At 58.3% G+C, this 57,671-nt stretch carries 52 protein-coding genes; 28 read left to right on the top strand and 24 right to left on the bottom strand.

Going from position 1 to position 57,671, the window contains the following annotated elements; translation table 11 throughout:
* Nucleotides 1-533 precede the first annotated feature (533 nt).
* From AWB69_RS11470 to AWB69_RS11440, 7 genes are all read left to right on the top strand, one after another.
* Nucleotides 534-1,217 carry a (2Fe-2S)-binding protein gene (locus AWB69_RS11470; RefSeq protein WP_331712667.1) on the top strand — a complete coding sequence of 228 codons (684 nt, stop codon included), beginning with the start codon at nucleotides 534-536 and terminating at the stop codon, nucleotides 1,215-1,217.
* A complete protein-coding gene (locus AWB69_RS11465) occupies nucleotides 1,204-2,184 on the top strand; it encodes an FAD binding domain-containing protein (protein WP_062085021.1) in 981 nt (326 codons plus the stop codon). Before AWB69_RS11470 ends, AWB69_RS11465 begins: the two co-directional genes overlap by 14 nt.
* Nucleotides 2,181-4,382, top strand: a complete 2,202-nt coding sequence (locus tag AWB69_RS11460; protein WP_231937068.1) for a xanthine dehydrogenase family protein molybdopterin-binding subunit — start codon at nucleotides 2,181-2,183, stop codon at nucleotides 4,380-4,382. The genes AWB69_RS11465 and AWB69_RS11460 overlap by 4 nt, the downstream gene beginning before the upstream one ends.
* A 234-nt stretch (nucleotides 4,383-4,616) precedes the next feature.
* Entirely contained in the window at nucleotides 4,617-5,585 is a 969-nt protein-coding gene (locus tag AWB69_RS11455) for a cyclase family protein (RefSeq protein ID WP_062085019.1), read from the top strand.
* Nucleotides 5,586-5,640: 55 nt separating this feature from the next.
* Nucleotides 5,641-6,408: an SDR family NAD(P)-dependent oxidoreductase gene (locus tag AWB69_RS11450; RefSeq protein ID WP_062085018.1), complete on the top strand. Its 768-nt coding sequence runs from the start codon at nucleotides 5,641-5,643 to the stop codon at nucleotides 6,406-6,408.
* Between the two features lie 164 nt (nucleotides 6,409-6,572).
* Nucleotides 6,573-8,009, top strand: a complete 1,437-nt coding sequence (locus tag AWB69_RS11445; protein WP_062085017.1) for an MFS transporter — start codon at nucleotides 6,573-6,575, stop codon at nucleotides 8,007-8,009.
* 68 nt (nucleotides 8,010-8,077) lie between these two features.
* On the top strand, nucleotides 8,078-9,871 hold the full coding sequence (locus tag AWB69_RS11440) for a CocE/NonD family hydrolase (RefSeq protein ID WP_231937067.1): 1,794 nt from the start codon (nucleotides 8,078-8,080) through the stop codon (nucleotides 9,869-9,871).
* Nucleotides 9,872-10,115: 244 nt separating this feature from the next.
* Here AWB69_RS11440 and AWB69_RS11435 read toward each other — a convergent pair whose 3' ends face one another.
* From AWB69_RS11435 to AWB69_RS11415, 5 genes are all read right to left on the bottom strand, one after another.
* The gene (locus AWB69_RS11435; RefSeq protein ID WP_062085016.1) at nucleotides 10,116-11,354 is read right to left on the bottom strand and encodes a dienelactone hydrolase family protein; all 1,239 of its coding nucleotides are present in this window, start codon (nucleotides 11,352-11,354) and stop codon (nucleotides 10,116-10,118) included.
* Between the two features lie 29 nt (nucleotides 11,355-11,383).
* Complete coding sequence (locus tag AWB69_RS11430) at nucleotides 11,384-12,100, bottom strand: SDR family oxidoreductase (protein ID WP_062085015.1); 717 nt, start codon at nucleotides 12,098-12,100, stop codon at nucleotides 11,384-11,386.
* Between the two features lie 319 nt (nucleotides 12,101-12,419).
* Complete coding sequence (locus AWB69_RS11425) at nucleotides 12,420-13,175, bottom strand: aminotransferase class V-fold PLP-dependent enzyme (RefSeq protein WP_062085014.1); 756 nt, start codon at nucleotides 13,173-13,175, stop codon at nucleotides 12,420-12,422.
* 110 nt (nucleotides 13,176-13,285) lie between these two features.
* Nucleotides 13,286-14,593, bottom strand: coding sequence for a histidinol dehydrogenase (gene hisD / locus AWB69_RS11420; protein WP_062085013.1), 1,308 nt, complete (start codon nucleotides 14,591-14,593; stop codon nucleotides 13,286-13,288).
* Between the two features lie 153 nt (nucleotides 14,594-14,746).
* Nucleotides 14,747-15,853 (bottom strand): LacI family DNA-binding transcriptional regulator, encoded by a 1,107-nt coding sequence (locus AWB69_RS11415; protein ID WP_063977792.1) that lies wholly within the window; start codon nucleotides 15,851-15,853, stop codon nucleotides 14,747-14,749.
* A gap of 160 nt (nucleotides 15,854-16,013) precedes the next feature.
* Here AWB69_RS11415 and AWB69_RS11410 point away from each other — a divergent pair, with 160 nt between their 5' ends.
* Both AWB69_RS11410 and AWB69_RS11400 read left to right on the top strand, forming a co-directional pair.
* Nucleotides 16,014-16,436: a hypothetical protein gene (locus AWB69_RS11410; RefSeq protein ID WP_062085012.1), complete on the top strand. Its 423-nt coding sequence runs from the start codon at nucleotides 16,014-16,016 to the stop codon at nucleotides 16,434-16,436.
* A gap of 539 nt (nucleotides 16,437-16,975) precedes the next feature.
* Nucleotides 16,976-17,677 carry a TetR/AcrR family transcriptional regulator gene (locus AWB69_RS11400; protein ID WP_062085010.1) on the top strand — a complete coding sequence of 234 codons (702 nt, stop codon included), beginning with the start codon at nucleotides 16,976-16,978 and terminating at the stop codon, nucleotides 17,675-17,677.
* A 356-nt stretch (nucleotides 17,678-18,033) separates the two neighbouring features.
* On the opposite strand, the gene AWB69_RS11395 is transcribed toward AWB69_RS11400, so the two are convergent.
* Nucleotides 18,034-19,785, bottom strand: a complete 1,752-nt coding sequence (locus AWB69_RS11395) for an FAD-binding protein (RefSeq protein WP_062085009.1) — start codon at nucleotides 19,783-19,785, stop codon at nucleotides 18,034-18,036.
* Nucleotides 19,786-20,164: 379 nt separating this feature from the next.
* Between AWB69_RS11395 and AWB69_RS11390 the strand changes: the two genes are divergently transcribed.
* Nucleotides 20,165-21,157, top strand: a complete 993-nt coding sequence (locus AWB69_RS11390; RefSeq protein ID WP_062085008.1) for an ABC transporter substrate-binding protein — start codon at nucleotides 20,165-20,167, stop codon at nucleotides 21,155-21,157.
* Between the two features lie 50 nt (nucleotides 21,158-21,207).
* Here AWB69_RS11390 and AWB69_RS11385 read toward each other — a convergent pair whose 3' ends face one another.
* From AWB69_RS11385 to AWB69_RS11375, 3 genes are read right to left on the bottom strand one after another with little or no spacing between them, the layout of a single operon-like run.
* Nucleotides 21,208-21,981: an SDR family NAD(P)-dependent oxidoreductase gene (locus AWB69_RS11385; RefSeq protein ID WP_062085007.1), complete on the bottom strand. Its 774-nt coding sequence runs from the start codon at nucleotides 21,979-21,981 to the stop codon at nucleotides 21,208-21,210.
* 39 nt (nucleotides 21,982-22,020) lie between these two features.
* On the bottom strand, nucleotides 22,021-22,866 hold the full coding sequence (locus AWB69_RS11380) for a 4Fe-4S dicluster domain-containing protein (RefSeq protein WP_231937066.1): 846 nt from the start codon (nucleotides 22,864-22,866) through the stop codon (nucleotides 22,021-22,023).
* The gene (locus AWB69_RS11375) at nucleotides 22,863-25,820 is read right to left on the bottom strand and encodes a molybdopterin-dependent oxidoreductase (RefSeq protein ID WP_062085005.1); all 2,958 of its coding nucleotides are present in this window, start codon (nucleotides 25,818-25,820) and stop codon (nucleotides 22,863-22,865) included. Before AWB69_RS11375 ends, AWB69_RS11380 begins: the two co-directional genes overlap by 4 nt.
* A 294-nt stretch (nucleotides 25,821-26,114) precedes the next feature.
* Between AWB69_RS11375 and AWB69_RS11370 the strand changes: the two genes are divergently transcribed.
* Nucleotides 26,115-26,654 (top strand): MarR family winged helix-turn-helix transcriptional regulator, encoded by a 540-nt coding sequence (locus AWB69_RS11370; RefSeq protein WP_062085004.1) that lies wholly within the window; start codon nucleotides 26,115-26,117, stop codon nucleotides 26,652-26,654.
* Between the two features lie 22 nt (nucleotides 26,655-26,676).
* Here the strand turns inward: AWB69_RS11370 and AWB69_RS11365 are convergent, their stop codons facing one another.
* The gene (locus AWB69_RS11365; RefSeq protein WP_062085003.1) at nucleotides 26,677-27,612 is read right to left on the bottom strand and encodes a LysR family transcriptional regulator; all 936 of its coding nucleotides are present in this window, start codon (nucleotides 27,610-27,612) and stop codon (nucleotides 26,677-26,679) included.
* 301 nt (nucleotides 27,613-27,913) lie between these two features.
* Here AWB69_RS11365 and gtdA point away from each other — a divergent pair, with 301 nt between their 5' ends.
* The 4 genes from gtdA (at nucleotide 27,914) to AWB69_RS11345 (ending at nucleotide 31,759) form a co-directional block, all read left to right on the top strand.
* Complete coding sequence (gtdA, locus tag AWB69_RS11360) at nucleotides 27,914-28,960, top strand: gentisate 1,2-dioxygenase (protein WP_062085002.1); 1,047 nt, start codon at nucleotides 27,914-27,916, stop codon at nucleotides 28,958-28,960.
* A 74-nt stretch (nucleotides 28,961-29,034) separates the two neighbouring features.
* A complete protein-coding gene (locus AWB69_RS11355) occupies nucleotides 29,035-29,733 on the top strand; it encodes a fumarylacetoacetate hydrolase family protein (protein ID WP_062085001.1) in 699 nt (232 codons plus the stop codon).
* Between the two features lie 47 nt (nucleotides 29,734-29,780).
* A complete protein-coding gene (gene maiA, locus AWB69_RS11350) occupies nucleotides 29,781-30,422 on the top strand; it encodes a maleylacetoacetate isomerase (protein WP_062085000.1) in 642 nt (213 codons plus the stop codon).
* A 128-nt stretch (nucleotides 30,423-30,550) separates the two neighbouring features.
* Nucleotides 30,551-31,759, top strand: coding sequence for a 3-hydroxybenzoate 6-monooxygenase (locus AWB69_RS11345; RefSeq protein WP_062084999.1), 1,209 nt, complete (start codon nucleotides 30,551-30,553; stop codon nucleotides 31,757-31,759).
* 181 nt (nucleotides 31,760-31,940) lie between these two features.
* Here the strand turns inward: AWB69_RS11345 and AWB69_RS11340 are convergent, their stop codons facing one another.
* The 5 genes from AWB69_RS11340 to AWB69_RS11320 all read right to left on the bottom strand — a co-directional run bounded on the left by AWB69_RS11340 (nucleotide 31,941) and on the right by AWB69_RS11320 (nucleotide 39,007).
* Complete coding sequence (locus tag AWB69_RS11340) at nucleotides 31,941-33,011, bottom strand: porin (protein ID WP_062084998.1); 1,071 nt, start codon at nucleotides 33,009-33,011, stop codon at nucleotides 31,941-31,943.
* A 161-nt stretch (nucleotides 33,012-33,172) separates the two neighbouring features.
* Nucleotides 33,173-34,189 (bottom strand): ABC transporter permease, encoded by a 1,017-nt coding sequence (locus tag AWB69_RS11335; RefSeq protein WP_231937065.1) that lies wholly within the window; start codon nucleotides 34,187-34,189, stop codon nucleotides 33,173-33,175.
* An 8-nt stretch (nucleotides 34,190-34,197) separates the two neighbouring features.
* Nucleotides 34,198-36,675, bottom strand: a complete 2,478-nt coding sequence (locus tag AWB69_RS11330) for an ATP-binding cassette domain-containing protein (RefSeq protein ID WP_062084996.1) — start codon at nucleotides 36,673-36,675, stop codon at nucleotides 34,198-34,200.
* A gap of 22 nt (nucleotides 36,676-36,697) precedes the next feature.
* Nucleotides 36,698-37,846: a substrate-binding domain-containing protein gene (locus AWB69_RS11325; RefSeq protein WP_062084995.1), complete on the bottom strand. Its 1,149-nt coding sequence runs from the start codon at nucleotides 37,844-37,846 to the stop codon at nucleotides 36,698-36,700.
* Between the two features lie 618 nt (nucleotides 37,847-38,464).
* Nucleotides 38,465-39,007: a MarR family winged helix-turn-helix transcriptional regulator gene (locus AWB69_RS11320; RefSeq protein ID WP_062084994.1), complete on the bottom strand. Its 543-nt coding sequence runs from the start codon at nucleotides 39,005-39,007 to the stop codon at nucleotides 38,465-38,467.
* A 481-nt stretch (nucleotides 39,008-39,488) separates the two neighbouring features.
* Between AWB69_RS11320 and AWB69_RS11315 the strand changes: the two genes are divergently transcribed.
* The 8 genes from AWB69_RS11315 to wrbA all read left to right on the top strand — a co-directional run bounded on the left by AWB69_RS11315 (nucleotide 39,489) and on the right by wrbA (nucleotide 46,913).
* Nucleotides 39,489-40,433: a 3-keto-5-aminohexanoate cleavage protein gene (locus AWB69_RS11315; protein WP_062084993.1), complete on the top strand. Its 945-nt coding sequence runs from the start codon at nucleotides 39,489-39,491 to the stop codon at nucleotides 40,431-40,433.
* Nucleotides 40,434-40,689: 256 nt separating this feature from the next.
* Nucleotides 40,690-41,673, top strand: a complete 984-nt coding sequence (locus AWB69_RS11310) for a homogentisate 1,2-dioxygenase (RefSeq protein ID WP_231937064.1) — start codon at nucleotides 40,690-40,692, stop codon at nucleotides 41,671-41,673.
* Nucleotides 41,674-41,831: 158 nt separating this feature from the next.
* Entirely contained in the window at nucleotides 41,832-42,236 is a 405-nt protein-coding gene (locus AWB69_RS11305; protein WP_231937063.1) for a nuclear transport factor 2 family protein, read from the top strand.
* Between the two features lie 27 nt (nucleotides 42,237-42,263).
* Nucleotides 42,264-43,373, top strand: coding sequence for a Gfo/Idh/MocA family protein (locus AWB69_RS11300; protein WP_062084991.1), 1,110 nt, complete (start codon nucleotides 42,264-42,266; stop codon nucleotides 43,371-43,373).
* A 138-nt stretch (nucleotides 43,374-43,511) separates the two neighbouring features.
* Nucleotides 43,512-44,870 (top strand): MFS transporter, encoded by a 1,359-nt coding sequence (locus AWB69_RS11295; RefSeq protein ID WP_062084990.1) that lies wholly within the window; start codon nucleotides 43,512-43,514, stop codon nucleotides 44,868-44,870.
* Between the two features lie 61 nt (nucleotides 44,871-44,931).
* Nucleotides 44,932-45,312: a nuclear transport factor 2 family protein gene (locus AWB69_RS11290; protein ID WP_062084989.1), complete on the top strand. Its 381-nt coding sequence runs from the start codon at nucleotides 44,932-44,934 to the stop codon at nucleotides 45,310-45,312.
* A gap of 20 nt (nucleotides 45,313-45,332) precedes the next feature.
* Nucleotides 45,333-46,100: a glucose 1-dehydrogenase gene (locus AWB69_RS11285; protein ID WP_062084988.1), complete on the top strand. Its 768-nt coding sequence runs from the start codon at nucleotides 45,333-45,335 to the stop codon at nucleotides 46,098-46,100.
* Between the two features lie 213 nt (nucleotides 46,101-46,313).
* Complete coding sequence (wrbA, locus tag AWB69_RS11280) at nucleotides 46,314-46,913, top strand: NAD(P)H:quinone oxidoreductase (protein ID WP_062084987.1); 600 nt, start codon at nucleotides 46,314-46,316, stop codon at nucleotides 46,911-46,913.
* A 126-nt stretch (nucleotides 46,914-47,039) separates the two neighbouring features.
* On the opposite strand, the gene AWB69_RS11275 is transcribed toward wrbA, so the two are convergent.
* On the bottom strand, nucleotides 47,040-47,966 hold the full coding sequence (locus tag AWB69_RS11275) for a LysR substrate-binding domain-containing protein (protein WP_062084986.1): 927 nt from the start codon (nucleotides 47,964-47,966) through the stop codon (nucleotides 47,040-47,042).
* 180 nt (nucleotides 47,967-48,146) lie between these two features.
* Between AWB69_RS11275 and AWB69_RS11270 the strand changes: the two genes are divergently transcribed.
* From AWB69_RS11270 to AWB69_RS11255, 4 genes are all read left to right on the top strand, one after another.
* Entirely contained in the window at nucleotides 48,147-48,845 is a 699-nt protein-coding gene (locus AWB69_RS11270; RefSeq protein WP_062084985.1) for a pirin family protein, read from the top strand.
* A gap of 47 nt (nucleotides 48,846-48,892) precedes the next feature.
* A complete protein-coding gene (locus AWB69_RS11265; protein ID WP_062084984.1) occupies nucleotides 48,893-49,315 on the top strand; it encodes a DoxX family protein in 423 nt (140 codons plus the stop codon).
* 168 nt (nucleotides 49,316-49,483) lie between these two features.
* Nucleotides 49,484-50,335: a pirin family protein gene (locus AWB69_RS11260; RefSeq protein WP_062084983.1), complete on the top strand. Its 852-nt coding sequence runs from the start codon at nucleotides 49,484-49,486 to the stop codon at nucleotides 50,333-50,335.
* A gap of 75 nt (nucleotides 50,336-50,410) precedes the next feature.
* A complete protein-coding gene (locus AWB69_RS11255) occupies nucleotides 50,411-51,247 on the top strand; it encodes an aldo/keto reductase (RefSeq protein WP_062084982.1) in 837 nt (278 codons plus the stop codon).
* Nucleotides 51,248-51,354: 107 nt separating this feature from the next.
* Here the strand turns inward: AWB69_RS11255 and AWB69_RS11250 are convergent, their stop codons facing one another.
* The 4 genes from AWB69_RS11250 to AWB69_RS50755 form a co-directional block, all read right to left on the bottom strand.
* Nucleotides 51,355-52,386, bottom strand: coding sequence for a 4-hydroxyphenylpyruvate dioxygenase family protein (locus AWB69_RS11250; RefSeq protein ID WP_062084981.1), 1,032 nt, complete (start codon nucleotides 52,384-52,386; stop codon nucleotides 51,355-51,357).
* 56 nt (nucleotides 52,387-52,442) lie between these two features.
* Entirely contained in the window at nucleotides 52,443-52,856 is a 414-nt protein-coding gene (locus tag AWB69_RS11245) for a RidA family protein (RefSeq protein ID WP_062084980.1), read from the bottom strand.
* 100 nt (nucleotides 52,857-52,956) lie between these two features.
* Nucleotides 52,957-53,631: a Crp/Fnr family transcriptional regulator gene (locus tag AWB69_RS11240; protein WP_062084979.1), complete on the bottom strand. Its 675-nt coding sequence runs from the start codon at nucleotides 53,629-53,631 to the stop codon at nucleotides 52,957-52,959.
* Nucleotides 53,632-53,734: 103 nt separating this feature from the next.
* Entirely contained in the window at nucleotides 53,735-54,004 is a 270-nt protein-coding gene (locus AWB69_RS50755) for a GNAT family N-acetyltransferase (protein ID WP_407923030.1), read from the bottom strand.
* 313 nt (nucleotides 54,005-54,317) lie between these two features.
* On the opposite strand from AWB69_RS50755, the gene AWB69_RS11230 reads away from it, so the two are divergent.
* Entirely contained in the window at nucleotides 54,318-54,968 is a 651-nt protein-coding gene (locus AWB69_RS11230; RefSeq protein ID WP_063977791.1) for a helix-turn-helix domain-containing protein, read from the top strand.
* A 39-nt stretch (nucleotides 54,969-55,007) separates the two neighbouring features.
* Here AWB69_RS11230 and AWB69_RS11225 read toward each other — a convergent pair whose 3' ends face one another.
* From AWB69_RS11225 to AWB69_RS11210, 4 genes are all read right to left on the bottom strand, one after another.
* A complete protein-coding gene (locus AWB69_RS11225; protein WP_062084977.1) occupies nucleotides 55,008-55,607 on the bottom strand; it encodes a hypothetical protein in 600 nt (199 codons plus the stop codon).
* Nucleotides 55,608-55,673: 66 nt separating this feature from the next.
* Nucleotides 55,674-56,429, bottom strand: a complete 756-nt coding sequence (locus AWB69_RS11220) for an amino acid ABC transporter ATP-binding protein (RefSeq protein ID WP_062084976.1) — start codon at nucleotides 56,427-56,429, stop codon at nucleotides 55,674-55,676.
* Between the two features lie 52 nt (nucleotides 56,430-56,481).
* Nucleotides 56,482-57,063, bottom strand: a complete 582-nt coding sequence (locus AWB69_RS11215) for a type 2 periplasmic-binding domain-containing protein (RefSeq protein WP_062084975.1) — start codon at nucleotides 57,061-57,063, stop codon at nucleotides 56,482-56,484.
* 75 nt (nucleotides 57,064-57,138) lie between these two features.
* Nucleotides 57,139-57,671: ABC transporter permease subunit (locus tag AWB69_RS11210; protein ID WP_156528813.1), on the bottom strand; the 533-nt coding region annotated here is incomplete at its 5' end.

Genomic DNA, 57,671 nt, shown 5'->3' with positions numbered 1-57,671 from the left:
AATTGGGCCGTCTAACGGTGCGAATCAGGGAGAAGCAGATGTTTGCGGTTACCGGAGTTACCGGTGAAGTAAGAGGGGTTGTTGCACGCGTCCTGCTCGCGGCAGGCTTGGATGCGCGTGGAGTCGTCCGTGATCCGGTCGAAGGAGAGGACTCGGCAAACGGACCGTATCAATGCCCAAGCTTGTGGTTTACCCCCGTTCAAGGGGATCTCAATGTCGCATCGCTTGCAATTCTGATAATTATCGATTAATAATTAAGCGGCGACTCGATGGAGAAAACGGATCGCTCCAGTAGTGCGCAGAGTAGCGGCTGCACGAGGCTCTTACAGGGACGATGCGATTCGCAGGTGATATTGATGACAAATCGTCATTTGAAAAATGACATAGGCGCTATCGCGCCTTCAGGGTCGCGCGGGCAGACTAAACCCGGTCCCCACATTGGAAGTGTCTCGACTGGCTCTTGAGTGGTTGTCTTACATGGAATCGAAGCACGCCTTGTGTTTGTAATGTCATGCAGATATTAGGGAGTACATATGGAAGACGAGCGAGAAGCAAAAGCAGGCCTGGTCGAGGGCGATGAACACCAAGGGGTGGCGGGCGTTACGATGACTCGCCGCGGCCTATTCCGGTCAACTCTCGCCGCCGCGACGTCGGTGGCGCTAAATGGCGTTCACGCCGCACCCGCCCCTGCATCGGCGGAGAGCGGGTCTCACGCTCCGCGTGCAAACAATCTGGTTCGCATATCGGTCACGATCAATGGAGTTGCGCATCGTGTTGAAGTGCGCTCCGACGTGACGTTGCTCGATCTGCTGCGGGAGCAGTTGCACCTCACCGGTGCCAAGAAAGGTTGCAACCGCGGGGAGTGCGGCGCGTGTACGGTCATGCTGGACGGAAGACGAGTCAACTCCTGTTTCGTTCTCGCCGCGACCCTGGAGGGCCGGCGCGTGACGACGGTCGAGGGACTCGCGACTGGCGATTCGTTGCATCCGGTGCAGCGTGCCTTCATAAAATGCGATGCTTTCCAATGTGGGTTCTGCACGTCGGGGCAGATTATGTCTGCGGTCGGTTGTATTGAAGAGGGGCACACGGGTTCCAATGTGGAAATCCGGGAGTGGATGAGCGGAAACCTCTGTCGATGTTCGGCCTATCCGCAAATCGCCGAGGCAGTCGAGACAGCTTCGGCCGAAATGCACGGAGGCGTCCATGGAACCGTTTGAATACGAGCGGGTATCGTCGACAGGTGAAGCACTCGCACTTGGCAGTTCCAGTGGCTCAGCGTTCCTCGCAGGCGGTACCGAGCTACTAAACTGGATGCGCATTGGAATCGAGAGGCCAACGAAGATCATTGATATCGGTCGGATTGAGGGTCTGTCGGGGATCCACCCGACACCGTCAGGCGGGCTGACCATCGGTGCGTTGAGCAAGCTGAACGATATTGCCCAGCATCCACAGGTCATGCGTGACTATCCTGTCCTCTCGCAATCGATATTGAAGGCTGCATCGGCGCAAATCCGGAACCTGGCGACGATAGGTGGAAATCCGCTACAACGTGTGCGATGTCCATATTTCCGCGCGGATGAACCGACACCCTGCAATAAACGCGTTGCGGGTTCGGGCTGTGCTGCACTGCACGGTTTCAACGAGAAGCACGCCATTTTCGGCTGGACAGAGGACTGTGTGGCTGTACAGCCGTCTGACCCGGCGGTCTCGCTTGCAGCCCTCGATGCGGTATTCATAACCGACCGTCCAGAGGGTGGGCGGCGAATTGCGGCCCGTGACTTCCACGTGCTGCCGGGAGAAAGCCCGGCGGCGCACCACCGGCTCGGGAGCGGGGAGTTGATAACGGCGGTTGAACTACCGAGGGCTTGGCCAAAGTCTGCATACCTGAAGATTCGCGAACGCGAAAGCTACGAGTACGCGACCGTATCGACAGCCGTGGCGCTCGAACTTGACGGGGACGTCATCACCAACGCACGGATCGCGTTGGGTTCGGTGGCGATGCGACCATGGAGGTTGGATGAAACTGAACGCAGGCTGGTCGGTCAGCGTCTAGGCTCCGCGGGTATAAATGCAGCCGTCGACGCAGGTCTTGTCGACGCGCGCCCACTCTCGCGCAATGGCTATAAGGTTGTTATCGCACGCAACGCAGTATTGCGCACCATAGATACGGCAGCGAGGACATGATGAGCAATCTGGGTCAATCCATTCCCCGGCATGACGGCTTCATCAAGGTGACAGGTGCCGCACGCTACGCAGGCGACCGGAACCTGCCGTCCCAACTCTATGCGGTGTTCGTCAATGCGACGATTCCAGCAGGACGTGTCGTCTCGATAGAGACGACCGCCGCCCTGGCACGAGTCGGAGTAGTCAGAGTGTTGAGGGCGTCCGACATGCCGCGGGTACATGGAAAGCTGAACGAAATAAGTGTGCCGCCGCTTGCGACGCGATTCATCCCCATGCAATCGGACGACATCGTCTACGAGGGACAGCCAGTTGCCATGGTGTTGGCTGAGAGTCTGCAGGCAGCTGAAGCGGGCGCTGCTGTCGTACGCGTGCGCTATGAAAGGCGCCCGTTTGTCGTACCTGACACCGCGCCTGCCGTAGACGTTGCTCCGGAGAAAGGTAACTATTCGAAAGCGAATGCACTCGAATTCCACAAGGGTGATGCCGCTGGGGCGATTGCGGGTGCGGCTTTCCGCGCAGGCGGAGAGTATACGCAACCCTCTCGTCATGGCAATCCGATGGAGCCTTGCGCCATTCTCGCGACTTGGAAGGGCGGGAGGCTGACCGTGTACGACGCGGTGCAGCATCTTCCGGCGGTGCAGAGCACATTGGCGGCGGCATTCGGAATCGATAATTCCAAAGTCCGCGTTGTCGCCCCGCATACGGGCGGAGGGTTTGGCACCAAAGCCTTTGTATGGCCTCATGAAATCCTGGTAAGCATGGCTGCCCGTGTCGCGGGTCGGCCGGTCAAGATGGTACTGACCCGCCAGCAGCAATACGGGATGGTCGGCTATCAGCCTCAAATGACCCATGAAGTACACCTTGGCTCGGATTCGCAGGGCAGGCTTCTCGGTGTTAGCCATCGGTCCGTGAATGTGACAGGCACGACCGACGACTACGTAGAATTTGGTGCGGTACCAGCGAAGTCCTTCTATGCCTGCGAGAACATTTCCGCGACCCACCGGATCCGCCGCGGACACGTTGTATTGCCGACCTTTATGCGATCACCTTGGGATGGCCCAGGGTCCTGGGCATTGGGTTCGGCCATGGATGAACTGGCAAGATCGCTAACCGTAGATCCTCTCGATCTGAGATTGGCTAACTACACGGAGCTTGACCCGGAGAGCGGCAAACCGTGGTCGTCGAAAAAGCTTCGGGAGGCATACGATGAAGGTGCAAGACGCTTCGGGTGGCGTGAACGTCCGAAAGGCGGCGCGCTCGACGGTCATTGGCGGATCGGATGCGGGATGGCGGACTGCAGCCAGGGGCAGGCACGGTTTCACTCAACCGCGAAGGTGAGGCTACGCGCCGACGGGACGGCTCAACTTGAATCAAGCTTCTGCGACATTGGAACGGGGCCCGCCACGGTGTTTCCTCAGATCGTTGCCGCCGTGCTCGGGTTGGACCCGGTGCAGGTGACGGCGCTATCGGGCGACACGAACCTGCCGTATGCCGGGCCCACCTACGGCTCAAGCACCACGATAAGCACGGGGACAGCAGTGCAAAAGGCCGCACAGGATGTGCGGTCCAAACTGGCGAGACTTGCTGGTTGGCCCGCGGACCAGGTTTCGCTACAGGGCGGACGTATCGCTTACGGCGGTATGTCGCGCACCATCCAGGACGTACTGGGCGAAGCTGGCGTAGCTGAGCTCGCATCGGACGGCGCATTTGATTTACCTGGCAACGCGCCGGTAGATATGGGCTCTCCTGGATTTCCCACGCGGTCTTTCGGGGTCATCTTCGTGGAAGTCGGCGTTGATCCCGAACTGGGACTGTTGCGACTTCGCCGGGCAACAGGCGTCTATAGCGCGGGCCGAATCATCAACTCCATGACGTCCCGGTCACAAATGATTGGTGGCATTGTCTGGGGATGGGGTATGGCCGCCATGGAGGCCAGCCACTACGAGCCGACACTCGGGCGCTGGCTCGCAAAAGATCTCGCGGGCGTTCCCATTCCGGTGAACGCAGACATCCCACCTGACATAGAGGTGGCATTTGTCGACGAATTTGACGCTAACTCCGGTCCGCTCGGTGCCAAGGGGATCGGTGAACTCGGTGCGACAGGTGTTGCAGCGGCCGTAGCGAATGCTGTATTCGACGCAATCGGAGTACGTGTACGCGATCTGCCAATCACACCTGACAAGCTCGTCCAGACGTAAAGCGGTGTAAGGAGGTGCCTGACCTTTCGAGTGTACCGTGTGCCCGGTATCGTTCGGCCGGTCAGGCATCCATGATGCGTCCGCGGCGAGGCCGCCGGATGATGCATTCAGCCCCGCACGGTGGATCAGGAAATACCCCAAATTCTGCAAAAAGATTGGCTGGCGACCTATGAGTCCCCTTGACATTCGACTGGGCGGCTTATAATTTATCAAATAATAAACAAGGAGGCAGGAATGGTACATCGTTACGACGTAAAAAAATTCACCCTGGACCACGTGCGTGGCACCGCCGAGCGTTGCAAGAATTGGGGTAAGTGGGGCCCCGACGATGAAATCGGAACGCTTAACTACATCTCGGAAGAGGACATCCAGGGCGCCGCGAAGCTTGTCCGCAAAGGAAAGGTGTTTTCCCTCGGTTTGAACTTCGATCGAGACGGTCCGCAGAAGGGGCACTGGGGTAATCGCTTTAACCCGATCCACACGATGCTCGCCACCGGGACCGACGCGGTTGCCGGAAACCAGGACGCTGGCGGCCTTAGATATGCGGATGACGCCGTGTCGCTGCCATTGCAGTGCGGCACACAGTGGGACGCCCTCAGCCACATTTTTTTTGACGACAAGATGTGGAACGGCTACGACGCGCGACTTGTGGATAGCGATGGCGCTCAGAAGAACGGCATTGAGAAGACGAAGGCGAAGATGGTAGGTCGCGGTGTATTGCTCGACGTTGCGCGCTATCTTGGTGTTGATTCACTGCAGGACGGCGATGCAATTTCGATCGAGGATCTCGAGGCGACACAGCGAGCTCAGGGAGTGACCGTACGTCGCGGCGACTTTGTGATCGTGCGGACCGGTCACATGGAGCGCTGTCTTCACGAGGGGGGCTGGGGCGGATACGCTGGCGGCTCGGCTCCCGGTTTGGCCTTCGAGACGGCGAACTGGGTGCACGACAAACAGATCGCGGCAATCTGCACTGACACATGGGGATGTGAGGTGCGCCCGAACGAGACCGACGACTGCACGCAGCCGTGGCACTGGGTCGTGATTCCGATGATCGGAATCAGCATGGGCGAGATCTTCTACGTGAAGGAACTCGCCGAGGACTGTGCGAAGGATGGCGTGTACGAGTTCATGTTCACCGCGCCACCTTTGCCGATTACGAAAGCAGTTGGCTCGCCCCTCAATCCACTCGCCATCAAGTAGGTCCTCGGCGGATACATCGGGAAAGCATGATGCCGACGAAAATTCCAAGGGAACAATGATGCGGTCGCAGAAATCGACTCCAGATCTTGATGGCCTGGCAGCTCTCGTCACGGGAGCCGGGAGGGGGCTCGGCGCGGAGATCGCACGCGCGCTCGCTCAACGCGGCGCCAAGGTCTACGCGCTAAGTCGCAGTGCGAACGAACTTGAGGAGGTAGTCGCGAAAATCCACGACACCGGCGGTCAGGCCTCAGCACTTGTATGCGATGTCACAGATGTAGATGCGTTTTCTGCGGCGGTCGACCGCATGGATCGGCTGGACGTCCTGGTGAACAACGCGGGAACAAATTTCCCGACCGAATTCGTTGACGTTACTTTGCAGCAGCTCGACACCATGCTGATGCTCAACGTGCGATCAATGTTTACGGCAGCGCAGGCATGTGCGCGCAAGATGATTTCGAGCAGTACAGACAGAGGCTCGATTATCAACATATCGTCTCAGATGGGGCATGTGGGTGCCATCCGCCGGTCGGTGTACTGCATGACGAAGCATGCGATCGAGGGGCTTACCAAGGCCATGGCGTTGGAGCTCGCCGCTTACCGTATCTGCGTCAATACGGTAGCTCCAACATTCGTCGAGACTCCTATGACGAAATCTTTTTTCGAAGACGCCGAGTTTCATAGCTGGGTCATGGAGCGATTGCCGATGGGCCGGTTGTTGCCGGCAGAGGATGTTGCGCAGGCTGTTTGTTACCTGGCATCACCGGCCGCTGCCATGGTGACAGGAACGAGTCTGAGGATAGACGGAGGCTGGACCGCGCAGTGATGGAGGCAGCGCCGGTGGCGTGGACAGTCAGCCGGGCGATTTACCGGGCAAAGATCATGGACAGGACTTTGCACCAAAGAACCGGAGCGGTGGCGCGCTGCATGCCGTAACCGCTAGCAGTGACGTTATCGCTACACAGACTAAATTACAGATGGAGACAGCTCATGCAACCTTTCACGCAGCAGGGGGACTTGCTGAACCTATATGCGAGTTCGCGACCCACAAAGCGCTACTTTGGCGCGTTCTCCGTGTTTTGCCTTGGCTTTACACTCGACTTCTTCGACTTTTATCTCGTCGGCTTCCTGCTTGCCGTTCTCGGTCCGGGATGGCACCTGACGTACGGAGAATCGTCGCTAATTCTGCTTAGCGCCGGGGCTGGTGCGATCGTGGGTTCGCTATTCAGTGGCTCGCTGGCGGATGTGTTTGGCCGCAAGCGGGTGTTGTTGATCAGTACAACGATCTGTGGGATCGGTGCAGGCGCTGTTGCATTTCTACCGGAAGGGGCGTGGCTGGGGTTCGCCGCGTTGCGCTTTCTCGTCGGCTGCGGGCTCGCCGGCGCAGCGACGACACAGACGGTTTTGCTCGTCGAGCACACACCCGCGAGTTATCGCACGCGGCTGACGGGTTTTCCATTCATCGCTGCTTCGGTCGGCTCGCTGATTGCCTCGATTTCCGCCGCGACCCTTCTGCATGCGTTCGGTTGGCGAGGCGTCGCGGCCCTGGGTTTTGCGCCGCTACTCGTGACGTTGTCCGCCGCGCTGCTTGTCCCCGAATCTGGACAGTGGCTAATCAGCAAAGGGCGGCTTAACGAGGCACGCAAGGTGTTCGCGCGGTTACTTGGCATGGATGCTGTTGACCTACCTACGATGACCGCAGTGACGAGTGTTACAGCAGCGCCTGCGCCCAATGGGCGGATTAGCGAGCTGTTGTCGTTTCCGGGTCGCACACTACTGGTGGTTGTGACGTGGGCCGCATTGAGTACCGCTGGCTACGGAGTCTATCTCTGGGGGCCAACGATCGTCGCGTTGTTGCTGAAGATATCGCCTTCCGAGGCCGCAAAATACTTCATCGTCGTATCGCTCGCAGGAATTGCCGGCCGGCTGCTTCTCTCCTTGCTGCCTATGTGGGTGACGCGTAGGAGGGTGTGCGCGATATTCGGCTTTGGCATCGCCGTCTCGCTTGGTGTCGCCGGACTGGGCGCCCAACATACCGTCGCAGGATTCCCCCTTTTCGTGGCCATGGTTGCGGTTGGCGCTCTGTTTTTTGATGGTGGCTGGTGCGTGATCGGCCCCTATTCGGCAGAAATATTCCCCACACGGCTTGCAGCCCGCGCCATCGGGGTAGGCCAGGCTGCCAACGGCATCGGAAAAATTCTCGGGCCGTTGTGCCTCGCTGTTATTGCGGGAACGGGCAACGTCATCACACCGCGTGCAACAACAGATGCGGTTCTTCCCGCGTTTCTGTTTCTTGCGGGTTGTGGCCTCCTGATCGGCATTCTGTTTGCCGTGCTGGCTCCCGCTGACGCTTCTGAACGAGGCGAAACCGGCATGGAGACGCTATCAGATATACCAGGACAAGCGGTCAACGGTATCGCCCATTGAAGGCGGTCGGGATAGAGGGACGGCCGCGCCCGCGGCCATGGGATTAACCTGAAAGAGGAAGAGACGAAATGACTTCAACGAGACTTGAGCCCGATCATGCGCCGGTTGACGAATCACGGGCACTGAGGACCGAGACCCGGCTGGGTATGATCATCGAATGGGATGTGCCGGTCAGAATGAGCGACGGCATTGTCCTGAGGGCGGACATATTCCGGCCGGCCAAAGAGGGCCGCTTCCCGGTCCTGATGTCGCACGGACCCTATGGAAAGCTGCTGCATTTCGAAGACGGCTACAAGACGGCGTGGGACCGGATGGTGGACGAGCATCCCGACGTGGCAGCTGGCTCCTCCAACGCGTATCAGAGCTGGGAGGTAGCGGATCCGGAGAAATGGGTGCCGCACGATTACATCTGCATCCGCGTCGACAGCCGCGGCGCGGGTCGCTCGCCGGGGTACCTTGAAACCTGGTCGGCTCAGGAGATCAAGGACTTCGCGCGTTGCATTGACTGGGCGGGTGTCCAACCCTGGTGTAACGGAAAGGTCGGGTTAAGCGGCATCTCGTACTATGCAAACAATCAGTGGCAGGTTGCCGCGGAAAAGCCGAAGCACCTCGCTGCGATCTGTGTGTGGGAAGGCTTCCAGGATTACTACCGGGAGATGTTTTTCCACGGTGGAATCTATTGTACGTTCGCGCAGAACTGGTACGACATGCAGGTGAAAACCGTGCAACATGGCCTGGGCAAGCGCGGTCATCGAAGCCGCCTGAACGGCGAGTGGGTGTCGGGCCCGGCAACGCTGTCCGAGGAGGAGCTCGGTAGCAACAGGATCGACATGTGGGACGAGATCATCACGCATCCGTTGATCGACGAATTCCATACGTGCCGCACGCCCGACTGGAACGATATCGAAGTGCCGGTGCTGTCAGCGGCCAACTGGGGCGGCCAGGGGCTTCACCCGCGCGGCAATTTCGAGGGTTACATGCTCGCCGCCTCGAAGCAGAAGTGGCTCGAGGTTCACGGTATCGAGCACTGGACGCACTACTACACCGACTATGGCATCGCGATCCAGAAGCGCTTTTTCGATTACTTCCTGAAGGGTGAGAGCAACGGCTGGGATCGGGAACCGAAGGTGCGCTTACAGGTTCGCCACCCGGGGGAGACATTCGTCGAACGCTTCGAGGAGAACTGGCCGATTCCACGCACGCAGTGGACTCGCTATCACCTTCACATTGACGGTCACGTGCTGGGTACCTTGCCGCAGCAACAGGTTGCGAGACTGTCATTCGACGCGCTGGGTGACGGCCTTACGTTTGTTACGCCACCGCTCGAGGAGGAGATGGAGGTGACCGGGCCCATCGCAGCCCGACTTCACGTTTCGTCTACGACAAAGGACGCGGATCTGTTTCTGGTATTGCGGGTATTTTCTGCCGACTTCAATGAGGTGGTGTTCGCCGGGGCCTTGGACCCTCATACGCCGATCGCACAGGGGTGGCTGCGCGTGTCCCACCGGAAGCTCGACCAGGATAAATCGCTGCCTTTCCGGCCATATCACACTCACGATGAGATTCAGTCACTCACGCCAGGCCAGATCTACGAACTCGATATTGAGTTGTGGCCGACGTCAATCGTTGTGCCGCCGGGAGCACGCATCGCCTTGAGCGTGCGCGGCAAGGATTACGTCTACCCGGGCGGTAGCGGTGGCAAGTTGTCGAACATGAAAAATGAGTTCACCGGCTGTGGCCCGTTTCTCCACGACGATCCTCGTGACCGGCCAGCCGAAGTGTTCGGTGGTACAACGACACTGCACCTGGGCGGCGGACGTGAAAACTATGTGCTCTTGCCGATAGTGCCAAAGGTGAAATAGTCGCTCCGCCGTGTTCGGCAGGCTCGCGCGATCTGTCTTACCGGTCCCTGTTCCGGTGTGACGGACTGCGCGGCCCCGCAGCGTCACCTGGCAAATCGAGAGATTGACCGGGGGTTGCAGCATCGCGATCCATGCGTCGGCGGCGGCGTTGCTTGGGCACTCGTTGAAGGCTGAGCCGCTACCCAGAAACGAGCGGGAGGGGCGGTTTCGCTCCCAAGCTCAATTTACTATTGACACAGTAAGCTCAGACAGGCTTTCCCTCGCTCGATGCCCAGTTCGGCATCAACGCATTTGTCGGCAAGGTTTCATCGACCATTTTCTTCGCTGTCTGAATGCCCGCGACCGGCAAGCCCGTTGGATCGAGCACGCCGATCTGCACCAGCACCGAGGCCTGGTCCCAATAGATATGCTCGTTGTAGAGCTTGTCGCCGCGAAAGCAGATCACGGCGAGCATCGGCACTTCGAAGTATTTCCCGGTCGGTTGCAGCCCCGGCAATAACCAGTCGATCTCCCGATTGTGCGTGGCGCAGAATACGAATTCGTCAACCACGCGATCCGCGCCGATCGTCCGCGACACCGGGATCAAACGGGTATCGGTGGGATTTGAATCAACGAAATGGTATTTGTAGAAACGCTTGAGCTGGTCATGGCCTACGCCGCCGGTCATAGTCGGGACATGGTTCACGTAAGGCTGAGCCACCATGGTCGGCATGACGGCGTTCACATCGCGCGTACCGAACTCGTAGCAGCAGTGCATCTCCCACAACTGATTGAGGTCGTACACGGGCCCGAGCACCTTGCGCAGCATCGCCATGGTCCTCGAGTAGGCCATCACGGCTGCGGGTTTGTTGAAGTGTTCGCGTCCGGGCGTCGCGAATGCATGATCGCAATCTGGATACACGTAATGTTCGATTAGCGGGTTGGCCGCAAGAGCGGCCTGAATTTTCTCGCGTGTTTCGGGCAGGCTAAACGCGTCGTTCGCGGCAAACTGAAACACCATCGGGCACGTGATAGCGGGTATTTCATCGACGTACTTATCCAGGCCCACGCCGTAGTAACTCACCGCGCAATCCACGTCCGTGCGGGCCGCTGCCAGCATTGCGAGACGTCCGCCAAGGCAGTAACCGATCGTGCCGACCTTGCCCGCCTGCTCCGGCAACGTGCGGATTGCAGCAAGCGTCGCGGCGATATCGCCGAGCGCTTTGTCCTCGTCGAGTTTCTCGTTGTAACTGAGGGCCTCCTTGAAATCCGCCTCGCCGTAGCCAAGCACAACGCCCGGCTTCATACGCCAGAACAAGTCCGGAATCAGGACGACATAACCTTCCTCCGCATAGCGGTCGGCCATCGATTTCATATACGGGTTGATGCCAAAGATCTCTTGCAGCAACACGAGACCGGGTCCCGACCCCTGCGCCGGTTTCGCGAGATAAGCCGCAAACGTGCCGCCGTCGCGCGCGGCGACTTCAATGTACTGACCGCTCATGATGTCTCTGCTCCAATCGAATCCAACATTCAAAGAAAGCCGGAAAATCGCCTCTGAACCGCCAGCCGGTCCGTAGCCAGGCCAGCAGCAATACCCTGTGCCATCGCGCCGACGAGCACTTCGTCCGGACCACCCGTGAGTGCTGCATACACGGCATCGACGACCTCGTCCACCGACAGCTTGGGCGGCGGAAAGTCGCGGCTCATATCAGTATCGATAGCGCCGGGCAAGATGGCCAGCACGCGTACATCATGCGTCGCGAGTTCCGCGCGCAGGCATTCAGTCATTCGCAGCGCAGCCGCTTTCGACGCGCACAGCGACCCCATGGCCGGCAATGTCACGCGCGCGAGAATCGACAGCATGTTGACAACCGCGCCGCGGTTTCTCATCAACACCGGCGCGAATGCGCGGCACATGCTCAGCGTGCCGAAATAGTTCACCTCCATCTCGGCGCGCGCGGCGCTTGTCTCGCGTGGGTGGATGGCACGCTCGACATGGTCGATGCCAGCGTTATTGATCAGCAGCGTGACATCGCACGCCTGGTTTGCGGCTTGGGCGACCTGTTCGGAATCCGTAGTGTCGAGCGCGATCGGGACGATCCGCGAGTCGCCCTGAGCCAGTGCTGCGCAATCGCGCGCGGCGGCATACACTTTGTGCGCGCCGCGCGCGAGCAGGCTTGTGACAAAGCGCGCGCCTACGCCGCGATTGGCGCCCGATACGAAGGCGATCGAATTTTCAATCTGCATTGAGTTTTTCCGTTTTAGGCCGAGCGGGATCTTTCGATGTTTCCAAGTGCCGTTTTTTAATCTGGCGGTGCTGCGACCTGGATACGGAGCTTCTATAATCCCGCTTCACTGGCACCTCAATCAACCCACTATTCGCATCCGGCTTTTACTTCGGAAGCGCACGGGCCAGGCGTTCAATGCCACCATCCGAGGTGCTGAAGCCAGGGGACAGCCTTAGACTTCGCCCGCGCGAGTCGACAACAATCTGGTGCGCCGCCAGCGTTTTTACGACATGTTGTACGTCGAGGTGCGAAGGCACATCCGCCATAACGCATCCACCTCATTGCGTGTCGTCGCGCGGGGACACAAGCTGATAACCTTTCTCGTCGACGATTTCGATGATGCGGTGACAGAGTTTGAGATTCTGATTTCGTAGCGCTCCAGGAGGCTGCCCCATCACCCAATCGAAGCCCGGAGCCGAGGCGATAAAAGGGAGGACAGATGGCGTTCCAGTATCGAAACGACGCGCGTCGGGTGCGTACGAAAATTGTTCAATATCCCAGTTGAAGGGGTCCTCCTGGCTAAACCATCCGCGCACGGCGGGAGTCATACCACCACCGTTCAGGAGGGCGGGTGCCACATAGCCCAGTCCGGTACCTGGAACCCCACACAGCCATTTTAAGCTCGTTGAACATGCAAAGTCGCAGTTCGAAGTGCGAACGTCAAATGGAATAATCCCCGCGCCTTGCGTGATGTCGACAGCGACTAAGCTACCGACGCCACGGGCGTGAGCAGATAGTGTATTCAGGTCGGCCCGTTTAGATGTCAACGACGAGACCCAGGTGATCACGGCTAACGCCACATCTGCTCCCCGCCACGCAATGAAATCGTCGTCACGCACATACGCTTCTCCATCCCTCAACGGCACAGTTACAAGGGTGAAGCCATACCGGTCGGCAAGCCCGTTCAAAAGAAAATGCAAGCTCGGGAAACAATCGGCAGCGACTAGAACCTTCCGTCCGTTCAGGGTGCGTTCGCCGAGCCCGTCCACAAAGCGAGCGAACGCATCCGTCACGCTGGGCGCAGCTTCGCCCAATCAATCAGGCCGGGCCGGCATATCAGAGGATGCTTCAGATCAATTTGTGTAAGGAGCCACCCGCGAGTGGCTCCTTACGCGTAGCGACAACCAAGCCGTCTGAAAATTTTTCAGACAGCAGCTCCGCCGTATGGCACCTCCTTGTGTCCGTAGCGACGCACCCGCAGATTTGCCTGTTCGCCGTGCCCGGCGAACCCTTCCAGCGCGCACAGGCGGGAACAGTATTCACCGATCAGCGCGGACGCTTCGTCGGTGACAACTGTCTGATATGTGCAGGTCTTCAGGAATTTGCCCACCCAAAGCCCACCGGTATAGCGCGCCGCCTTCTTCGTGGGTAGCGTATGGTTCGTGCCGATGGTCTTGTCGCCGAACGCAACGTTTGTGCGCGGGCCGAGAAAGAGCGCACCGTAGTTGGTCATATTTTTCAGGAAATAGTCAACGTCGCGGGTCAACACCTGAACATGTTCGGAGGCGATGTCGTTGGCGATCTTGACCATCTCCTCGTCGCTGTCCGCCACAATGACTTCGCCGTATTTATCCCACGACTTGCGGGCAATGTCGGCGGTCGGGAGGATCTTAAGCAGCCGCTCGATCTCCGTCAGAGTCTCACGCGCGAGCTTTTCGGAGGTTGTCAGCAATACGGCGGGTGAGTCCGGACCGTGTTCTGCCTGTCCGAGCAGATCAGTCGCGCACATCTCACCGTCGACCGATTCGTCCGCGATTACGAGCGTCTCTGTCGGCCCCGCGAAGAGGTCAATGCCGACGCGGCCGAAAAGCTGCCGCTTGGCTTCTGCGACGAACGCGTTACCCGGGCCGACCAGTATGTCTACCGGTGCAATCTTCCCTGTCCCGATTGCCATGGCACCAATCGCCTGGATGCCTCCGAGGCAATAGATCTCGTTCGCACCGGCCATATGTTGTGCGGCGACGATGGCGGGGGCTGGCTTGCCGTGGAAGGGCGGCGCGCAGGTAATGATGCGTGGCACACCGGCAACACGAGCGGTGATTACCGACATGTGCGCGGAAGCCAGTAGCGGGTATTTACCGCCCGGCACATAACAACCTGCGGCGTTGATTGGAATGTTCTTGTGCCCGAGGATTACGCCGGGAAGCGTTTCCACTTCGATGTCTCGGATTGATTCCCGTTGGTGCCGCGCGAAGTTTTCCACCTGCTTCTGCGCGAATTCGATATCCGTGATGTCCCGCTTGGTCAACTGGGAAAGGCAATCGTCGATTTCACGTTGCGACAGCCGGTAATCCTCACGATCCAGCTTGTCGAACCGGATCGACAGTTCGCGCACTGCCTCATCCCCACGCGTCTCGATGTCCGCGAGTGTTGCTTCCACGGTGTCACGTACTTCTTTCGCTGCAGACTTGATCACTTCGGCTTCTGCGCCGTGCTTGAGCCATTTGGCCATTTGGAGTGCTCCTTCATGTTTAAGTTGATGTTTGCATTCGTATGCAATAATGCTTGCATGCGAATGCAAACACGTCCTAAGAGTAGATCCTCCTCGGAAGAATTTCAAGTTATCAATCGATAAATTTTGATTGGATGTGAACCCGGACGCTGCTCATCGCGATGTGTCCGGGCGTTTCCGCGAGCGCCAGATCCAGTGGTCTGCGGACGGCACCACTCCGGTCCGTGGTGTGCGTGCGGATCCTCGCACGATCAATTCTCCGTCGATGATGTGCTGCACAGCGGGCGCTACGACTGTGGAAAGCTGACGCTCCACAACCTGGACCACTCGCCGGACCATTAGCTCAACGGGCTGCGAGTAGGTGGTCAGCCCGAAGATGGGCCATCGCGCCATCTCAATGTCGTCAAACCCGACGATGGAAACGTCGGTACCAACCTGGAGTCCGAATTCCGCCCGGGCAAGATTGATAGCCACAAGTGCCATGTAATCGTTGGCGCAGAAAATGGCGTCTGGCGGCGCCGCGGACGACAGCAGCGTGCGTACGGCCGACTCTGTGTCAGCAGTCGAATAGTTTCCGACCACGCGTTCAACATGACGGACCTTGCGTTCGGCCAGACCTTCCAGGAATCCGGCTTCCCGGTCCCGGCTGGTTGATGAATGTTCAAGTCCAGCGACGTACGCGAAACGCCGATGTTTGCCGGCGAGCAGGAAGGCGGCGAGTTCCTTTGCGCCCCGCCGGTTATCGCCAGTGACACTGGAAACAGAATCGCTGTCGGTCTTGCGGTTTAGCATGACCACCGGAAGGCCCAGTTGCAGGCACTCGTCCGCGAAATGGGATGAAAGGCTTGTCGATATAAGAACGAGCGCATCCACCCGGTACCGCAGTACCTCGTCAAGGATCGGGTCGGAGCCTGCCATGGGATCGGAGGTGAATAGCAACACCCGGTAGCCGATTCTGGCAAAGGAGGCGGACAGCGCGTCAAGGGCTGCCTGGTAGAAAGGGTTGGCGGTGGAAGGTACCGCGACGCCAATGAGACTCGAGCGCCTGGTAATCAGCGAGCGGGCAACCAGGTTGGGACGATAGCCAAGTTGCTGTGCTGCCTCCAGGACTTTCGCGCGCATGGTCTCCGACACGCTGGCGCCAGGAGTGAAGACGCGGGATACCGCGGACTGGGATACGCCCGCGAGTTCAGCGACCTCATAGGCCGTAGCGGGGCGCCGTTCGGGTTCCACTTCCATATTGGCCGGACCGGGATTCATCAGTGCTTTCCATTGAATCGTTGCTGCGTATCGCCGGCGTGCAGCGACTCGGGATGCAGTAAACCCAGATCATATCCTGATGGGGAAAGCCCTAACCGGGCAAGCTTGACTTCATGCATTCAAATCTATAAATTATCGAATAATAAATCAAATAGGATCGATGTTTTTGGCAGGTGGTTCCGCGACGTTCCATGAGCACTACTGCGGTGGTATCAACAGACGTTACTTCTGCATCATGGAACAACGGTTCTTGCGACCGCTTTGGGTGGAAGTGCGGGCGGAATTCGGCTTGATCGGACCTGAAGCACTTCCGATTACCAACGACGAACTTGACTACATCTGGTCATTCCACGGGGGCACCTGCTATCACGGCATCCGGCAATACGCATTCGGGAACGAGAAGCCGGGAGCTGCCGTATCAGGAAAGGATCTGCCGCGTGTTCTGATTGGTGCATTCGTCGAAGCAGCGCCTCGGGTCGTGGCTTACCTTCTTGAGGTAAAGGGCCGCAAGCGACATCGACATGCCGTCGGCAAAGCGGGCGGATCTTCGAGCACGGGCCTCTTGATACGCAATGGAACGTGATGGATCTCCAGAGCATCACGGGTGTCTGGGAAAGGTCATCTGCGGACGAGCAAACAGAGCGGGAGGGGGCGGTGAACTTTAACTGGGGCGTAATGCGTGGTGTATGGCGACGGATTTCTGCAGGATCGCGCCGCTGGATTGACGAGTCGATCCGGCTGCGCGGCCAGGCGGAGACAGTCTATTTTTGCGATGACGGAGACGGGAAATGGCCACCGACGAGTAACGACCGCAGGCTGTTTTGAGTGACATGCCAATACCGGGTCTACTCCGCACATTGTCGATATAATGCACAAGCATCCTATATCGACGATGCACCATACGTGAGCTACCAGGGATTTCAATACATTGGGTTGCTCGCCATGAACGGGCAGCTAGTCCTGGCTACGGGCAGTAGTTTTGAAAAACGCGCCGGCACTTTACCCGAAGAAGTTGGCAGCCAGTTCCTTTGTTGGCAACGGGCAGGCGACTACCGCCCAAGGTCCAAGTTACGGTAACGGTCCAGAAAATGGCAACTGACTTTCGAGAGGGCGCAACGTAACGTGAACGGCAGAGCGAAATCGACCCGCACCAGCGCTGTTGTCTCTGCGGTGCCAGAAAAGCGGCGCCGGCAATCGCCAGACGAGCGGCGGGCGCAGATAATCCGGGAGAGCATCAATTTCTTTTCCGAACATGGCTTTGCTGGCTCAACCCATGACCTGGCGAAACAGATTGGCGTCACCCAGCCGCTCATGTTTCGTTACTTCGAATCGAAAGATGATCTGATTGACGCAGTGTTCAACGCCGTGTTCACCCAGCGTTGGGACAGTCAGTGGCCCAAACTGATCCGTGACCGGTCACTTCCGCTTCGGGAACGGCTTGTCCGGTTTTATAACTCCTACCTGAAGGTGGTCTTCAATCGCGATTGGATGAGACTTTATGTCTTCGCGGGGCTCTCGGGTGTGGAAATCAATCGGCGGTATTTCCGTATCCTTGAGCAGCGTATTCTGATACCGCTATGCGAGGAATTACGCGCCGAATACAGGATGGCGTCCGGGGTCGAGATTCCCATTACGGAAGGCGAACTTGACTACGTATGGTCTTTTCACGGTGGGATTTTCTATCACGGGATCCGGCGTTGCGCCTTCGGCACTTCAACGGACCACGAGCTAAGCCAAACGGTACTCGATGTGACAATTGACGCCTTCATCGGCGCGGCTCCGCACGCGATCGCCCGGTTTACAGACGAGGCTCACCGTCCCTGATATTTCCCGCAATCAGGCGGTTGCTACACTGCAGCGCCGGGCGGGAGACATGGATACAGATCCTTGCTGTTAGAGCGGGCGATATCCGTGTACCGCGTCAGACGGATTCGTGGCAAGCGATCTTCCGAGTCTTCAGTACATTTACTTCGTAGTGCAAAAACTATAAATTAAGGAGACAAACGTCCGTAGAGGGCTCTAACTTCGCGAAGCATGGGGGCGCTCGACGGCGCAAAGTGTGGCGGCATAAGAGACTATGCGTTTTCGTTTTTCGAAAGAAATGTGCTTCTGTTCGAACGGCACACGGAAATATCGTCCTTGGTCTCCAGGGCTGCTGTTACACAGCGAGCATTCATCGACTAAGCAGTAGGAACTTTATAGTTAGAAGCGGCCGGAGGGTTTTCCTCGCTTCCGACCTTCGCGTGCTCACTTCTGGCAATAGACAGGGCGGCCAGGTAACCGAACGTCAACGCGGGCCCGAGTGTAATCCCGGCGCCAATGTAGCGCCCGCCCACGGGCGAGTTCATGTCGTTGCCGCAAGCATAGAGCCCGGGAATGGGACGGTTATCGTGATCGAGAACCTCGCCGTGACCTCCGGTCACCAAGCCACGGCTTGTACCAATGTCGCCCGGCATCAGCTTGACAGCGTAAAAGGGTCCTCGCTTAATGGGTCCGAGGCAGGGGTTGGGTGAGTGTGCGGGATCGCCCTTGTAAATGTTGTAGGCGGACGATCCCTTCCCGAAATCTGCGTCCACGCCGGTGGTTGCAAACTGGTTGTTGCGCACGACGCTACGTTCCAGTCCAACCGGGTCAACGCCGATCTTGCCGGCAAGCTCAGCCAGCGTCCGGCCGCTGAAGAGGTATCCCGCCTTCTCATAGCGCCGCAGCGACAAACTGCCGGGAAGGATGACGCCAATGCCGTACTTTTTTACAGCCGCTGCATCGGCAATCAGATAGGCCGGGATGGCGCCGGCATCGAACATTCCGAGGGTGAAGTCGTGGTACGACGCCGCCTCGTTGGTGAAGCGGTTCCCGTCCTTGCCCACTGCAATGAACCCGGGCTTGGGACGGTCAAGCATGAAGTGTCCCCACAAGACCTTATCGCCCGTTTCGTTCGAAAGCACTGACATGGGCACATAGAAACCCGTGTCTTCGGAGTTGTGGTCAAGTCGCCCCCCGGCCGATAAACCTAGACGAATACCTTCGCCAACGTTGTCAGGCAGTCCGAGTCCCAACTCGACCGTGGGCTTGCGTGAGTGTTCCCGGCGCATTTCCTGGTTGCCCGTATATCCCCCGGTCGCAATGACCACGCCCCGGCGAGCCCGAATTCGAATGATTTGGCCGTCCCGAACCGCTTCTGCACCCACGACGGTACCGTCATCGATGATCAGCCTGGTGGCGGACGACTTCAGCAAGACTTCAATTTCCCGATCCAGCATGGTCTTGTACAGGCGGGCAATAAGCGCATTTCCGCCCACAAGCCGGGTGCCACGGTGATAGCTCAGCCGATCCACGCCATAGCGCAAAAAGCGCTTTAGCACGTGGAAGAACGAACGCGGCGATCTTGTAAAGGACAGGAAGTGGAGCAAGTCAACAAGGTCAAGCATCATTCCGCCGAAGGGTGCAAACGCCGGTAGCGGAGCACGTAGATTCTTGAAGCTTGGCCCAAGCTTGCGAGCGTCGAATTCCAGCGGGGCGTGAGCGCGACCGAACATGCCTCCTTCCAGCTCGGGCTGGTAGTCGGGGTAGTCGACTGCCACCACCTCCAGCGCGGAGTTGCGCAACATATAGTCGAGAGCGGCTCGTCCTTCGCGGATGTAGGCTTCCTGCAATGAGCGCTCGACACTCGTACCGACAGTATTGGCGAAGTATTTCCGCGCCTTATCAAACGAATCTTTGAAGCCCGCGGCTTGCATTGGCGTGCTGTCGACGAACCACATCATTCCCACTGACCACGCCGAAGTTCCGCCGACCTGATCAGTCTTCTCGAGAACGAGCGGTACAAGCCCCTCGTTCTTCGACACGATCGCCGCCGTCATTCCCGCGGCGCCGGCGCCCATGATGATGACGTCGACCTCGCGGTCCCAGTTCTCCGTCGTTGTGGTGCCCATGGCGTTTGTCCTGTGTTTAAGCGTTTCTGACAGATCCCCGGTGCGCACGCGCGTGGCTGAAAAGCGGTCGCGCCACACTAGCGTAGTACCCATTGTGCTTCGGTCATATTATTCGATATAGCATCATGCCGATAAATATCGATCTATATCAAATGATGTGTCTAAGAACGAACAATGTCAAGAAATTCCACGAAATCCACTGGCGCATCTGGTCGGTTTCCCTTGCTGCGGGTGCACATGGTTCTCGCCGAAGAGCTCGCAGAATTTCTTGACAGAAATCGTTCCATGAAAGATGATTCGATATAAATCGAATAGACAGCTTTGCATAGGACCGGAGTAAGCGCTAAGGCGCTAACTCCGGTCGATATTGGAGGAAACAATGAGCAAGCTTCAGTTGTCCATCGCAGTAGGCAACTACGACCGGATCAGGCCTTTGGTTGACGGTGAAATTCAGATCGAGGGTGTGGACCCGGTCTTCATGTTGCAGGATCCCGAAGAGATCTTCTTCCGCGCTTTCAGACACGCGGACTTCGATATTTGCGAACTCTCGCTCAGCAGCTACTCAGTAAAAACTGCTGTCGGGACTTCACCCTACATCGCGGTGCCGGTCTTTCCATCGAGAGCCTTTCGACACACGTCCATTTACGTGCGCACGGATCGGGGCATCAACAGCCCGGAAGATCTGAAGGGCAAGCGCATCGGCGTGCCGGAATATCAGCTGACGGCGAACGTCTGGGTACGTCTTCTTCTCGAGGAGGAGTACGGTGTCAAGCCTTCCGATGTGACCTGGGTACGCGGCGGATACGAAGATCCAACAAGGGTGGAGAAAATCACGCTGAACCTGCCTTCGGATGTCAGGCTGGAGAACGCGCCTGAAGGCAAGACGATCTCAAGCCTGCTGGCGGATGGGGAGATAGATGCCGTCATTGGACCGCGAGCGCCTTCATGTTTTGACCGTGGCCATCCCCAGGTCAAGTATCTGTTCGATGATCCGCACCAAGCTGCAGCAGACTGGTACGCGCGTACGAAGCTGTTCCCGATCATGCATACGCTTGGAGTCAGGAGGACGCTGGCAGAGAGTCATCCCTGGCTCCCAGGTGCATTGACGAAGGCATTTGAGAAGTCTAAAGCCCTCGCGTTGGCACGCTTGAGCGATACGGCGGCTACCAAAGTGACCCTGCCGTTCGTTGAGGATCATTTACGTGCCGCTCGAAAACTGATGGGTACGGACTTCTGGTCATACGGTTTTTCGGCGAATGAGCATGCTATTGATCGTTTTCTCGACCGTCATTTTGCAGAGGGGCTGTCAAGCCGCCGGCTTGAAGCGCGTGAGCTGTTTCATCCGGCGACCCTGGAAAGCTTTGCCATCTGAACGAGAGTCGCGGGGCTCTAGCGCCCCGCGATGAATGCAAACTCCACAACTCAAGCGCGATATGCGGGAGCGCCCTGTGGGGCACGGGACGCGCCGCCATCAATAACGATTTCCGCTGCCTGCATGCTGCTTGAGTGGTCCGAAGCAAGGAAGAGCGCGGCTTGGGCTACCTCCTCGGCACTGTTGAAACGGCCAATCGGAATACTTCTGACCAGGCTTTTTTCAAGCTCCTGCAATTCCCTCTCCGTATGAGCGATAGTGCTCCAGATTGGAGTTCTAGTGGGACCAGGAACCAGCGTGTTCACGCGAATGCCTTTAGGCGTGAGTTCCGAGGCTAACGCACGCGCCATGCCCGATAGTCCGGCTTTGCTCGCAGCGTACGCCCCGAATCCTGCAATTCCCATTGTTGCGACCACGGATCCAATCAGGATAACTGATGATCCGGAACGCAAGAATGGCAGCGCCGCCTGAACTGTATAGAAGCTTCCGGCGACGTTGATCCTGAGTATGCGTTCAAAGAGCTCACTGGACGTGCCTTCCAGAGGTGTGGGAGATACAACGCCGGCACTTGCAAACAGAACGTCGATATGACCAAACCGGCGACCCACTTCCGAGAACGCCACGCCGAGGGCCTTGGTGTCAGTGACATCAGCCTCAATCGTCATGACCTTGGCGCCAAGCTGACTGCGAGTGGCACCAAGTGTTTCCGGATTGTTGCTTAGGATAACCACGTCCGCACCCGCTTCCAGGAACAGCCGTGCCGAAGCGAATCCGATTCCACTGTCCCCGCCTGTGATAACCGCCACCTTGTCGTTCAACTCCATGCTTTAGTCTCCTGCGATTGTTGGAAAATGGACAAGACATCAACACAGCAGCGTGCCAAGGTTGACGCTCCCTGTGCGCTCTCTTGTTGCGATGATTTTTTCATTGCCGTCCTTTCGGACTCGCAGTTCGATTGTCGACGTCTGCTCAGTCAGACCTGAGAACCGGAAATCCCCGAAATGATCGGTGGTTGTCGTGCGTTCGTCGCCGCCGGCGGAGTCGTGCAGCACAACCTCGACTCCCTCCAGGTTTCGGAGCTGACCGTCGCCAGTGGCTTCGCAGACGTTGCCTGCCACCAGATGGCTTAGCGCGTCATCCAGATTGCGGTAGAAGACGCGAGGCCTTGTGCCGAGCTCCGGGCGAATGACCGTCAGGTGTTCGGTCTTTACCATTTGTTCCAGTTCACTGTCCGGCATGTTTAGTGCACGTATTGCCTTGGTCGGGCAGGCTTGTGCGCAACGCGGTTCTTTCCATCCGGCGTCGAGCAGGTGCGCGTCAAAATTCCAGTTCTGCGGTACCTGTTCCTGTTCGTTCCATTCAATCATGCCGTAGGGGCAGGTCTTCACCAGATCCCGTCGGCCGCGTGACTTCTCCGGGTCAATGACGACCACGCCGTCCGGGCGTTTATAGATTGCCCCATCGGCCGCTGCCTTGACGCATGGCGCGTTGTCGCAGTGATTGCACATCTTCGGGATATAAGTCACGTCCACCAGCGATCCCTCTCCCCGGACGTGGCGTTCGACACGAATCGTATCGAGACCCTCCGGAGGGTGCGGTGCCGAATAGCCCGGGAATGTGTTGCCCGTGTACTCGTCTTTTGTCGAGATCACGCAGTTTCTGCAATTGATGCAGAGAGAAACGTCGACTACCAGTGCCCAACCGGTCATGCTGCCTTCTCCAGTGTTGTGTCCCATTTCTCTACCTCCACCCAGCAACTGTTCGGAACAATCCCGTCCGCGGTCGCGCTCATCTTTTGCCCCGGCGTCAGGAGGTTGAGACAACCTCCGCGATCAACCATGCCTATGGAAGTCTGGATCAGATCGAGTTCACCGCATGACTCGTTGCCGCGCGCCACGCCATCCTTGACGAGCTGCGAAACGTCTATCGCGCAGATGACCGACGCCTGCGCGTTGTAGACCCTGACCAGATCGCCCGAGCGCACGCCGCGCGCCGAAGCATCGTTGGGACCCATTCGCAGGACCCAGTATCGATAGCCTCCCACGTTCATCCGGTGCTCATTGATCGTGCTGATGTGACTATTCTTCCCATCAGCCTGGGTATGGAAGCTGTAGACCGGGTGATTGGTGACGAGTTGTAGCGGGAACCTTTGTTTCACACCGCTTTGACTGTTGATGTACCGATTGACCGCCGGACGCGCGGGATCGATCTGCTCGATACGGCGCAGGCTGGATGGAACAAACTCGAACTTGCCCGATTGCGTTGGCAGTCCCTGGCTGAAGCCAGTCGAATACACGCCCGGAAGAGGATTCGCCTCCGGCAAGTCCTTGGTGCGGCCCTCGGCGAACCAGCGCATGTCCACCGGCTGCTTGTCGTCGTCCTTGGGGGGCGGCACGACGTGGTAGCCCTTCTGCAGGAATTTCTTCCAGGTGGTTTGTTTGGGCAAGTCCGTCGAGTTGAAGATCCGCTCGCACCAGGTCAACTCCGATCCGCCGCCTTCGGAGTACATGCCGCCGTAGCCGAGTCTTGTCATGATCTCCAGGAAGATCTGATAGTCGGATTTGGATTCACCAAGAGGCTCGATGCATTTGTGCTGCATGATCATCATGCGGTGATTGAGTTGGCTCTGTGCATGCTGGATATAGCCGCCACTGTTTGCCCATTCGGAAATATCGTCACGCTCAAGGGCGGTACAGGCGGGCAGGATGATGTCTGCAAACTGCGCTTCGTTCTCCATCCATACCGACTGATTGACGACGAACTCGAGGGATGGATGACGATACGCTTCGACCAGTCTGTTCGAGCCCGGGACCGTGCCGAAAGAAGACGATCCGTAGCGGTACAGCATGTGAACCCGCGAATGGCCCAGCTTGGGATACGAGTATTGACCGAATTGCCCTTCAACCGAGAAGCCGTCCCACAAGTAGCCGTCCGCATGTCCCTGCGTAATCGCCTCGGCAAGCCGTTGGCGAGGGATGGACTGTTTCACCGGATTGATCGTGATGATGTGAGGCATGCGGCAATAGTTGTTGGCCGCGCTCGCCGTGTAGTTCAGGTCGCCCGAGATTCCTCCCTCGGCGTAGCCCGGAAAGTAAAAATTCAGGTCCTGGGGCGCGCCGATCTGCAGATTGCCAAAGTTGATCCCGGGCTTTCCCCATCCCTGCATGGCCATCATCATGACGAGGCTTCGCGTCCATTGGGCCCCGGCCTCGGTGCGGCATGCTCCGCCAAAGCCTGCGCCGAGGCCTCCTGCAGCGAGGTAGGTCTTCTTTGACGCCCACAACGTCGCGAGACTGCGGACATCTTTCGCAGGAATGCCGGTTTCAGACTCTTGCCATTCCGGCGTCTTCGGCGTGCCGTCCTCTTCACCGAGAACATAAGCACGCCATTCGTCGAAGCCGGTCGTCTTGGATGATACGTATTCCTTATCGTATCTTCCGCTGACCATCCATTCATGCATGATGGCGATCGCTAGCGCCGAGTCGGTGCCGGGTTTGATGGGTAGCCATTTTCCGCCGAGGAACTGGGCGGATTGCGTCAGGTACGGGTCAATGTGAACGAACTGGATTCCGAGCTGCTTGGCCCACAAGCGACGCTCAGTGCCTTCGAATCCGGCATAGACCCCGCTGGTCGACTCGGGATCGCTCGACCAGAAAACGATCACCTCCGCGTGTTCAAGGCAATCCTCCGTTGTGCCGTAAAAGCTCGGTGTGCCCAGACGCAGACTGTTGCCGTAGTGATGCATGGCGCCCCAGTACCAGCCTTCCCAGCTGATCGGGCTCATTTCGACGCGGGTGTAGCCAATCAGGTTGCCGAAGCGCTGCATGGCGCTCAGGTAGTAGTTGATGTTCCCCCACTGGTGGTGCGCACCCGTGGCCATCGCAATAGCACCGGGACCATGCTCCTGCTTCATGCGGCGGATTTCGCCGGCGACAATGTCGAGCGCTTCGTCCCAACTGATTCGCTCGTAGCCTGAAACTCCCCTGTTCTGCAGATTGCGTTCACCCTTCGGGTTGAAATCAACCCGCTTCATCGGATAAAGAATTCGCTTGTCGGAATAAACGAGCGATTTGAGCGAGAGCGCGTGCGGGCTGACGGTTGCACGCCGTGCAGGCGAAAACCGGCGACCGCGTGCGGTGATGGTCCAGCTTGGTCCGTCCTCATCCGCCAGATCAATGGGCGTTGTCCGGATGATCTTGTCGTCCTTGACGAAGACAAAGACTGGCCCCCCATTGGTGAGCGTGACATAACGGGTGGTCCCATCTTTCATCCGGGTGCCCTTGCGCCAGGACCCCGTCTTCATGGTGTTCACCAGTTGACCGAACCAGACGAGCGCTTCATCGCTGCCGCCCTGTGTGATCTTGAAGTTCTTGAGTGCATCGATCAGGAACGCGTGATCGGTCGTGGGCGCAAGCATTTGGCGTGCGGTGGCCACGTCCATGAAGACAAGCTCGGCATCAGGCTTGCTGTTCACGCCCCACTGCGCGGACACCGTGCCGTTTCTGAAATGAAGTTGCCTCGCGAGACTGTTGTCCCGCAGCCGGAGCTGGATGACCCAGTGTCCTGATCCGAGATGTTCGCGTACGGATGGAAACCTTCGCGCCGCCATCCGTAAAGCGAACGGCATCAGCCAGAGTATGAGTACGAGGATATGTCTTTGCATGTGAGTCGTGAACCTGAGCTGAAATACATCTGCGCGTGGCGCAGCGGCTGACCCTAAGTTTTTCCCACGAAGCGGTCGCAAATTTGGCCGTATGTTGTATGATCTTTCTTGTGACGGATGATCTGTAAAAAGATGATTCCGGCTAAGATCGATTTATATCGAATGATGTGTTTTAGAATGAATAAAGTCAAGGACCCTAGGGAATGCCCTTGGTCCGACGCTGTTAGCTGCCGTCTTTTTTCTCCAATCGGATTCATGTCCGGGCTGGAGATCCCAACGTCGAGGAATGAGCGAATGGCTAAGTCGAACACTGCTGCGGTCAAAGCAATTAAAGAAGCTGCCGTGTCACTGGTCCCTGCGGCGAAACAACCGTCTGAGGTTTTTGATGATCGCGGCAGAACCGTTCCGTGGATGGCCAGAACGGTGCACCGGCTCTACGACTCCCAGGCGCAGAAGATTCTGGACCGGGAGAACATCGCCATTGCGTACTGGTACTACTTACGGGTATTGGCGGAACGGGGCGAATTGAATCAGCTTGAACTGAGCAAACGCGTGGGGATTGCGTCGACTACCGCGGTGCCCGCCCTGGACAACCTTGAGAAACGCGGCCTCGTGCAAAGAACTCGCGACCCAAACGACAGACGAAAGTACTTCGTCAATCTGAAGCCGGAGGGGAAACGTCTGGTCGACGAGCTTTTGCCGGAGTTGACCGACATGATCTCCGCGTCGCTCGACGGTATTACCCAGAAAGATATGCGCATTTTCTGGAAGGTCATGCATCAGATCGAAGCAAACCTTACGCAGAAAGCTCAGGGCGATACGGTCGTGGATTGAGCCTTGCAGCGTGTTTGAAGCCTTAAACGGTGTGCCATTCCTTCATGTGCGGGTCCGCGAACGTGCGAAGACTCTCTAATGCCATGGCCACCGCAATGCGATTGACGTTTTCCGCGTGCCAGTAGACCGAGACGGATCCAAAGCCCTCGAGTTGAATTGGCAGAATGCGAAGCGCGTTCAATTGTTCGAATCGAAGCGCGGCCCGATGCGACGCGACGCCCACCAGTTCCGTGTTGTTCAGCAATGTCAGGTTGAGAATCGATGAATTGGATTCGACACAATGGCCCGGCAGTGCGCGTCCCACCGTCGCAAGCGCCGCCTCCAGTGCGGTTCGCACAGGCGTGCCTTGCGGCCAGACGATCCACGAATAGGAGAGGACGTCATCCCAGGTGAGCGTTGAGTTCCCGGCGAGCGGATGCTGCGGTCCTGCGACGAAGTTGATCGGTTCCGTGTAGAGCGTCTCCGTTTGCAACTGCGGATCATCGTACTGCTGACCCGACCGCCCGACCACAATATCCAGTTCGCCGCGCGCAAGTTGCGGCATGAGCTGGTTCATCGTGCTCTCCACGAGCCGCACCTGTGCGCGAGGCATGCGCTCCAGAAGCCGGGCTACGGCTAGGGGCACTGTATCGGCCGCCGATACACCCGATGTTCCAATGTTCACGACGCCGCTGCCGCCTTCACGCATGGCCTGCATGTCGTCGCGCGCCACATCGAGATGTGCTTCGATGCGGCGCGCATGTTCGATCAGCGCCTCGCCATACGATGTGGGCCGTAAGCCGCGCGCGTGTCGCTCGAATAGCGGCACGCCGACGTCTTCCTCCAGTTCCTTGAGCCATTTCGACAACGCCGGTTGCGTCGTGTTGAGCGCCGCCGCCGACTGACTCAAATTGCCTGTGCTCGCGAGGCTCAGCAGCACCTGCAGATGCCTCAGACGAAGACGGTAAGTCCAGTCCATCGCGCAATCCTCCAGTCCCCTGCAACATGTTGTTGCTCACACTCTCCGCTACGGCTGCGGAGATATACCCGAAACCATATGGATCAGATGTTTTTGCCATTTTACGCGGTATGGCTTTGTCGCATATAAATCAAGTACGGGGCCGATGAGCAGACGCGTGATTAGCCGACGCGCGGCCTAAGAGACATCAGCGTAAGCATCTTGCATGGGGCTGGAGTAAGCGCTGAAGCGCTAACACAGCCGCTTTGCATGGGACCGGAGTAAGCGCTGAAGCGCTAACACCAGCCGACAGGAGACACGAATGACGAACAACAATCCAGGCGCCGCGCGCGCAGCCTATTACGAGCAAATCGCGCAGCAGCGCATGGCGCCGCTGTGGGAGTCGCTTCACAACCTCGTGCCGAAAGCGCCGCAACCGAAAGCCCAGCCGGCCATCTGGAAATACCGCCAGGTGCGTGATCTCGTGATGCAGGCCGGTTCCGTCATCAGCGCCGAAGAAGCCGTGCGCCGTGTCCTGGTGCTCGAAAACCCCGGTTTGCCCGGCAAGTCGAGCATGACGCCGAACCTCTATGCCGGACTTCAACTGATCCTGCCTGGCGAGATCGCGCCAAGTCACCGGCATACGCAGTCGGCGCTGCGTTTCATCGTCGAAGGCAAGGGCGCGTGGACGGCCGTGAACGGCGAGCGCACGACCATGCATCCGGGTGACTTCATCATCACGCCGTCGTGGACTTGGCACGACCACGGCAACCCGTCGGTGGAAGACGGCGGCGAGCCCGTGGTGTGGCTCGATGGCCTCGACATTCCCCTCGTTGCCCAGATGGACGCCGGTTTCGCCGAGAACTACCCCGAGGCCACGCAGCCAGTGTCGCGCCCCGAAGGCGACAGCTTCGCGCGCTTCGGTCACAACATGGTGCCCGTGCGGCATCGCGTGTCCGATCCGACCTCGCCGATTTTCAGCTACCCCTATGAGCGCAGCCGCGAAGCGCTCGACGCACTGTATCGCAACGGCGAACTCGACGATTGGGACGGCGTAAAGCTGCGCTACGTGAACCCGGCGACAGGCGGCTGGCCGATGCCGACCATCGCGACGTTCATGCAATACCTGCCCGCGGGTTTCAAGGGCCGCACGTACCGCAGCACCGACGCGACCGTCTATTGCGTCGTCGAAGGCACGGGCACGGTGAAGATCGGCACCGACGAATTCACGTTCGAGCCGCACGACGTGTTCGTCGCGCCGTCGTGGGCGCCCGTGCAACTGGCGGCATCGGCGGAAAGCGTGGTGTTCAGCTACTCGGATCGCCCCGTGCTCGCCGCGCTGAATCTGCTGCGCGAAGAACGCAGCTAGACGTATCTGCTTCCTTTCCATGCGCCGCATCGGCGGTGCATGATTAAACCTTTATCTATCGAGTCGAACTCATCATGTCTTTTGTATTCCCGCCCGAAGCGCCCGTCGCTGTTCCCGTTGCCGGTAGCGACGCTCAATTCGCAGTGCGCCGCGTCTATTGCGTAGGCCGCAACTACGCGGCGCATGCGCGCGAAATGGGCTTCGATCCCGATCGCGAACCGCCGTTCTTCTTCTGCAAGCCGGCCGATGCGGTCGTGCCTGTCGCCTACGGGGACACGCTTGAACTGGCTTACCCGTCGCAGACGGAGAACTACCACTACGAAGCGGAACTCGTCGCTGTGATCGGCAAGAGCGGTTCGGATATCCCGGTCGAACGAGCGCTCGATCATGTATGGGGCTATGCAGTCGGTCTCGACATGACGCGCCGCGACCTGCAGATGAAGATGCGCGAGATGGGCCGTCCGTGGGAGATTGGCAAGGCGTTTGACGACTCGGCGCCTATCGGACCGATTCATCCGGCAAGCGAGGTCGGTCACTTCGAGAACGCCGGCCTGTGGCTCACGGTCAACGGCGAGACCAGGCAGAAGAGCGATGTGTCGCATCTGATCTGGTCGGTCGCGGAGACGGTTGCGTATCTGTCGAAGTTCTTCCGCCTTGAACCGGGCGACGTGATTTTCACGGGTACGCCTGAAGGCGTCGGAGCGGTTAAGAAGGGCGACACGATGAAGGTCGGCATCGAGCGTCTTGGCGAAGTCACGGTGCGTGTGGCTTGAGATATTTCGCTTGAGACGCGTAACCTGCATTGACCGGAGATTTACCCGTGCAACTTCATAGCTTCTTCAACAGCTCGACGTCGTACCGCGTACGCATTGCGCTCACGCTCAAGGGCATCGCGTATGAGACGCTGCCCGTCAATATCCGCGTTGGTGAACATCGCGCAGCGGACTATGTGGCGAACGTGAATCCATCCGCGTCGGTGCCTGCGTTGATCGATGACGATTTCAGACTCGGCCAGTCGCTCGCGATCATCGACTACCTCGACCAGAAGGTTCCCGAGCCACGCCTGATTCCGTCTGAACCGGTAATGCGTGCGCGCGTGCTCGAGTTCGCTGCGCTGATTTCTTGCGATATCCATCCCCTCAATAACCTGCGGGTGTTGCGATATCTGGAAAGCGAACTCAAGGTTACGCCACAGCAGAAGAGCGCGTGGTATCGGCACTGGATCGGGGAGGGCATGGCAAGCGTCGAGCGTCTCCTCGAACGCAGCAACGCGGGTCCGTGGTGCTTTGGTGCGCGATTGACACTCGCCGACGTGTGCCTTGTGCCACAGATCGCCAACGCGCTGCGCATGGACTGCGATCTGAGTCCGTATCCGCGCAGTCTCGCGGTCTATGAACACGCACTGAAACACCCGGCATTCGACGCCGCGCAGCCGCAGCGCCAGCCCGATTACATCGCTTGATTGCAGGGGGTGCGACGGTGTTGCATGGGACGGGAGTAAGTGCTCTGCATGGGAACAGAGTAACGCGCTGAAGCGCGAACTCTGATCGACAGCTGAAGCGCCAACTCTGGTCGACAATGGAGACAGACATGAGTGAGACAAACAACAAAGGCCGGCGCGTGCTCGTCATCGGCGGTGGCATTGGAGGCCTCGCCACCGCATTGGCGCTGGCGCGTCAAGACATTCGCGTGCAACTGCTTGAGCAGGCCCCTGAGATCGGGGAAATCGGCGCGGGAATCCAGTTGGCCGCAAACGCGTTCAACGCACTCGATGCGCTAGGCGTCGGCGAGGCAGCGCGTAGCCGCGCCGTATTCACCGACTACCTGAAATTAATGGATGCGCTTGACGCAAGGGAGGTGGCGCGGATCGACGTAGGCGCCCCGTACCGCGCGCGCTTCGGCAATCCGTATGCGGTGATTCATCGTGCCGACATTCACCTGTCGATTCTCGAAGCCGTGAAAGATCATCCGTTGATCCAGTTCCGCACCAACACGCAGGTCTGCGAGCTCGACCAGAACGCCGACGGTGTGACTGTCATTGATCAGAACGGCGAGCGATACCACGCGGATGCCGTGATCGGCTGCGATGGCGTGAAGTCGGCAATACGCAAGGCATTGATCGGCGACGAACATCGCGTGACAGGGCATGTTGTGTATCGCGCCGTCGTTGAAGTCGAAAACATGCCGGAGGATCTGCAGATCAATGCACCTGTGGTGTGGGCCGGTCCGCATTGCCATCTCGTGCACTATCCGCTGCGCGGCGGCCGCCAATACAACCTCGTCGTCACGTTCCACAGTCGCGAGAAGGAGGAATGGGGGGTGCGCGAAGGCAGCAAGCAGGAAGTGCTGTCCTACTTCGAAGGCATTCATCCGTTGCCTCACCAGATGCTCGACCGGCCGACTTCATGGAAACGCTGGGCGACGGCGGACCGGGACCCCGTCGAGCACTGGAGCTATGGACGCGCGACGGTGCTCGGTGACGCCGCGCATCCGATGACGCAATACCTGGCGCAAGGCGCCTGCCAGGCGCTCGAAGATGCGGTTACGCTCGGCGCCGCTGTCGCTGCCACAGATAACGATTTCGAAGCCGCGTTCAAGCTATACGAGACCGCACGTATTCCACGCACGGCGCGCGTTCTGTATTCGGCACGTGAGATGGGCCGTATCTATCACGCGAAGGGCGTCGAGCGACAAGTTCGGAATTCGCTTTGGGTCGGCCGCACGCAGGAGCAGTTCTACGACGCACTGCAATGGCTGCACGGCTGGCGTGCGGAGGAATGTCTGAAGGGCGCAATCTGAGGCGCGGCGGGGTAAGCACAGCCTGTTCAATGCCCGGCGATGACGGTGACTTGAATCATCGTCATCGCCGGGCATCGAACCACAGCCCCGAGGACGCGAAGCGAGCAAGGTGATATTCCAACGCGGCGTGCGCGACTGCAGGCGATGGCGTACAGGTATCTGTACGCCATCAAGCCATCGCTTAGAAGTAGTGCATGATGCCGAAGTAGCCACCTTGCTGGTTGTGGCCCGGCAGTGGTTGGGAGTCGGCTGTCTCAACCGGGAACGCTGAGTTCTTGCCGTTGAACATCGCTCCGAGGGTCAGGTAGAGGAAGGTCCGTTTTGACAGGTTGTAGGTGGTGGCGATAGCGCCGAGATTTCCCTCTCCGCCGCCATGATTGACGTTACCGTGATACCAGCCGGCCTGGACGGCGAGGGCAGGGGAAACCTGATACGAAGCGCCTATCCACTCCTGCTGGCTGCGTGTGGCGGCGGAAGGATTGAACGAAGTAGCGACTGTGTCCTTCCCGGATGAGGCCAGTTGCTGATAGCCGGTGTAGAACTTGACCGGGCCTACTGTATAGGTGGCGCCGGCCATGTATTCTCGTGACGCCGCGAACAGATCTGAAAAGGTACCGTTGGCGTCGCGGATTTCTTCATACACTCCGTACCCGGCGAAGCTGGTGCCTACATACTGTGCGCTCACACTGAATTGACGTCCGGCCTGGAAGTTTCCTGCGACATTGCCAAATCCGTTCTGCACGTGGAAAGAGAAGCCGGCCCACTCGGGTGAGTTGTAAGTGACCACGTTTGACCGCGGCCCCCACGCTCGCCCGTAGGCGAAGTTGCCAACACCTATCCCCACCTGCTCGCCCAGAGGGTCAATGTACCAGCCGGTTGTGTCGGTCAGGCTCATGGCCTCTCCGAACCAGATACTTCCGAATTTGTCGTGGGACAAACCCACATAGGCGTCGCGGGTGAAGATCGTGTTGGGTGGAGTCTGCCCGGTTCCTGAGGTGAAAAGGCTTTCGAGTTTAAAGACAGCGTGTACGCCCGCCCCGAGGTCTTCATTGCCTGTCAGGCCAAACCAGCTGTACCCGTACTGGTCGCTGCCCAACCTGAAATTTGTCTTCGACTGGCCGTTTGGCGTTGCGACGTTGGTGACGAAATCGAGACCCGATGCGACGCGTCCATACAGGGTCACCGTGCTCTGCGCGTAGGTGTTGCAGGCGCAGAAAGCCATCAACGACGCACAATAAATGATCTTTCTCATTTCGTCATCCTTAATATATAGAAGAATATCCAGTGGTTGTTTGACGACCTCTTCCGGGTCGTTGCAATCCGCTTGAAAAATCAGGTCCTCAGCCAGAAATTCCCGTCTTTCGAGTCAATACAACGCCAGGGCCCGGAAGAGAATGGCGCGGACCTCACCTACTACTTTCCACTACGTGCTCTTGCGAAACGTATCGCCGCCGGCAGATAGCGAACCGTCGTTGCGAGCAGAATCGCGCAGGCCTGGACCAGCAACTGAACTGCCGGCCCTGCACCCAGTGCCAGCACAAGTTGGCTGAGCTGTGCCATGAACAGCGCCGCGACCGCGCTGGCAATCACGCTGCCTTTTCCGCCAGTGAACGGCGTGCCGCCGACAACGACAGCCGCAATGGCCGGAAGCAGATAGTCATTGCCCGACGTCTGCGACGCGCTGCCAATGAACCCGGCCAGGAGCATTCCGGCGGCAGAGAAGCAGACCGCGGACGCGACGTAAGCACCAATCCTGTACTGCAGGACTCTCACCCCGGCAGCTTCTGCCGCACGCGGATTGACACCCACGGCCACAAAGCGGCGTCCGATCGCGGTTTTCCGGGTAATGAACCACGCCGTTATCACGAACGCGAAGGCGAACAGCACATTGGCGGGCAAACCGATGAACTGGGCGTGGGAGATCGTCTGCATGACGGTCGGGACGTTGACTGGCACAGCGCCGGTCAACGAGCGCACGCCGCCAATGAGAAGCGCGTTGACCGCCAACGTTGCAACCAGCGGTGTGATAGCAAACTGCGAGACCAGGGTTCCATTGACGATTCCGACAATCGCACCCACGCACACGGTGAAGATCACGGCAAGGACGATGGAATCGAGACCAAATCCGGTGCGCGCCATCACCACGCCCGCCAGCGAGACCATGCCGATTGCCGACATGTCGAGCCCGCGCTGCTGGATAACCAGGGTCTGTCCTGTTGCGACAATGGCGAGGATGCCTGCGAACGGAAGCATGGCCAGGATCGAACCACGGGTCATGGTGCCAGGCGCGACCACCGAACTGACGGAGAAGAGAATGATCAATCCGACCCAGATCCACGAGAACTCACTGAATGCTGGAATTCGAGCTGACTTCGACTCCGCGGAGGGTGACCGCAAGAGATCCGACACCGCATCTGGCTGATTGCTCATGATCTTTCTCATTTTGCCACCGCCATTTCGCGGCTCTTGGAATAGAGGGCGACAGATACGAGGATCATTCCGCCCAACAGATAGGACTGCCATGAATCACCAATGTCCAGAAATGACGTGACCACATTGACCTGGATAATGAGGAGGGCACCCAGCAGGGAACCGATAAAGGACCCGCGTCCGCCAAACAGGCTTGCCCCGCCAATGACGACGGCTGCGATGCTCGCCAGCGTGTAGTTGATGCCTGCGCTCGGGTCGCCGGATCCTACCTGCGCCATCATCGGCACTGCGGCGACTCCCGCGAGGAGCGAGCAACCCACATAAGCTGAAAGCAAGGTCAGTTGCGGGCGAACACCGGCCATGCGGGCGGCCTCGCTCCGTGAGCCCACGCCGCGAAACGCGAGACCTGGCCGGGTCTTGAACAGGGCAAACTCAAGCGCGACGGCGAGAATGACAGCAACGATCGCGATGATCGGTATAAAGCCGGCCTGCGCACTAATTGTCTCGACCACCGAATCAGCAATCAGCCCGCCCGGAACAGGGCGTAAAAGCAGGGAAACCGCTTGCAGGGCCATATAGGTCGCTAGCGTTGCAACCATTGGATGCAGCCGGAAGGGCCCGACCAATACCCAGTTCACCAGCCCGACTGCCATGGCGACGAGAAACACGATGACCCAGCCCGACAACTGATGGCCCAAAGGGGACCCGTCGTTCAGGAAGAAGGACTGTATGACGACCATCAGGCCCATCAGCGGACCGACAGACAGGTCGATGCCTCCGACCAGCATAAGCGCCTGCTGCCCATAGGCGACGATAGCCAGCGTCGCCACCAGCGCCAGCATGCCACTCAGGTTTCGCGTGGACAGGTAAGTCTCGTTGACATGCGCTGCATAGATGCCCAGAGTGCAGACTGCCAGTGCAAGCATGACAAGAGGGGCCCAGTCTCCGGCTGCCCACTTCCAGAATCCCGAAATGCTTGCCGAGCCCCTCTCACGCTCAGTGGTCGCAGTAAGCACCGCAGACGTGATGTTGCTCTCGCTGACGGCTGCGTCGCGCAGTTCCTTTACGATGTGCCCGCGAGAGAAAATCAACACGCGGTCGCACAGACCCGCCACTTCCATCGCGTCCGAGGAAACGACGATGACAGCGGTGCCGGTTGCGGCGGCCTGACGAAGCACCTTGTAAATTTCCATCCGGGCGCCAACGTCGACGCCTTGCGTCGGTTCGTCGACGAGGAGCACCTCGGGTTTGCTCGCGAGGACGCTCGCCAGGACGAGCTTTTGCTGATTGCCGCCCGACAGGGAGCGGATTGGCGTCTCAACGGACGGCGTCTTGACTGCGAAACCTGCTACCGCGAGCTTGGTGCGTGTGGCTTCACTCCTTTGGCTGACCCAGCCCTTGAAGGAGTCGAACGGAAGACTGCGGATAGAGAAGTTCTCGCGCACGGAGAGGTCACCGAAGATGCCTTCCCTGTGCCGGTCGCCCGGAAGGTAGCGAATGCCTGAAGCGGCCGCTGCCTGCGAACTGCGCAGTTTCGCCGGCTTCCCGTTCACGTTGACGCCCCCACGGCTTCGGGCCAGACCGGCAAGGCCGCGCATGAATTCGCGCTGTCCGTTGCCGTCTATGCCGGCCAGGCCCACGATTTCACCCTTGCGGACCTGAAGCGATACATCGGTGAAGCCTGCACCGCGTAGCGACACCACATCGAGGACCGTGCTGGTCTGGCCATCTCCCGCTTTGGCGGGAAATTCGCGGTCGAGCGCGCCACCCACGATGAGTTCGACAATCCGCTGCTCACTGAGGCCGGCTGCGTCGTAGGTCCCTTGCCCTTGTCCATCGCGGAGCACGGTAAGACGATTGGCGATTTCCTGTACTTCACGAATGCGGTGCGAGATATAGACGACTGAACAGCCTGACGCAGTCACTTGACGAATGCGTTCAAAGAGGCGATCGACGTCTTCCGCCAGCAGATGTTCGGTCGGTTCATCCAGGACCAGGACCTTAGGTTTGGCGGCGAGTGCTTTTACGATCTCGACAATGAAGCGTTGTTCAGGGTTCAAGCTCAAAACGCGCTCGCTCACGTCAATCGCAACCTTGTCACTCCACTGCCCGAGGAGTTGCTGTGCCCACTCCCTTGTTCGCATGAGAGCCGGACGTTGGTCCGCGGGTACGCCGAGATAAAGATTCTCCGCGACGCTCAGGTCGGGCATGAGAGCCGGTTCCTGTCGCACGATCGCCAACCCCAGTCGCCGCGCCTCGTCGGTGTTTCCCCTGGCTTCCACGCCATTGATCACGACACGCCCTTGCTCGGGGATGAGTGCGCCGGACGCGACAGCCATGAGCGTGGACTTACCCGCGCCGTTCTCGCCGACGAGCCCGTGCACTTCTCCCGCCAGCACTGAGAATGTGACGTTATCGAGTGCGCGCACACCAGGGAAGATCTTGGTGACGCCGTCAATCTGCAGCAATGTGTTCTGGTCGTTCATGATTTATCCCGGGCTATTACTATTACTGCTCAAACACTGCCTTGAGCTTTTCTGGGGGAAGCGCTGAGGAAAGGTCGGCATCGGGCGGTACGCTCGGATCGCACTTGGGATCGAGACCCTTGGCGCTGTCTGCGTATGCGGACGGAAGAACCGCGGGCGACTCGTTGTCTGTCGTGCCCTGATAGGCCGCTACCCCATGTCGCACTGCAAAGCGCACGTAGGTCGTGGTGCCATCGAGCGTGTAGTAGGGAAAGGCGGTTCCAGCCTTCCTGGCCGACAGGTAATGGCAGTTCAGCTCGTTGTCGCTCGCGATCGTTACGATGGCCGGTACCGAAAGATGTGCCTGTTCGAACGCCTTCGCTGCTGCGAGCGCAGTCACGCCATAGTCCGTGACGATCGCGTTAATTTGCGGGTACTGTGCGATGAGACCCGCCGCGGCCTTTTGCGCGTCCACCGGGTTCCAGTTCGTTACAACGAACTGTTCGTTCAACAGCTTCAGGTTCGGGTACTTCTTGAGACCACCCCTCAGGCCATCCATGAAATTTTGCGACGGTGCCGCGCCAGGCGATCCACCCATGAACACCACGTTGCCTCTCTTGACGTTTGCTCCGAGCCAGTCAGCCCAAAGAATGCCGATCTGCTTCGAGTCTCCGACAACGTTCACGACATAGTCGCGCCCGGGAACTCCCGCTATCTGGGCTGAATACGGCACAACCTCCACTCCGGCTTTCATGGCCGCTCGCATGGCCGGGAGTTGCACGGCGCCAAAATCCGGCAGCATGATCAGGACGTTGACGCCTTGGGCGACCATGCTGTTGATGTCCGAGTTTGCCTTCTGCGGGTCACCGTTGGCATTGCTGTAGATGATTCGCTTGACGTTCTTGCAGTGGCTTAGCTCATCCTTGACTTCGGCAAGACCTGTTTTGCGCCAGGTATTGCCGCCGTATCCGTCAGACACGCCGACGATCATCGGCTTTGACCCGCAGAGCGGGGTGATGTCGCCCTGGCGGTTCGTGAGGGAGTCTTCTGCCGCGTGGGCTGCGGTGCAGATCAGACCTGCCGAAACCAGCAGACCGATCTTGCGAAGAGCGTTCTTGACTCCTTTCGCAACAAGCCGGTTTTGCATTTTTTTCGGCGCTGCAGCTTGCCAGACTCGGAACTTATCGAACATGACGATCCTCGAATTGAGTGATGAATATGGATTCAATGCTGGTTGAGACTGATAACGGAGCAGAAGACCGTGACCTCGGGTTTTTCATGTCGTCCACTTCGCTTCCATTAATTAGGTAGTCCTTTATTATTTGCGTAGCCTGATCAAAACGCGCGGACTCGTCGGACGCGGGACAGGTAAGATCGCCCTGGTCCTCACGTCATCTATTTATTTGATATCATATGATTCTGTAACGAATCGATTTATATCGAATAATGTGTTTCGGGGCGACCAAAGTCAAGAATCCTAGGGAATCTCCCTAGCGATCGACGGCGCGTGTGTGAGATTTCAGGCAGACCAGCTTTGACGCGAGCTACAGTGGGTGCCGGTCAGTGGCGACCGGATCTCTGCCACATGCCGCGTTGAGGACAGCCGTAGGGTAGGTGAAACAGGCAGTTCAGCCGCTCTGGTTTGGGTCTTGCCAAGAACGGATCCACAAGGTCTGGCAAGCGCCTTGCTGCCTTAAAGCGTCATGATTGAGTTTTATTGCGGCGCGACGTCCCGCAGCCGGCCATGCCGTCTTGCACTTATACGTGCCTTGTTCAAGGCGCTGATGCGTCGACCACAGACGTTAGCCTGCTAGTCGACGACTGTATTTTCGTTGGACTTTTCCGAGAGGTTTTGCGCGATCTGATGCAAAACCTTCCAGAAGGTGAGCGTCTCCTCAGGGTCCACGCCGTCAAAAGAGCCGGAGATCATGTGAATGATCTCCGGCATCATTTTATCGACCAGACGTTTGCCGTCGTCAGTGAGGCTGACGTAATACTTGCGCCGGTCCTTCGGATCACGAGTCCTCTTCAATAGACCACGCTTTTCCATGCTGTCCAAAGCGGGCACAGCGGTTGTCGAGGCAATTCCAACGCGCTTGCTCAGTTCCAGCTGATTCAGTTCGCCGCGTTGAGCCAGCACCCGCAGGTAGTACCAATGCGCAATGGACACTTTTTCCCGGTCAAGGATCCTCTGCGCTTGCATGTCATAGAGCCGATTCAAAGTTCGGGTCATCCACGGAACTGTTCTGCCCCGGTCGTCGAGGGTCTCGGGAATTTCCCCTCCCGCTGAACCGCACAATGGCTCGATGGAATCCAGGGTCGTATCGACTGAGGTGGAGTAGGGCTTGGCCATTCGCTCATTCCTCGACATGTAGATGCGACTCGGCGGTTAGCCGGGACGCTCAAACAAGGGCTGCAGTCAAAGCACTCCCCCTAGGGAATTCCCTACTGCACTTGACTTTATTTATTCCGAGTCACATCATTCGATATAAATCGATGTTGCTTGGAATCATTTTAACACAAATGATCCGGTTGGGAGAGGCGGTAGGCCGGTGGCGTGTCATTACTCGGTTCCGGGGTTGCGGGCAGCGTCGACGTTGTTTTGTATTGAAATAGGAATGCTAACAAATGGATCGTGCTGACAATAATATGCAAGTGAAATCGCCGCTGATGGGTATTGCGCCCGCCCACGCGTCGAATAACAAATCGAGTCGTCAGCGATGCACAACTGCTCCATGAGTTAGCAGCCCTGTCGGGACGCTTATTGCAAATCTGATTGCCGTTGGTTCGGAACAGTTCGAACCCTTACTTCACCACTTATGTCGAGGATTACCATGACTGAAAAACTGCCCCTTTGGGAAGCCGCCAAGCGCGAAATGGAGGAATACCAGTTCCTCGCCGGGCCCGAACTGCAGCCCAAATGGGATGTTCCGCAGAAGATTGCCATCAACGCAGCTGTGTCTGGGCGTTTTGAAAAGACCACGTCGCTTGAGGAATACGTGGATGCAGCGTCCAGCGTGATCGAAGCTGGCGCATGCGGCGTTCACATCGACTTTTCATGGATGACAGACAAACAGGGCCGACGCATGGACCGGGACATTCCGCCAGTCGAAGCCTATTCTGCGGTTCTGGAACCGCTTAGGAAGCGCTTTGGCAACGACTTCGTCCCGAACCTGAACGTGCTGCACGGAACGACCTTCGATATCTGCATGAGTCCGGCGCGTGCGGGATTGACCGAGGTAGCCCCGTGCGCCCCGGGCCACCCGGAAGCCTTCATGGTGCCGGCAATCGAAGCGCTGGAGGCGGCAGGCGTCAAGCCGGAATTGGCCGTCCATAGCTCGGGAGAGATTGAGCTTGCGAAGCGAAAGCTCATTGACACAGGCATTTTGAAGAAACCGTACAACTGGCTGCTTCTGTACGGGCTGCCGTTCAACGTGGGCCGCACCCTGGTTTCCGGCACCTCGGTCACCGATGCGCAGGACATGGCCCAACACATGTTCCTGATGGTCGACCAGATTCGCAAGATTGACCCGACCTCCGTCATCAGTGTTTGTGCGGCTGGACGCGCGACTTTGTACATGACGACGCTTGCCACGATGATGGGCTTGCACATCCGCATTGGCACGGAAGACACGCCCTGGAAGTATCCGAACAGCGACGAGCATCTCAAGGACAACCTTGAAATGTTCAACATGGCGCGTGACATCGCCGGCTTGCTCGGACGCACTCCGGCGACCGCGAACGAGTATCGGGCGCTGGTTGGAAAGCCGGCCCGCTAGTCACACCTGCCGGCGGCGCTGCGAAAGCGGCGCCACTTGCACACGCGACTGTTCGTCCGGCTTTTGCATAAGATAGATCGCAGGGAGGACTCGCTTGCAGGCAGGGTGAGCAGTGCCTCCGTGCGGCGGCAACGTATACCTGGACGGTCCAACGAGGCACGGCTGTTGTGTGTTTGAAAACGAAGGGGATAGACAAATGAGTGATCAGACAAATGGCGGAGCACCTCCCGTACAACTGTGGACGCGGGATGGATTCATGGGCGCAATTTCTGTCGTCACCCGCTCGACATACGCACCAGACTACCTTTCCGTGGAAGGTCCGCATGCGCCACGACGAGCCGTTCTTGAGCGCTTGATTCCTGAAGATCATGACGATGCGCAAGCCCTTCCGACAACGGTGGCTACCTCCAGACTGGGTGTCAAGTTGCTTGTGTCCGGCCGTCGCAAGCCAATGCCGTATGTGGTTCGAAATGTCGAAGCAGACGAAATTCATTTCATTCAGTCGGGCACGGTCAAATTCGAAACTGACGTTGGCTCTCTTACGGCTGAGGAAGGTGACTTTGTTTGCATCCCGCGCTCGATAGCGTATCGATACGCGCCGACCGGCGACGCCATGCGCAGCGTCATTGTTGAAAGCCCGTCAGCCTTGAAACTCTCGCCTCCGGCGCCGACCGGAATGCTTAACGTCGCGCGGGACCTGAAGTACGCCAAGGTCGATTCCGGGATTCCCGCGGGTGGACCGACGAAACTGATATTGAAGACCTTGGACGGCGAGAACACGGTGTTCACCATGCCGCACGACCCGCTTTCCCTGGGTCTGCAATTGTCGGAGTCCGTTCCCGTGTGGAAGCTGAATCTGAACAAGATTCAGGTTCTTACCTATTTGCCCGAAGGAGGACCTCCGAGTCCGTTTCTGTCGTCGGGCGCGGGAGACATCCTGATGTTCAACCTCAGTTCGCGCATCTCGAGTCGGCCGCCGATTCATATCAATGCGGACTTTGATGAGGTGATCTGTTATGTGCGAGGACCGGGAGTCTGGGGAGGGTGCTCGGAGCCTGGCACGTTGACCTGGGTGCCAAAGGGTGTCATTCACCACGGTCCGGCCGAGGACGTTCCCGAGACTTATCAGGCGTGGCTGCTGGAAACGCGTGCGACGCTGCGATGGACGCCCAAGGCAATTGAGGCTTCGCAGTTGATGGAAACAGGCGAATACGGACCGCATCCGAGCGTGGGCAAGTGACTCTGGGGTTTGTGCGGATCTGCATCAGCGTTCACAAAACATAGGGAGACTACCTTGGAATCGCGACTTCAACAGTTTCTCGACGAGGCAGAGATCAAGCGCGTTCATATCCGCTACTGCCGGGGCATTGACCGGATGGACTGGGATCTCGTGCGCTCGTGTATCACCCGGATGCGATTGACCGTCACGGGGCCTATAACGGCGGAGTGGAAGGGTTCATTAAATGGGCCGAGGAGTTGTTGCCGGCCTTTGAAAGCACGCAACACTTTACCGGCAACCAGTACGTACAAGTCGATGGCGATGTGGCGCGCGCGGAGCACTACGCGCACGCATTCCACCGGACCAGGCCGGACGGCGACAAGCCCGCGATGGACTGGGTCGTGAACGTCCGGTACGTCGACCGGATGGAACGGCGAAATGGTGAGTGGCGTATCGCAGACCGGGTTGTGGTGCTGGATTCGCAGCGTTCGGACCCGGTCCCTGCCGGCCTCGCGCCACTCGAGAACTCCAACGTTGGGCGGCGCGATAAGGATGATCCGTCGTACAAGTACGGGTTCGTCTGAAAGTTACTTAATGGTTTTGAGGAAGCAATGGAAAAACGTTCTCGTGTAGGTATTGTCGGCCTGAGTGCCGAGCGCGGTTGGGCCACCATGGCTCATATTCCAGCACTGCGCGCGTTAGCGGATGTGTTTGAAATCGCCGGCGTGGCAAACACCAGTCTGGCGAGTGCGCAGGCCGCTGCGGCCGCGTTTGACATTCCACGCGCCTTTGCAAACGTGGCTGAACTCGTCGCGTCCCCGGACATTGATGTCGTGGTTGTAACGGTAAAGGTCCCATATCACCGGGAAGTAGTCGCGGCCGCGCTTGCGGCAGGGAAAAATGTCTACTGTGAATGGCCGCTCGGAAATGGACTCGCCGAAGCCACTGAGCTCGCTAGTCTGGCGAATGAAACGAAGACGCGAGCGGTGGTTGGAACTCAAGCGATTGCGTCGCCTGAAGTGCAATTCATTCGCAAGCTCGTGGCCGACGGATATGTTGGAGAGGTGTTGTCGTCGACCTATATCAGTGCCGGGGTCAGCTGGGGCGAACACATACCGCGCGGTGACGCTTATGCCATGGACTCAAAAAACGGCGCGACCCTGCTTTCGGTTATTGGCGGGCATGCCATCGTGGCGGTGCAAAGTGTACTGGGGCCCATCCGCGAGGTTGATGCGGTGTTGTCCCAGCGCCGGCAAACAGTGAGCGCCATCGAAACGGGGGAGAGCATCCCGATGAAGACGCCCGATCACGTGATGATCAACGCAGTGCTTGAGTCTGGCGCGCCTCTGTCTTTGCAGCTTCGTGGTGGCCTGCCGCGTGGGATCAAGTTGTTATGGGAGATCAATGGAACCGAAGGGGATCTGCGCATCACCGCGGCGATCGAACAGGCCCCTGTGGTGAACATCTCGCCGCTGCGCGTAGAGGCAGGTCGTAAAGGCGAGGACGGCTACGTCGAGCTTGAGATACCGCAATCGTATGACTTCGGTCTTGAGGATGCTGTAGCTGCCCGGAACGTAGCAGGAATCTACCGGCTAATGGCGGACGATCTGCGTCTCGGAACCCACGTGGCTCCGAGTTTTGATGACGCGCTCGGAATTCACAAGGTTCTGTCGGCGATAGAACAGTCTGATGAGACCGGTCGACGGGTGCGAGTCGGCTGATTGGCGACGGCTTTCATGCGACACGTGCGCCACGCGCTGCGTCTCGCACGCGGCGCTGGCGTCGTGCATTCGCTCTGATGTTCAAACTGCGAGATCCATGCGGCCATTGCATCTCTTAATAGATTTGGATGACTAACGATGAAACATGATTCGGTCGTCGATATCCAGGGCTTCATCGACGAGCACCCGTTCGGCCGCTTTCAACGACTCATTTTTTTCATGTGCTTCGTGATTGTCCTGCTGGATGGTTTCGACACTGCCGCAATCGGTTTCATCGCACCGTCGTTACTTACCGAGTGGCATCTCGCGAAGCCCGACCTCGCCCCGGTCCTGAGCGCCGCGCTGTTCGGCCTCGCGTTCGGTGCACTTGCGTCAGGCCCCTTGTCCGATCGTGTGGGACGACGGTCCCTGATAGTCGGGGCCGTGTGCCTCTTCGGGGTTGCCTGCGTCGCATCCGCATTCTCGAAGAACATTGCTCAACTGACCGCGCTGCGCTTCATGACGGGCATCGGACTGGGCGCAGCGATGGCTAACGCCGTGACCATGATGAACGAGTTCTGCTCCACCGGGCGCCGCGCCACGGTGACCAGCCTGATGTGCTGCGGATTCCCGCTCGGGGCCGCTTTGGGCGGATTGCTTGCGGCATGGCTGGTTCCGCATGCCGGCTGGCGAAGCGTCCTGATACTAGGCGGCCTCACACCGGTACTCCACAGTGCGCTGCTATTGCTCAAGATGCCGGAATCGGTGCGCTTCATGGTTGCCAATGGCAAACCAGTAGAGCGCATTCGGGGAGTTCTTGCGCGCATCTCCCATGAGGCAATCAACGTGCGCGGCTTCGCACTGACCGAGAGCGTGCCGGGAACGGGCAGCAACGGGCTCGGCGTCGTGCTGTCGCGTTCATACATCATCGGTTCATTAATGTTATGGCTCGCGGCATTCATGGGTCTCCTGATTATCTACGCTCTCTTCAACTGGATGCCAATCCTGCTCAAAGATGCAGGCCTTAGCCTGAAGAATGCGACGCTGATCTCTGCACTCTTCCCGCTTGGTGGTGTCGGCGCGGTGCTGTGCGGCGCGCTGATGGATCGCTTCAATGCAAATCTCGTGATTGCCGCGTGTTACGCATTCGCTGCGATCAGCCTCTTTTGCATTGGAGTGACGGCGGGGAATGTAGCCCTGCTCGTGCCAATCGTAATGGTGTCGGGCGTACTGATGAACACCGCACAAGCCTCAATGAATGCTCTTGCTGCGGAGTTTTATCCGACTGAAGGGCGCGGTACCGGTGTTGCGTGGATGCTTGGCATGGGCCGCTTTGGCGGCATCGCAGGCTCGTTTCTCGTGGCGGAACTCGTACGCCGGCATTTTACGTTTGTAGGTGTCTTTGCGACGATCGCCGTTGCCGGTGCGCTTTCGTGTATTGCTTTGCTAGTCAAACAACTTGCGCCGCCACAGGTCTTCAGAACGGCGCCCGACACAGTTGAATCGCTGAGTCATTGACCGCCTGGAAGAGCTTCCTGAAACATCAAAATCGATCCTTATTTTAGTAGGATTACTAATTATGAGTAACTTTTCACCAAAAACAGCATTCGACTATGCATCAGAAGTGTACGAGGCGGTTGATTCAAGGGACGAGCAGCGCTTGGTACCCTTCTTGACGGAAGGCTGCACGTTTGTCTATGCCAATAACGACCCTGTCATTGGCCGCGCAAATATTGCGGAGTCTTCGAAGCAGTTCATGTCATCCATTAACGGTATCAAGCACCGGTTGCTTGATGTCTGGTCATTCGACGACGTCATTGTCTCGCGGCTCGAAGTGACCTACACCCGCAAGGACGGATCGACACTGACTGTGCCGGCCGTGACGATCTGGCGGATGCACATCAGGCAAATCGACGACTACCGTATCTACATCGACGTTGCGCCGCTGTTCGCGCATTGATTGCAAGGGAGCGTAGGCGCATGAACCGGGCTCTTGAAGGGAATACGATCATTGTCACGGGCGGCGGCTCGGGTATCGGGCGGGCGGCGGCCATCGCTTGCGCTGCCGCAGGAGCGCGCGTGGTGGTAGCCGACATTGGCGTGGCTCATGGGGAAGACACCGTATCGACAATCCGGCAACAGGACGGCGAGGCTATTTTCGTGGCAACCGATGTTGCCGACGAAGCCCAGGTCGAAGCACTCGTGGCGGCAGCGGTAAACACGTTCGGACGGCTCGACGGCGCGTTCAACAACGCCGGTCTCGCTCAAACGAACGTCTTGCTGCACGATTTGACCGTTACACAATGGCGTCGTATTCAAAGCGTCAACTACGACGGTGTGTTCTTCTGCATGAAACATGAGATACGTGCGATGCTGCAAACCGGCGGGGGTGCGACTGTCAACACGTCGTCCACTCTTGGACGAGTGGCAGTGCCGCTCTCCGCCGATTATTGCGGGTCGAAAGGTGGGGTATTGGGTTTGACAAAAGGCGCCGCCGTCGACTATGGCCGGCAGCATATTCGCGTCAACGCCATTCTTCCCGGTGCGGTGGATACGCCCATGGTTCAAGCGCTTACTTCCGACCCTAAATTTGGCGGCTTGCTCGAGAAAATTCGGACATCTCACCCTGTCGGTCGTATAGGCTTACCCGAGGAAATTGCTGCCGCTGCGGTATGGCTCTTGTCCGATAAGTCTTCCTTTGTTACGGGCGCTGAGCTGGCCGTGGACGGTGGCTTTCTCGCAACTTGACGAGTCTAAGATGCGTGGTTGTGCACTTCCCGAATCGCAGGCGGGGCGCGAATGCGACGATTGCACTTCGATCTCTGTAGGTTCTTATCGTTCTGCCATAAGCAACGATGTGTTGCGATCGTGGAGATAGGCTCATGGTCATTGCAGGCATAGCATCTGGGTGCAGGAGATTTTCCACCGCAGTATCACCGCAGATATAGAAAGGAGATCGCAATGTCGAAAGTTCTGGTTCTGTACTATTCCTCATATGGTCATGTCGAAGCGCTGGCAGACGCGGTCGCCGAAGGTGCCCGCTCGACGGGCGCCACGGTCGACATCAAGCGCGTGCCGGAGACTGCGCCGGAGGAAGTGGCCAAGGCGGCATACTTCAAGCTGGACCAGAAGGCGCCGGTTGCCACGGTCGCCGAGCTGGCCTACTACGACGCTATTGTTGTCGGCACCCCGACCCGATTCGGGCGCATCTCGTCGCAGATGGCGGCATTCCTGGATCAGGCGGGTGGCTTGTGGATGAGCGGCGCGCTGGTCGGCAAGGTAGGCGGCGCCTTCACTTCGACCGCGAGCCAGCACGGCGGACAAGAGGCGACGTTGTTTTCGATTATCACCAACCTGCTGCACTTCGGCATGACTATCGTCGGCCTGCCTTACAGTCACCAGGGGCAAATGACGCTGGACGAAATTGTCGGCGGCTCCCCGTACGGTGCAACGACAATCGCGGGTGGGCAAGGCCAGCGCCAGCCGAGCGCGATCGAACTCGCCGGCGCTCGCCATCAGGGCGAACTGATCGCCCGGACGGCAAGCAAGCTGTTTGGCTGAGCGTTAGTCAAATCGTCAGACAAAATCTCACCGTCAACGTGCGGACGAGACGGTCAGGAGGATCGTCCTCCTGACCGATATTAATTCGGATACCGAACTGACTGGCGCGGATCTCGAGCGGCCGTTCTAACGTTGCCGGTTCGGACCTTCGCATCCTGCAACGAGTGCATCCAGCAAGTGACGGACGGCCGGAACCATGCCTCGGCGTGTCGGGAAAATCGCATGGACAAGCCCCGGCGTGCCGGCCAGACCTGGCAGCAGGTGCTGCAGGCGGCCGGCCTGAATGTCGGCTTCGACCAGTTCCTTCGGCAGCATTGCCACACCAACGCCAGCTATTGCCGCAACCCGGAGGCTCGCCAGGTCGTCAGTCGCGAGGCGCGGTCGATGCGCCCATGACGTCAAGCGTCCTTCAACGTCGACCAGGTTCCAGACAAATCGCTCGCTGTTGCTGGCCATGGAGAGAGTAGGCCATTCCTTCACGGATTCGATCGAACTGGGTGAGGTGAGTGCCGGATGGCGCGCGGTCAATTCGGGACTGGCAACCAGAATGTGGATCGACAAGCCCAACTGGCGGACGGCGAGATCGGTATTCTCCAGCGGCGGAAGCCTGACCCGGATGGCAAAGTCCAGACCTTCCTCGACCACGTCCACGCGGCGGTTGGTTGCATCCAGCAGGACCTGGACATCAGGGTTGTCCTGAACGTATCGCGCGATGATGGTGGAGATGCCGGACTCCAGCAAGGCCACGGGGCAGGCGATGCGAACAGTGCCCTGCGGCTTGGAATGCGTGCGGTCCACGATATCTTTGGCGGCCTTCGCTTCCGCCACCAGCGCAAGGCAATGCTGGTGGAACTGCCGCCCGGTTTCCGTCAAGGAAAGGCTTCGGCTGGTGCGATTAAGCAGGCGCACGCCAAGTTCTTCTTCCAGCGCGCGAATGCGCCGGCTGAGTTTGGACGTCTGCAGTCCGAGGCTGCGCGCGGCCGCCGTATAGCTTCCATGGTCGACCACTTCCGCGAATAGCCGAAGATCATTGAGGTCAGTGATTGCGTTCATAGGCAAACTTCGGCTCCTTCTGATCGTTCTATCTGAAACAACGATGCTTTCCAATTCAGCATCTATGCACAGGTTCATTGCAAATATAGCATTCGTCTCATGGGATGCACCAGCGGCGGATTCGGCGAGTGGCGCAGGTGACAAGCACCGCATATGCGATGGCGGAAAACGGAGGCGGACATGCTCACACACAGACGTTGGAAATCATTGGACAGGGCGGAACTCAGCTGGCTGCGGGCGAAATACCATTTCGCGGTCAGCGCAGACGGCAACCCCGCACACGCTGCCTTGGGTCCCCTGATTGTCTGGAACGACGACGAGATCGCTGTTGGCGGTGGTTTTCCGATGCACGGGCACCGTGACATGGAGATCATCACCTATGTGCGCCAGGGCCTGCTCGGGCATCGAGACACTTTGGGATCTGAGGGGGTGATACCCGCTGGCGATGTGCAGGTCATGAGCGCCGGCAAGGGCATACGCCACGCCGAGTTCAACCGGGGCGAGGTGCCGCTCAAGCTTTACCAGATCTGGCTAGTACCTCGTGAAGCGGGTGGCGAACCCGCTTGGGATACCAAGCCCTTTCCAAAGGGTGACCGGTCTGGACGCTTCGTAGTCCTTGCCAGCGGATTCACCAATGATGAAGGCGCACTGCCTATTCGTGCCGATGCACGTGTGCTTGGCGCAATGCTGAAGGCAGGCGAAAGCGTTCGATATGAATTGAGTCGCGCGCGCCGTGCGTATCTCGTGGTGGCATCAGGACGCATCGAAGTAAACGGCGAGCCCGTTGGGCCGCTGGACGGCGTGGCGATCACGAATTACGCCGTGGCGCAGATTTCCGCTCTTGAAGATTCTGAGCTGGTGATGGTGGACGCCGGCTAAGTCCCTCTCTTGTACTCCACCTACGTAAACTCATTTAGGAGATCGTCATGGACCGTTTTAAATTTCTTCCGCTGTTAGGCCGCATTCTGATCGGTGCACCGTTTGTCATGAGCGGGCTGGGCAAGCTCGCGGCATACAGTGCGACGGTTGGCTATATTGCTGCGATGGGCCTGCCCGTGCCGCCACTCGCATTCCTTGTTTCCGTGCTGATCGAGTTGGGCGGCGGCCTGCTGCTGCTGTCGGGCTACCGGGTTCGCTTGGTGTCGGTGGTGATGGCGGTGTTCTGTGTGGTCACTGCGCTTGTCTTTCACCACAACTTCGCAGATCAAAACCAGATGATCAACTTCCTTAAGAACGTGATGATGGCCGGTGGCCTCTTGCAGATCACCTGGTTCGGCGCCGGCGCGTTCAGCCTGGACGCGCGCTCCGGGCGGATAGTCCTGCGTGCTTCGTCTTTGAAGGCCGGCTAAGAAGACGGACTCATGGTGGCGATCGCTTGCCCGATCCGGTGTGCGATCGTCTCGTCGTGATGTTTCTCTGTTGCCTGAGTACCAGTGGGAACCAACACCATGTCTTTCGAAACGATTCCATCGCGTGTTCCATCGCAAAGTTCTCCGGAAGATGGAGCATTGCCCGATATGAAAACCAGTACCCAACCCTCCGGTTTACCGCGGGGCGCAAGAGTGATCGCCAAGCGGGCAGCGGGCCGGCAACACGGTCCTGTGAAGCGGCTGGTCAGCCCGTCCGATCTTGGAGAGGTGCTGAAACCTTTCGTCTTTCTCGACTATTTCGATAGCTCCGTGGAAGCCGATATGCGGTTTTCCATGCATCCCCACTCCGGCCTCGCCACGACGACCGTGCTGCTGGAAGGTGAGGTCGAATATGAGGACACGACAGGCGCATCAGGGATCATGCCGTCCGGCGGCGTTGAGTGGATGAATGCGGGTAGCGGTGTGTGGCACGACGGACGTGCCATCGGCAATGGGCCGGTGCGCGGCTATCAGCTATGGGTCGCGTTGCCGCCTGAGCTCGAACTGGGTGCACCCCAAAGCCGGTATTTATCTGCGAGCGAAGTGCCTCGCACCGGTCCGGCCCGCGTCATCCTGGGTCGTTATGGAAACGTTGAAAGCCCGGTGCCCGCACCCGCAGGCATCAACTATCTGCTCGTGCGGCTTTCGGCTGGAGAGCAGTGGCAGTACACGCCGCCGGCTGGCCACAACGTCGCCTGGCTAAGTATTCAACGCGGCGCGTTACGCATCGCCAATGAACCGGTCTCCAACGAGCTTGTCGTGTTTGGCGAGTCCGAAGACGTTTTGGCATTGACCGCCGACGAAGACTCGGAGTTCGTTCTCGGCTCTGCGGTCGCGCATCCGCACAATCTCGTGCTTGGCTATTACTCGGTTCATACGTCATCAGAGGCGTTGCACGCGGGGGAAGCCAGGATCAGGGAGGTTGGGGCGCAACTGCGCCGCCGCGGCCGCATTGGGTGATTTGCCACAAGAGCTGCTGCAAGAGTTGCCACAAGCGCTTTCGGCAGCACGCGAATACTCTATCGGGAAACCCTCATGCAAAACGTCCAGGTTGGTAACGCGGAGATTCCGGCCATCGGCTTCGGCACTTACGGAATGAATGCTGCGGACATCTATCGAATGATTCCCGCGGCGCTTAGTGCCGGCTTTCGTCATATCGACACCGCGCAAATTTACGGTAATGAGGGTGAAATCGGCGACAGTGTCTCCGCGTCCGGCATTCCAAGAAGCGAAATCTTTCTGACGACCAAGGTCTGGGTCAGCAACTACCCAGAGAGACGCTTCGAAGCGTCTGTCAACGAGAGCCTGCGAAAGCTCAGGACAGACTATATCGATCTGCTCCTGCTGCACTGGCCGGGGTCTGACGTGCCGCTCCCCGAACAGATCGCGGGACTCAACGCGGTCGTACGCGCCGGCAAGGTGCGGCACATCGGCGTCAGCAATTTCAACCGCGCACTGATGACCGAATCCGTCCGGCTCTCCGCGGCTCCTCTCGTGACGAATCAGTTCGAATACCATCCGTATCTGAACCAGTCCTTGCTCATTGAAAGCACGCGGCACGCAGGACTTGCCGTGACAGGCTATTGCGGCATGGCGATCGGCCGTGTCTTCTCGGACCCAACGCTCAAGGAGATCGCGGGCCGCCATGACAAAACCATCGCCCAGATCGTTTTGCGGTGGCTTGTTCAACCGGGCGGGGTTATTGCGCTTTCGAGGACCACCCGGGTTGATCGGCTGGCGCAGAACCTGGCGGTATTCGACTTCGAGCTGGATGGTGCGGACATGGCGGCAATTCACGCGCTGGCGACGGCAGACAGCCGAATTGTCAATCCGCACGGACTCGCCCCGCGGTGGGACAGTACCAGCGCTTGATACAGCGTAGCGGTTTCCCTAAAGCCGCCACAGGCGATGCGCCGGGCGCGGTGCCTCATGAGAAGAGCGGCAGGCGGCAGGGCCTGCGTGAAGCCCTTTCCGCGCGGTCAATTGAGCGAGCCTCGTTGCTGCTGGTCCTTCTCCTGCGATTCGAACAGGGCTTTGAAATTGCCTTCGCCGAATCCGTCTTCGCCAAGGCGTTCGATAATTTCGAAGAAGACCGGACCAATCTGGCGTTTCGTGAAACGCTGCAGCAGGATCTTCTGCGGACCTTTGCCGTCGACCAGGATGCCACGTTCAGCCAGGTGCCTGATGTCAAGGCCGTGCCCCGGAAGACGTCCTTCGATTCCGTCGTAATAGTTCTGTGACGGTGGTGCCATGAACTCGATGTCCGTAGCGCTGAGCTTTTGAATCGTGTCTTCTATGTCGGACGTCAGCAGTGCGATGTGCTGAATCCCTTCGCCACCGTAGTCACGGATGAATTCATCGTTCTGGTTGAGCACGCCAGGTTTGTCATGGGCGGCAGCGGCCACCGGAATTGACACGCGGCCGCATGGACTTACCATTGAACGCGCGCGCATTCCGGACATGTGACCCTTGACTTCGAGATACTGCTTCTCCGCAAAGCCGAACGTGTCACGGTAGAAGTTCGCCCAGAAATCGAGGTTCCTGGGGCGGACAATATTCGACGTGTGGTCGACGGCCAGAATATTGGCGTCGCCTTCCTGTTTGTTTCGAGCTTCAACCGGAAGCGAGAAGATTTCGAGGAAGTCGCTGTCAACGAAGTACACAAGACTATCTCCTATACCGAGAATGGTCGGCGTGTCGAGGACAAACTCCCCTTCCTTTTCGGCAGAGGCGCTAACCGCACCGCCGGCCAATGCCTGCTCGTGTGCGGCCTTCGCGTTGTTGACGCGAATGCCAATCGCACGCACCGAGGCACCATGTTGGGACTCGAACGCATTTGGATTCCCGTTGACGATGAACACGGCTGCGCCTTGCGTCATCAGGAGCATGTTGCTCCCGGACCTACCGCGGGGGCGGAAACCAAAGTGTTCGAAGAGCTCGACGAGTTCCATCGGGCGGGATGAGACGAATTCGACGAAAGCGAATCCGTCCGTTTTGACTTGGATGTTCATGGTATTAGGTAGTATTCCAAAGTATGTATTTCGGAATCGGCCGACGGAAGTGAAACCTAACTGCGGGTCGCCGCGACGACCTTGATTTCGACTATAAGCTCGGGGCGAGCCAGCGCGGCAATACCGAGAATGGTCCACGCGGGGAAGTCCGAACGAATGTATTGTTCCTTCACTTCGCGGAAAGTGGCGAGTTGCGAGCCGATATCGACGTGATAGGAAACGAGCTCGACGACATCCGTGAAGTCGAGGCCCATGTGGGTGAGCACAGCTTCGATACGCTTGAATGCCACGTCGATTTGTTCCTTCGGGTCCTCCGGAATCGACCCGTCGGCACGCAGGCCGATTTGCCCGGCGATGAACGCCAGCCCGTTAGCCGTCACCGCCGGCGAATACTGGAACAGGTCGAAAATGCGATTGCTTCCGAAGGTTGCGTCATCTTCAGGAAGACGCAGGCGCTCGATTTGGCTCATGGGAGTCCTTGAATCAACAGGTGCGGTACGGGGAAATTGATTCCAACGTGACCACTTTAAGTGACCGATCGAGCTGCCGTCTGTATAGCGAGTTACCAAATCAACCGAGAAGTTTGGACGAGTCGAGCACCCAGATGCGACGCTGCCGGAGTTCAATCGCGCCGAGCGTCGTCAAGCGCTTCAATGCACGTGTGACGGTGACCCGGGTCGCCCCCGTCATAGCGGCGATTTGCTCATGGGTCAGGGGGATACATATCAACGTCTCGTCCTCCCGCTTCTCGCCGTACAGCTCTGCCAGCCGTCCCAGTAGCTCCCCGATCCTCATCTCCGGTTTCGGAAGCGCCAGGTATTGGATGCGAGAAGCCAGAATCCGCTGTTTGAGCGCAACGATGCGCATGAGGGAAATGGCGAGTTCCGGGCAGGTCGGAATTGCCCCTGTGATAACCCTGATGTCAAACTCGATCAGTTCCGAATCCTCAGCTGCGATGGCTGTTGCGATTCGCGGAAAGCCGTCCATTGCAGGGGACTCGCCAAACATGGCCCATGGGCCCATCATTTCAAGCATGAACTCGGCGCCATCGCTCTGAAAAATCGAGACCTGGATACGACCTGAAAGCAGAAAATAAAAGGTGAAGCCGAGTTCGCCCTGACGATAAATCATCCTGCCTTTCTCGACCTTTATCTTCCGGCCGAGATGGGCTGCGCGAATCCACACGCCCGCAGTAGCGTCGTCCATATGCCACGTCTTGGTGGTCGCCGCTGCGCTCTTGCTCAAGCCTGTCTCCGTTCATATAGGGGTGCTGACGCGCGTATTGTGGCACGAACGTAAGGCGTGTCCGGCGCGACTCGCACCCAGACATTGTCGTTACAAACACGCCCTAGAGGTCTAGCCGTAAGCGCGGACCGACTTCCACAAAACCAATGGACAGGTAGAAATGTAGAGAACGTGTCCACTGCGGTTGATGCGGGGCACCAACATCCATTCGATGCCATCCGTGCGTCCTGCCCAGCGCGATTGCCTCATGAACCAGTCGCGCCGCCACCCCCGCCGACCGGTGCTCCGGCTTGACGTAGAGTTCGGTGATTTGCCCGAACCGACCCCCTGCGTACATTGCCATGCCCTCATTCACGAGGATGACACCCACCATCTCGTCGCGTTGATGCGCTACAAAACCAAAGACGCTCCTTTCCGCGGACAACACATGCTCCGCTATGTCGGTGCGGTCACACGGGTCTACCTTTCCCCCTCCAAGTTCAACGAAAAGAAGGTCGACAAGTTTGCCGACTGCCTTCGCATCTTTTCTGGTTGCACGCCTGATCTCACACACTGAAAACTCCCGACAATCACATGCTGCGTTGTAGTCGCATTTGGGATTTAGTCTGCCCTTCCCGGTGATGCCTATCTATAATGGTTGCTAGCCCGAATCGTTCAGGAACAACCACTTACGTATTTCACGCTCCATGTCCAAAACTCAAACGGATGACGCTGAAGACATCGCGGAAACTGGGCCCGCCGAGAAGCAACGTGACCCGGCTGTCGACAAGGTCTCTCAAGCCCTGGCCGCTCAGATTCACGCGTTTCGCACGGCCGCAGGCTTGACGTCGGGGGTTCTTGCAAAAATGGCCGGCATTTCTCATTCCATGCTTTCCCGGATTGAGAAAGGCACGGCAACCCCATCAATTGAGACGCTGACCCGAATCTCTCTAGCCTTGGGTAAGCCTGTATCGCGCTTTTTCGTTGACCAGAGCGAACGCCACGACTGCTCATTCGTGCCGGCGGGGGAGGGAGTCACCGTAGACCGCGAGGGCTCATCGTATGGCCACATCTACCGGTTGATTGGGCATGTCCTGTCGGGCAACTTGTCGGTCGAACCCTACGTCGTTACGCTCGACGAAAACTCGAAGCCCTGGTCGACTCACCAGACTACCGGCATCCAGTTCCTTCACGTGCTCGAGGGCAAGATGAAGTACCGGTACGCGAATCGGCTTTACGACGTGAAGCCTGGCGACAGCCTGCTGTTCGACCCGAACGCAGCTCACGGTCCGGAAGAGATCCTCACTACGCCTGTCAAATTCCTGGCGGTCTTTTTCAACATCCGGGACTTCAGTTAACGGGGCACGCACGGGTCGCGCGGCCCCCACGCGTATCGCTCAGTCGCGCTGCATTTGCGCGAACTGCTTCGATACCGCGCTATCCCGGGCAGCAACAATCTCCCCTTCGCCTACCCGCTGTTTTCCATACACGATCCAGGCGTCATCGGGCGAACCTATTGTTGCATCTACTCGCAACTCCTCCGGATTGGAATCGAAATAGTAGTGGTAGACCAAGGCAGAATCACACTCTCCCTTCATCAGCCGGTCGAAGGCCAGCGGAATTGAAACTGCAGGCATGAGCGTCGAGTACGCGCTCAGGTCCGCATAGTCGTCGGTGGCCGGTGACACGAGCGATATGGTTTCGGGTTTCACCACCTCTTTCCGCGTCAAAATAGCCAGGGCATGGCTCGGCGAGATGAACGTGTCGACAACAAAGCGCTCGCGAAAGTTACTGCCCATCACCCGTGGCGTGTCCGGATGAACCGCACACTGAATGAGGTAGTCAATCTCCTGACCGTCAAACGCAAGCAGTGCGTCGTCGAAATTGTCGAAAAGTCTTACGTCGGCATCGAGTTCGTGGAACTTGATGTAGCGACGCGCGACGTATTCATGATTCGTTCCCGAAGGCCCCAGAGTGCCGAACCTGATTTTGGACATACTTTGCTCCTGTCAAACTGTTTTTTCATGTTTGTTGGCAACCACCCGTGCACGAGAGGCCAGCGGTCACTTGTGAATCATTTGACTGAGAAATCTTTTGGCTCGATCAGTCTTTGGTTGTGCGAAGAAGTTGGCGGGTGCGTTGTCCTCGACAATCTCTCCCTGGTCCATAAACAAGATCCGGTCCGCCACGGCCTTCGCAAATCCCATCTCGTGTGTCACGCACAGCATTGTCATGCCGTCCTGGACGAGCAAGGTCAGTGTTTCGAGCACTTCCCTGACCATCTCCGGGTCAAGCGCCGAGGTCGGTTCGTCCAGCAGCATGATGGTCGGCGACATGCACAGCGCCCTCGCAATAGCCACGCGTTGCTGCTGACCACCGGAAAGCTGAGATGGATATTTGTGCGCGTGACCGGTGACGCGAACCCGTTCGAGCATCTCGGTGGCGCGCGCTTCCGCTTCCTTGCGCTTCAAACCGCGAACGCTGACCGGCGCCAGCGTGCAGTTTTCCAGCACGGTCATGTGTGGAAACAGGTTGAAGTGTTGAAAAACCATCCCTACGTCGGCTCGCACCATCCGGACATGCCTGGCGTCGTCGGTGAGTTCGATTCCGTCGACGCGGATGTCGCCTGAATCATGCTTCTCCAGGCGATTCACGCACCGGATGAGCGTCGATTTCCCGGACCCGGATGGCCCGCACAAGACAACCTTTTCCCCTCGCCGGACATCGAGCGAAATCGACTTGAGCACGTTGAACTCGCCATAGCTCTTCGAGAGCCGTGTGATGGAAATCGCGAGTTCATTGGTCGGCACGGTGTTCATGGCGTAAATCCTTTGCAATTCGTGCGGCTTAAATGTCAAGCCGCATAGGTGACTAAGCATGGAACGCACGTCCCGCAGGACTGTCCGTCCACGCAACCATGTTCCCATCAGCCAGCCGCTTCCGCCCGTAGACAATCCATGCGTCGTCAACGGTCCCGATTCGCTCGTCGATTCTGAATCGCGTGGGATTTTCGGTTGCAAGCGATGAGTACGTCAGGCCGCTTTCGTATTTCCCGGACAACAGCCCGTCTGCCACTGAACCCGTCGAGGTTTCAGGAATGAGTGTCAGGCCTTCAGTCTTTACATAGTCGCGCGTGGCCGGCTGCAGAGCGAGCGTTTGCGGTGCCTCCACATCAACTCTGGTAACTACCGACATGTCCTTGCTGGGAGACACGAACGCATCAATGACGAACAGTTGTTTGCGATACCTGGCCACGATGTCTGCGGTAGCGGGGTGGACCGCGACCTGCACGATGAAGTCTGCTTTGCCATCAATCACCATTTGTGCCGCGTCGTTAAAATCCAGCACCAGTTCCAACGAAGCCAATCCCTTGAGGCCGTGATGTTCAATGTAGCGGCCAGTCACGAATTCGTGATTACTGCCGCTCGGACCGAGCGTGATAAATCGAAGCAATTTGTGTTTCTCCGTCAATTGGGTCCAAAGGACTCGAACAGGTTTTTGCCTGCTCGCACAAGCTGTCCACTGCGACTAGGATGCGTGAGCACCACCAGAGTCTTTGGACTTAAGCACCGCATGTTGCTTCGGCTTTCGAGTCTTCGTTACACCGGGATTTTTTCCGGTACGGCGCGCGACAATCACCTCCAGGAAACGGAAGGTCTGCGAAACAATGAACGTCATCGCGAGGTAGAAAAGTCCGGCAGCCACAAAAATCTCGTACGGCGCATACGTCTCACTGACCAGCAACTTCGAGGTCCCGGTCAGCTCCATGATGGTCACGGTCGACGCTAGTGAAGTCGCTTTCAGGTTCAGGATTGTCTCGTTCGCGTACGCGGGAAGCGCGATGCGAACCGCAATCGGCGCCTTGATACGAGTCAGGATGGTCACCCGCCCCAATCCCAGCGCTTCAGCCGCTTCCACGATTCCTTTCGGCACTGCAGTCAATCCACCCATGAGAATGCGTGCCGTGTAGGCGCCGGAGTTCAGCCCTAGCAGGCTGCTGAAGTACACCGGAGTTAAAGAGGCCCCGCTCCGATTACGCGACTCTCGTCGCAAGATTTTTC

This window comes from Caballeronia udeis (assembly GCF_001544555.2).
Lineage (GTDB): Bacteria > Pseudomonadota > Gammaproteobacteria > Burkholderiales > Burkholderiaceae > Caballeronia > Caballeronia udeis.
The sequence above is the reverse complement of the archived record's forward strand: the minus strand, read 5'-3'. Positions and strand labels throughout refer to the sequence as shown.

Coding starts and splice junctions, on each gene's coding strand:
- AWB69_RS11470 (WP_331712667.1), top strand. CDS start 534: ATGGAAGACGAGCGAGAAGCAAAAGCAGGCCTGGTCGAGGGCGATGAA.
- AWB69_RS11465 (WP_062085021.1), top strand. CDS start 1,204: ATGGAACCGTTTGAATACGAGCGGGTATCGTCGACAGGTGAAGCACTC.
- AWB69_RS11460 (WP_231937068.1), top strand. CDS start 2,181: ATGATGAGCAATCTGGGTCAATCCATTCCCCGGCATGACGGCTTCATC.
- AWB69_RS11455 (WP_062085019.1), top strand. CDS start 4,617: ATGGTACATCGTTACGACGTAAAAAAATTCACCCTGGACCACGTGCGT.
- AWB69_RS11450 (WP_062085018.1), top strand. CDS start 5,641: ATGATGCGGTCGCAGAAATCGACTCCAGATCTTGATGGCCTGGCAGCT.
- AWB69_RS11445 (WP_062085017.1), top strand. CDS start 6,573: ATGCAACCTTTCACGCAGCAGGGGGACTTGCTGAACCTATATGCGAGT.
- AWB69_RS11440 (WP_231937067.1), top strand. CDS start 8,078: ATGACTTCAACGAGACTTGAGCCCGATCATGCGCCGGTTGACGAATCA.
- AWB69_RS11435 (WP_062085016.1), bottom strand. CDS start 11,354: ATGAGCGGTCAGTACATTGAAGTCGCCGCGCGCGACGGCGGCACGTTT.
- AWB69_RS11430 (WP_062085015.1), bottom strand. CDS start 12,100: ATGCAGATTGAAAATTCGATCGCCTTCGTATCGGGCGCCAATCGCGGC.
- hisD (WP_062085013.1), bottom strand. CDS start 14,593: ATGGCCAAATGGCTCAAGCACGGCGCAGAAGCCGAAGTGATCAAGTCT.
- AWB69_RS11415 (WP_063977792.1), bottom strand. CDS start 15,853: ATGAATCCCGGTCCGGCCAATATGGAAGTGGAACCCGAACGGCGCCCC.
- AWB69_RS11410 (WP_062085012.1), top strand. CDS start 16,014: ATGTTTTTGGCAGGTGGTTCCGCGACGTTCCATGAGCACTACTGCGGT.
- AWB69_RS11395 (WP_062085009.1), bottom strand. CDS start 19,785: ATGGGCACCACAACGACGGAGAACTGGGACCGCGAGGTCGACGTCATC.
- AWB69_RS11390 (WP_062085008.1), top strand. CDS start 20,165: ATGAGCAAGCTTCAGTTGTCCATCGCAGTAGGCAACTACGACCGGATC.
- AWB69_RS11385 (WP_062085007.1), bottom strand. CDS start 21,981: ATGGAGTTGAACGACAAGGTGGCGGTTATCACAGGCGGGGACAGTGGA.
- AWB69_RS11380 (WP_231937066.1), bottom strand. CDS start 22,866: ATGACCGGTTGGGCACTGGTAGTCGACGTTTCTCTCTGCATCAATTGC.
- AWB69_RS11375 (WP_062085005.1), bottom strand. CDS start 25,820: ATGCAAAGACATATCCTCGTACTCATACTCTGGCTGATGCCGTTCGCT.
- AWB69_RS11370 (WP_062085004.1), top strand. CDS start 26,115: ATGGCTAAGTCGAACACTGCTGCGGTCAAAGCAATTAAAGAAGCTGCC.
- AWB69_RS11365 (WP_062085003.1), bottom strand. CDS start 27,612: ATGGACTGGACTTACCGTCTTCGTCTGAGGCATCTGCAGGTGCTGCTG.
- gtdA (WP_062085002.1), top strand. CDS start 27,914: ATGACGAACAACAATCCAGGCGCCGCGCGCGCAGCCTATTACGAGCAA.
- AWB69_RS11355 (WP_062085001.1), top strand. CDS start 29,035: ATGTCTTTTGTATTCCCGCCCGAAGCGCCCGTCGCTGTTCCCGTTGCC.
- AWB69_RS11345 (WP_062084999.1), top strand. CDS start 30,551: ATGAGTGAGACAAACAACAAAGGCCGGCGCGTGCTCGTCATCGGCGGT.
- AWB69_RS11340 (WP_062084998.1), bottom strand. CDS start 33,011: ATGAGAAAGATCATTTATTGTGCGTCGTTGATGGCTTTCTGCGCCTGC.
- AWB69_RS11335 (WP_231937065.1), bottom strand. CDS start 34,189: ATGAGCAATCAGCCAGATGCGGTGTCGGATCTCTTGCGGTCACCCTCC.
- AWB69_RS11330 (WP_062084996.1), bottom strand. CDS start 36,675: ATGAACGACCAGAACACATTGCTGCAGATTGACGGCGTCACCAAGATC.
- AWB69_RS11325 (WP_062084995.1), bottom strand. CDS start 37,846: ATGTTCGATAAGTTCCGAGTCTGGCAAGCTGCAGCGCCGAAAAAAATG.
- AWB69_RS11320 (WP_062084994.1), bottom strand. CDS start 39,007: ATGGCCAAGCCCTACTCCACCTCAGTCGATACGACCCTGGATTCCATC.
- AWB69_RS11315 (WP_062084993.1), top strand. CDS start 39,489: ATGACTGAAAAACTGCCCCTTTGGGAAGCCGCCAAGCGCGAAATGGAG.
- AWB69_RS11310 (WP_231937064.1), top strand. CDS start 40,690: ATGGGCGCAATTTCTGTCGTCACCCGCTCGACATACGCACCAGACTAC.
- AWB69_RS11300 (WP_062084991.1), top strand. CDS start 42,264: ATGGAAAAACGTTCTCGTGTAGGTATTGTCGGCCTGAGTGCCGAGCGC.
- AWB69_RS11295 (WP_062084990.1), top strand. CDS start 43,512: ATGAAACATGATTCGGTCGTCGATATCCAGGGCTTCATCGACGAGCAC.
- AWB69_RS11290 (WP_062084989.1), top strand. CDS start 44,932: ATGAGTAACTTTTCACCAAAAACAGCATTCGACTATGCATCAGAAGTG.
- AWB69_RS11285 (WP_062084988.1), top strand. CDS start 45,333: ATGAACCGGGCTCTTGAAGGGAATACGATCATTGTCACGGGCGGCGGC.
- wrbA (WP_062084987.1), top strand. CDS start 46,314: ATGTCGAAAGTTCTGGTTCTGTACTATTCCTCATATGGTCATGTCGAA.
- AWB69_RS11275 (WP_062084986.1), bottom strand. CDS start 47,966: ATGAACGCAATCACTGACCTCAATGATCTTCGGCTATTCGCGGAAGTG.
- AWB69_RS11270 (WP_062084985.1), top strand. CDS start 48,147: ATGCTCACACACAGACGTTGGAAATCATTGGACAGGGCGGAACTCAGC.
- AWB69_RS11265 (WP_062084984.1), top strand. CDS start 48,893: ATGGACCGTTTTAAATTTCTTCCGCTGTTAGGCCGCATTCTGATCGGT.
- AWB69_RS11260 (WP_062084983.1), top strand. CDS start 49,484: ATGAAAACCAGTACCCAACCCTCCGGTTTACCGCGGGGCGCAAGAGTG.
- AWB69_RS11255 (WP_062084982.1), top strand. CDS start 50,411: ATGCAAAACGTCCAGGTTGGTAACGCGGAGATTCCGGCCATCGGCTTC.
- AWB69_RS11250 (WP_062084981.1), bottom strand. CDS start 52,386: ATGAACATCCAAGTCAAAACGGACGGATTCGCTTTCGTCGAATTCGTC.
- AWB69_RS11245 (WP_062084980.1), bottom strand. CDS start 52,856: ATGAGCCAAATCGAGCGCCTGCGTCTTCCTGAAGATGACGCAACCTTC.
- AWB69_RS50755 (WP_407923030.1), bottom strand. CDS start 54,004: ATGGTGGGTGTCATCCTCGTGAATGAGGGCATGGCAATGTACGCAGGG.
- AWB69_RS11230 (WP_063977791.1), top strand. CDS start 54,318: ATGTCCAAAACTCAAACGGATGACGCTGAAGACATCGCGGAAACTGGG.
- AWB69_RS11225 (WP_062084977.1), bottom strand. CDS start 55,607: ATGTCCAAAATCAGGTTCGGCACTCTGGGGCCTTCGGGAACGAATCAT.
- AWB69_RS11220 (WP_062084976.1), bottom strand. CDS start 56,429: ATGAACACCGTGCCGACCAATGAACTCGCGATTTCCATCACACGGCTC.